Origin of the sequence: Guptibacillus sedimenti, assembly GCF_028610665.1 — a bacterium.
Taxonomy (GTDB): domain Bacteria; phylum Bacillota; class Bacilli; order Bacillales; family Guptibacillaceae; genus Guptibacillus; species Guptibacillus sedimenti.
In genome coordinates this window covers 57,672-112,559 of the sequence record NZ_JAQQWV010000004.1, presented here as the reverse complement: position 1 = coordinate 112,559, position 54,888 = coordinate 57,672, and the positions used below count along the sequence as shown (strand labels likewise).

General features: G+C 38.9%; 66 protein-coding genes and 1 other annotated feature (2 of these 67 running past the window's edge). Of the genes, 42 read left to right on the top strand and 24 right to left on the bottom strand.

What is annotated here, in order from left to right; genetic code table 11:
* The 3 genes in view from PQ578_RS17200 to PQ578_RS17190 are tightly spaced (at most 14 nt apart) and all read left to right on the top strand, a layout consistent with a single transcriptional unit that may run on beyond the window.
* Positions 1-964, top strand: the 3' portion of a protein-coding gene (locus tag PQ578_RS17200) for an alpha-ketoacid dehydrogenase subunit beta (protein WP_273835677.1). Its footprint begins 32 nt before the window's first position; only the last 964 of its 996 coding nucleotides appear in the window; the start codon falls outside the window, past its left edge; it ends in the stop codon at positions 962-964.
* Positions 965-978: 14 nt separating this feature from the next.
* Entirely contained in the window at positions 979-2,124 is a 1,146-nt protein-coding gene (locus PQ578_RS17195) for a dihydrolipoamide acetyltransferase family protein (RefSeq protein WP_337958026.1), read from the top strand.
* A complete protein-coding gene (locus tag PQ578_RS17190) occupies positions 2,124-3,527 on the top strand; it encodes a dihydrolipoyl dehydrogenase family protein (RefSeq protein WP_273835675.1) in 1,404 nt (467 codons plus the stop codon). Before PQ578_RS17195 ends, PQ578_RS17190 begins: the two co-directional genes overlap by 1 nt.
* Positions 3,528-3,575: 48 nt before the next feature.
* Here PQ578_RS17190 and PQ578_RS17185 read toward each other — a convergent pair whose 3' ends face one another.
* Positions 3,576-4,145, bottom strand: a complete 570-nt coding sequence (locus tag PQ578_RS17185) for a helix-turn-helix domain-containing protein (protein WP_273835674.1) — start codon at positions 4,143-4,145, stop codon at positions 3,576-3,578.
* Positions 4,146-4,256: 111 nt separating this feature from the next.
* Between PQ578_RS17185 and PQ578_RS17180 the strand changes: the two genes are divergently transcribed.
* The 8 genes from PQ578_RS17180 (at position 4,257) to PQ578_RS17145 (ending at position 9,436) form a co-directional block, all read left to right on the top strand.
* Entirely contained in the window at positions 4,257-4,958 is a 702-nt protein-coding gene (locus PQ578_RS17180; protein ID WP_420541578.1) for an AzlC family ABC transporter permease, read from the top strand.
* Positions 4,951-5,256, top strand: a complete 306-nt coding sequence (locus PQ578_RS17175; RefSeq protein WP_273835669.1) for an AzlD domain-containing protein — start codon at positions 4,951-4,953, stop codon at positions 5,254-5,256. Before PQ578_RS17180 ends, PQ578_RS17175 begins: the two co-directional genes overlap by 8 nt.
* Before the next feature lie 93 nt (positions 5,257-5,349).
* Positions 5,350-5,472 (top strand): hypothetical protein, encoded by a 123-nt coding sequence (locus PQ578_RS17170; RefSeq protein ID WP_255462048.1) that lies wholly within the window; start codon positions 5,350-5,352, stop codon positions 5,470-5,472.
* A gap of 125 nt (positions 5,473-5,597) precedes the next feature.
* The gene (locus PQ578_RS17165) at positions 5,598-6,470 is read left to right on the top strand and encodes a Cof-type HAD-IIB family hydrolase (RefSeq protein ID WP_273835667.1); all 873 of its coding nucleotides are present in this window, start codon (positions 5,598-5,600) and stop codon (positions 6,468-6,470) included.
* Between the two features lie 139 nt (positions 6,471-6,609).
* Positions 6,610-6,861 (top strand): hypothetical protein, encoded by a 252-nt coding sequence (locus PQ578_RS17160; protein ID WP_273835665.1) that lies wholly within the window; start codon positions 6,610-6,612, stop codon positions 6,859-6,861.
* A gap of 191 nt (positions 6,862-7,052) precedes the next feature.
* On the top strand, positions 7,053-8,321 hold the full coding sequence (locus PQ578_RS17155) for a M48 family metallopeptidase (RefSeq protein ID WP_273835661.1): 1,269 nt from the start codon (positions 7,053-7,055) through the stop codon (positions 8,319-8,321).
* Positions 8,322-8,509: 188 nt separating this feature from the next.
* Entirely contained in the window at positions 8,510-8,896 is a 387-nt protein-coding gene (locus PQ578_RS17150; protein WP_224884604.1) for a YueI family protein, read from the top strand.
* A 3-nt stretch (positions 8,897-8,899) separates the two neighbouring features.
* Positions 8,900-9,436 (top strand): redoxin domain-containing protein, encoded by a 537-nt coding sequence (locus PQ578_RS17145; RefSeq protein WP_273835659.1) that lies wholly within the window; start codon positions 8,900-8,902, stop codon positions 9,434-9,436.
* Between the two features lie 50 nt (positions 9,437-9,486).
* Here the strand turns inward: PQ578_RS17145 and PQ578_RS17140 are convergent, their stop codons facing one another.
* Positions 9,487-10,824, bottom strand: a complete 1,338-nt coding sequence (locus PQ578_RS17140) for a DUF2254 domain-containing protein (protein ID WP_273835658.1) — start codon at positions 10,822-10,824, stop codon at positions 9,487-9,489.
* Between the two features lie 155 nt (positions 10,825-10,979).
* Between PQ578_RS17140 and PQ578_RS17135 the strand changes: the two genes are divergently transcribed.
* Positions 10,980-11,153, top strand: coding sequence for a hypothetical protein (locus tag PQ578_RS17135; RefSeq protein WP_273835657.1), 174 nt, complete (start codon positions 10,980-10,982; stop codon positions 11,151-11,153).
* 286 nt (positions 11,154-11,439) lie between these two features.
* On the opposite strand, the gene PQ578_RS17125 is transcribed toward PQ578_RS17135, so the two are convergent.
* A complete protein-coding gene (locus PQ578_RS17125) occupies positions 11,440-11,997 on the bottom strand; it encodes a histidine phosphatase family protein (RefSeq protein WP_273835652.1) in 558 nt (185 codons plus the stop codon).
* Between the two features lie 250 nt (positions 11,998-12,247).
* Between PQ578_RS17125 and PQ578_RS17120 the strand changes: the two genes are divergently transcribed.
* On the top strand, positions 12,248-12,796 hold the full coding sequence (locus tag PQ578_RS17120) for a GNAT family N-acetyltransferase (RefSeq protein WP_273835651.1): 549 nt from the start codon (positions 12,248-12,250) through the stop codon (positions 12,794-12,796).
* Between the two features lie 42 nt (positions 12,797-12,838).
* On the opposite strand, the gene cls is transcribed toward PQ578_RS17120, so the two are convergent.
* Both cls and PQ578_RS17110 read right to left on the bottom strand, forming a co-directional pair.
* A complete protein-coding gene (cls, locus tag PQ578_RS17115) occupies positions 12,839-14,338 on the bottom strand; it encodes a cardiolipin synthase (protein WP_273835650.1) in 1,500 nt (499 codons plus the stop codon).
* 51 nt (positions 14,339-14,389) lie between these two features.
* Positions 14,390-14,797 carry a DUF948 domain-containing protein gene (locus PQ578_RS17110; RefSeq protein ID WP_273835649.1) on the bottom strand — a complete coding sequence of 136 codons (408 nt, stop codon included), beginning with the start codon at positions 14,795-14,797 and terminating at the stop codon, positions 14,390-14,392.
* Positions 14,798-14,946: 149 nt separating this feature from the next.
* Between PQ578_RS17110 and PQ578_RS17105 the strand changes: the two genes are divergently transcribed.
* From PQ578_RS17105 to PQ578_RS17090, 4 genes are all read left to right on the top strand, one after another.
* The gene (locus PQ578_RS17105; protein ID WP_165999775.1) at positions 14,947-15,645 is read left to right on the top strand and encodes an AIM24 family protein; all 699 of its coding nucleotides are present in this window, start codon (positions 14,947-14,949) and stop codon (positions 15,643-15,645) included.
* A gap of 2 nt (positions 15,646-15,647) precedes the next feature.
* The gene (locus tag PQ578_RS17100) at positions 15,648-16,400 is read left to right on the top strand and encodes a GNAT family N-acetyltransferase (RefSeq protein ID WP_273835645.1); all 753 of its coding nucleotides are present in this window, start codon (positions 15,648-15,650) and stop codon (positions 16,398-16,400) included.
* 108 nt (positions 16,401-16,508) lie between these two features.
* A complete protein-coding gene (locus PQ578_RS17095) occupies positions 16,509-16,949 on the top strand; it encodes a macro domain-containing protein (protein ID WP_160921031.1) in 441 nt (146 codons plus the stop codon).
* Positions 16,950-17,121: 172 nt separating this feature from the next.
* Entirely contained in the window at positions 17,122-17,508 is a 387-nt protein-coding gene (locus PQ578_RS17090) for a KGG domain-containing protein (RefSeq protein WP_224884583.1), read from the top strand.
* Between the two features lie 128 nt (positions 17,509-17,636).
* Here the strand turns inward: PQ578_RS17090 and PQ578_RS17085 are convergent, their stop codons facing one another.
* From PQ578_RS17085 to ymzB, 3 genes are all read right to left on the bottom strand, one after another.
* A complete protein-coding gene (locus PQ578_RS17085) occupies positions 17,637-17,834 on the bottom strand; it encodes a DUF2188 domain-containing protein (RefSeq protein WP_273835642.1) in 198 nt (65 codons plus the stop codon).
* A gap of 382 nt (positions 17,835-18,216) precedes the next feature.
* Complete coding sequence (locus PQ578_RS17080; RefSeq protein ID WP_273835641.1) at positions 18,217-18,576, bottom strand: DUF4870 domain-containing protein; 360 nt, start codon at positions 18,574-18,576, stop codon at positions 18,217-18,219.
* A 105-nt stretch (positions 18,577-18,681) separates the two neighbouring features.
* Positions 18,682-19,026 (bottom strand): protein YmzB, encoded by a 345-nt coding sequence (ymzB, locus tag PQ578_RS17075; RefSeq protein ID WP_273835640.1) that lies wholly within the window; start codon positions 19,024-19,026, stop codon positions 18,682-18,684.
* A 116-nt stretch (positions 19,027-19,142) separates the two neighbouring features.
* Between ymzB and mnmH the strand changes: the two genes are divergently transcribed.
* Positions 19,143-20,204 carry a tRNA 2-selenouridine(34) synthase MnmH gene (gene mnmH, locus PQ578_RS17070; protein WP_273835638.1) on the top strand — a complete coding sequence of 354 codons (1,062 nt, stop codon included), beginning with the start codon at positions 19,143-19,145 and terminating at the stop codon, positions 20,202-20,204.
* Here the strand turns inward: mnmH and PQ578_RS17065 are convergent.
* Positions 20,167-20,631, bottom strand: a complete 465-nt coding sequence (locus tag PQ578_RS17065; RefSeq protein ID WP_098446511.1) for a hypothetical protein — start codon at positions 20,629-20,631, stop codon at positions 20,167-20,169. The two genes, mnmH and PQ578_RS17065, sit on opposite strands and share 38 nt — an antisense overlap.
* Before the next feature lie 386 nt (positions 20,632-21,017).
* Between PQ578_RS17065 and PQ578_RS17060 the strand changes: the two genes are divergently transcribed.
* The 5 genes from PQ578_RS17060 to PQ578_RS17040 all read left to right on the top strand — a co-directional run bounded on the left by PQ578_RS17060 (position 21,018) and on the right by PQ578_RS17040 (position 28,127).
* On the top strand, positions 21,018-23,150 hold the full coding sequence (locus PQ578_RS17060; RefSeq protein WP_273835634.1) for an ATP-dependent Clp protease ATP-binding subunit: 2,133 nt from the start codon (positions 21,018-21,020) through the stop codon (positions 23,148-23,150).
* 263 nt (positions 23,151-23,413) lie between these two features.
* Complete coding sequence (locus PQ578_RS17055) at positions 23,414-24,682, top strand: ATP-grasp domain-containing protein (RefSeq protein ID WP_159781209.1); 1,269 nt, start codon at positions 23,414-23,416, stop codon at positions 24,680-24,682.
* Positions 24,683-24,714: 32 nt separating this feature from the next.
* A complete protein-coding gene (locus tag PQ578_RS17050; protein ID WP_273835632.1) occupies positions 24,715-26,685 on the top strand; it encodes a hypothetical protein in 1,971 nt (656 codons plus the stop codon).
* Positions 26,686-26,806: 121 nt separating this feature from the next.
* Positions 26,807-27,103 carry a Dabb family protein gene (locus PQ578_RS17045; protein ID WP_098446515.1) on the top strand — a complete coding sequence of 99 codons (297 nt, stop codon included), beginning with the start codon at positions 26,807-26,809 and terminating at the stop codon, positions 27,101-27,103.
* A gap of 22 nt (positions 27,104-27,125) precedes the next feature.
* The gene (locus PQ578_RS17040) at positions 27,126-28,127 is read left to right on the top strand and encodes a zinc-binding dehydrogenase (protein WP_273835631.1); all 1,002 of its coding nucleotides are present in this window, start codon (positions 27,126-27,128) and stop codon (positions 28,125-28,127) included.
* A 74-nt stretch (positions 28,128-28,201) separates the two neighbouring features.
* Here the strand turns inward: PQ578_RS17040 and PQ578_RS17035 are convergent, their stop codons facing one another.
* Positions 28,202-28,768 carry a hypothetical protein gene (locus PQ578_RS17035; protein ID WP_273835630.1) on the bottom strand — a complete coding sequence of 189 codons (567 nt, stop codon included), beginning with the start codon at positions 28,766-28,768 and terminating at the stop codon, positions 28,202-28,204.
* A 166-nt stretch (positions 28,769-28,934) separates the two neighbouring features.
* Between PQ578_RS17035 and PQ578_RS17030 the strand changes: the two genes are divergently transcribed.
* Positions 28,935-29,603: a DUF1836 domain-containing protein gene (locus tag PQ578_RS17030; RefSeq protein WP_273835629.1), complete on the top strand. Its 669-nt coding sequence runs from the start codon at positions 28,935-28,937 to the stop codon at positions 29,601-29,603.
* A 62-nt stretch (positions 29,604-29,665) separates the two neighbouring features.
* Here the strand turns inward: PQ578_RS17030 and PQ578_RS17025 are convergent, their stop codons facing one another.
* Positions 29,666-30,136 (bottom strand): BsuPI-related putative proteinase inhibitor, encoded by a 471-nt coding sequence (locus PQ578_RS17025; RefSeq protein WP_273835628.1) that lies wholly within the window; start codon positions 30,134-30,136, stop codon positions 29,666-29,668.
* Between the two features lie 137 nt (positions 30,137-30,273).
* Between PQ578_RS17025 and PQ578_RS17020 the strand changes: the two genes are divergently transcribed.
* The 3 genes from PQ578_RS17020 to PQ578_RS17010 all read left to right on the top strand — a co-directional run bounded on the left by PQ578_RS17020 (position 30,274) and on the right by PQ578_RS17010 (position 31,812).
* Positions 30,274-30,903, top strand: coding sequence for an NUDIX hydrolase (locus PQ578_RS17020; protein ID WP_273835627.1), 630 nt, complete (start codon positions 30,274-30,276; stop codon positions 30,901-30,903).
* Between the two features lie 248 nt (positions 30,904-31,151).
* Complete coding sequence (locus PQ578_RS17015; protein ID WP_273835626.1) at positions 31,152-31,355, top strand: hypothetical protein; 204 nt, start codon at positions 31,152-31,154, stop codon at positions 31,353-31,355.
* The gene (locus PQ578_RS17010; RefSeq protein ID WP_273835625.1) at positions 31,348-31,812 is read left to right on the top strand and encodes an endolytic transglycosylase MltG; all 465 of its coding nucleotides are present in this window, start codon (positions 31,348-31,350) and stop codon (positions 31,810-31,812) included. Before PQ578_RS17015 ends, PQ578_RS17010 begins: the two co-directional genes overlap by 8 nt.
* 71 nt (positions 31,813-31,883) lie before the next feature.
* Here PQ578_RS17010 and PQ578_RS17005 read toward each other — a convergent pair whose 3' ends face one another.
* From PQ578_RS17005 to PQ578_RS16985, 5 genes are all read right to left on the bottom strand, one after another.
* Positions 31,884-33,092 carry a hypothetical protein gene (locus tag PQ578_RS17005; RefSeq protein ID WP_273835624.1) on the bottom strand — a complete coding sequence of 403 codons (1,209 nt, stop codon included), beginning with the start codon at positions 33,090-33,092 and terminating at the stop codon, positions 31,884-31,886.
* Entirely contained in the window at positions 33,092-33,625 is a 534-nt protein-coding gene (locus PQ578_RS17000; RefSeq protein ID WP_273835623.1) for an RNA polymerase sigma factor SigX, read from the bottom strand. The genes PQ578_RS17005 and PQ578_RS17000 overlap by 1 nt, the downstream gene beginning before the upstream one ends.
* Before the next feature lie 244 nt (positions 33,626-33,869).
* Positions 33,870-34,409: a GNAT family N-acetyltransferase gene (locus PQ578_RS16995; protein ID WP_224884551.1), complete on the bottom strand. Its 540-nt coding sequence runs from the start codon at positions 34,407-34,409 to the stop codon at positions 33,870-33,872.
* 84 nt (positions 34,410-34,493) lie between these two features.
* The gene (locus PQ578_RS16990) at positions 34,494-35,375 is read right to left on the bottom strand and encodes a protein-glutamine gamma-glutamyltransferase (RefSeq protein WP_224884549.1); all 882 of its coding nucleotides are present in this window, start codon (positions 35,373-35,375) and stop codon (positions 34,494-34,496) included.
* Positions 35,356-36,303, bottom strand: a complete 948-nt coding sequence (locus PQ578_RS16985) for a hypothetical protein (protein ID WP_273835621.1) — start codon at positions 36,301-36,303, stop codon at positions 35,356-35,358. Before PQ578_RS16985 ends, PQ578_RS16990 begins: the two co-directional genes overlap by 20 nt.
* A 146-nt stretch (positions 36,304-36,449) precedes the next feature.
* Here PQ578_RS16985 and PQ578_RS16980 point away from each other — a divergent pair, with 146 nt between their 5' ends.
* Together PQ578_RS16980 and PQ578_RS16975 are read left to right on the top strand one after the other, a co-directional pair.
* A complete protein-coding gene (locus tag PQ578_RS16980; protein ID WP_273835619.1) occupies positions 36,450-37,304 on the top strand; it encodes an ABC transporter permease subunit in 855 nt (284 codons plus the stop codon).
* Between the two features lie 54 nt (positions 37,305-37,358).
* Positions 37,359-38,372, top strand: a complete 1,014-nt coding sequence (locus PQ578_RS16975) for an ABC transporter permease subunit (protein ID WP_273835618.1) — start codon at positions 37,359-37,361, stop codon at positions 38,370-38,372.
* A gap of 114 nt (positions 38,373-38,486) precedes the next feature.
* Here the strand turns inward: PQ578_RS16975 and PQ578_RS16970 are convergent, their stop codons facing one another.
* Both PQ578_RS16970 and PQ578_RS16965 read right to left on the bottom strand, forming a co-directional pair.
* Entirely contained in the window at positions 38,487-39,116 is a 630-nt protein-coding gene (locus PQ578_RS16970) for a hypothetical protein (RefSeq protein WP_273835617.1), read from the bottom strand.
* An 8-nt stretch (positions 39,117-39,124) separates the two neighbouring features.
* Positions 39,125-39,688 (bottom strand): sigma-70 family RNA polymerase sigma factor, encoded by a 564-nt coding sequence (locus PQ578_RS16965; RefSeq protein ID WP_273835615.1) that lies wholly within the window; start codon positions 39,686-39,688, stop codon positions 39,125-39,127.
* Positions 39,689-39,871: 183 nt separating this feature from the next.
* Between PQ578_RS16965 and PQ578_RS16960 the strand changes: the two genes are divergently transcribed.
* Entirely contained in the window at positions 39,872-40,525 is a 654-nt protein-coding gene (locus tag PQ578_RS16960; protein WP_273835614.1) for an N-acetylmuramoyl-L-alanine amidase, read from the top strand.
* 133 nt (positions 40,526-40,658) lie between these two features.
* Here the strand turns inward: PQ578_RS16960 and PQ578_RS16955 are convergent, their stop codons facing one another.
* The gene (locus tag PQ578_RS16955; RefSeq protein ID WP_098446533.1) at positions 40,659-40,826 is read right to left on the bottom strand and encodes a YfhE family protein; all 168 of its coding nucleotides are present in this window, start codon (positions 40,824-40,826) and stop codon (positions 40,659-40,661) included.
* Positions 40,827-40,962: 136 nt separating this feature from the next.
* Between PQ578_RS16955 and PQ578_RS16950 the strand changes: the two genes are divergently transcribed.
* Positions 40,963-41,277 (top strand): hypothetical protein, encoded by a 315-nt coding sequence (locus PQ578_RS16950; protein WP_273835612.1) that lies wholly within the window; start codon positions 40,963-40,965, stop codon positions 41,275-41,277.
* 21 nt (positions 41,278-41,298) lie between these two features.
* On the opposite strand, the gene PQ578_RS16945 is transcribed toward PQ578_RS16950, so the two are convergent.
* From PQ578_RS16945 to PQ578_RS16935, 3 genes are read right to left on the bottom strand one after another with little or no spacing between them, the layout of a single operon-like run.
* Entirely contained in the window at positions 41,299-42,432 is a 1,134-nt protein-coding gene (locus PQ578_RS16945; protein WP_273835610.1) for a Ger(x)C family spore germination protein, read from the bottom strand.
* The gene (locus tag PQ578_RS16940) at positions 42,429-43,517 is read right to left on the bottom strand and encodes a GerAB/ArcD/ProY family transporter (RefSeq protein WP_273835608.1); all 1,089 of its coding nucleotides are present in this window, start codon (positions 43,515-43,517) and stop codon (positions 42,429-42,431) included. Before PQ578_RS16940 ends, PQ578_RS16945 begins: the two co-directional genes overlap by 4 nt.
* The gene (locus PQ578_RS16935; protein WP_273835606.1) at positions 43,504-45,027 is read right to left on the bottom strand and encodes a spore germination protein; all 1,524 of its coding nucleotides are present in this window, start codon (positions 45,025-45,027) and stop codon (positions 43,504-43,506) included. The genes PQ578_RS16940 and PQ578_RS16935 overlap by 14 nt, the downstream gene beginning before the upstream one ends.
* A 256-nt stretch (positions 45,028-45,283) precedes the next feature.
* Between PQ578_RS16935 and PQ578_RS16930 the strand changes: the two genes are divergently transcribed.
* Positions 45,284-45,484, top strand: a complete 201-nt coding sequence (locus PQ578_RS16930) for a hypothetical protein (protein WP_165999828.1) — start codon at positions 45,284-45,286, stop codon at positions 45,482-45,484.
* Between the two features lie 44 nt (positions 45,485-45,528).
* Positions 45,529-45,744 (top strand) — a binding site (T-box leader).
* 60 nt (positions 45,745-45,804) lie between these two features.
* Positions 45,805-47,490, top strand: a complete 1,686-nt coding sequence (gene argS, locus PQ578_RS16925) for an arginine--tRNA ligase (protein WP_273835603.1) — start codon at positions 45,805-45,807, stop codon at positions 47,488-47,490.
* Positions 47,491-47,521: 31 nt separating this feature from the next.
* On the opposite strand, the gene PQ578_RS16920 is transcribed toward argS, so the two are convergent.
* Positions 47,522-48,256, bottom strand: a complete 735-nt coding sequence (locus PQ578_RS16920; RefSeq protein ID WP_224884522.1) for a TraR/DksA C4-type zinc finger protein — start codon at positions 48,254-48,256, stop codon at positions 47,522-47,524.
* A 145-nt stretch (positions 48,257-48,401) separates the two neighbouring features.
* Between PQ578_RS16920 and PQ578_RS16915 the strand changes: the two genes are divergently transcribed.
* Positions 48,402-48,866 carry a hypothetical protein gene (locus tag PQ578_RS16915; protein ID WP_273835599.1) on the top strand — a complete coding sequence of 155 codons (465 nt, stop codon included), beginning with the start codon at positions 48,402-48,404 and terminating at the stop codon, positions 48,864-48,866.
* A 457-nt stretch (positions 48,867-49,323) separates the two neighbouring features.
* Here the strand turns inward: PQ578_RS16915 and ctaG are convergent, their stop codons facing one another.
* A complete protein-coding gene (gene ctaG / locus PQ578_RS16910; protein WP_273835597.1) occupies positions 49,324-50,229 on the bottom strand; it encodes a cytochrome c oxidase assembly factor CtaG in 906 nt (301 codons plus the stop codon).
* A 317-nt stretch (positions 50,230-50,546) separates the two neighbouring features.
* On the opposite strand from ctaG, the gene PQ578_RS16905 reads away from it, so the two are divergent.
* From PQ578_RS16905 to PQ578_RS16870, 8 genes are all read left to right on the top strand, one after another.
* Complete coding sequence (locus tag PQ578_RS16905) at positions 50,547-50,837, top strand: ArsR/SmtB family transcription factor (RefSeq protein ID WP_160921200.1); 291 nt, start codon at positions 50,547-50,549, stop codon at positions 50,835-50,837.
* 105 nt (positions 50,838-50,942) lie between these two features.
* Positions 50,943-51,065, top strand: a complete 123-nt coding sequence (locus PQ578_RS16900) for a hypothetical protein (RefSeq protein ID WP_255462049.1) — start codon at positions 50,943-50,945, stop codon at positions 51,063-51,065.
* Between the two features lie 23 nt (positions 51,066-51,088).
* Positions 51,089-51,229 (top strand): hypothetical protein, encoded by a 141-nt coding sequence (locus tag PQ578_RS16895; RefSeq protein WP_160921092.1) that lies wholly within the window; start codon positions 51,089-51,091, stop codon positions 51,227-51,229.
* Positions 51,230-51,384: 155 nt separating this feature from the next.
* Entirely contained in the window at positions 51,385-51,831 is a 447-nt protein-coding gene (locus PQ578_RS16890; RefSeq protein ID WP_273835595.1) for an NUDIX hydrolase, read from the top strand.
* Between the two features lie 94 nt (positions 51,832-51,925).
* Positions 51,926-52,243, top strand: a complete 318-nt coding sequence (locus PQ578_RS16885; RefSeq protein ID WP_098446544.1) for an ArsR/SmtB family transcription factor — start codon at positions 51,926-51,928, stop codon at positions 52,241-52,243.
* A 74-nt stretch (positions 52,244-52,317) separates the two neighbouring features.
* Positions 52,318-53,091, top strand: a complete 774-nt coding sequence (locus PQ578_RS16880; protein ID WP_273835594.1) for an SDR family NAD(P)-dependent oxidoreductase — start codon at positions 52,318-52,320, stop codon at positions 53,089-53,091.
* A gap of 160 nt (positions 53,092-53,251) precedes the next feature.
* Positions 53,252-53,827 (top strand): SCO family protein, encoded by a 576-nt coding sequence (locus PQ578_RS16875; protein WP_273835593.1) that lies wholly within the window; start codon positions 53,252-53,254, stop codon positions 53,825-53,827.
* A gap of 260 nt (positions 53,828-54,087) precedes the next feature.
* Positions 54,088-54,888: the 5' portion of an NADP-dependent isocitrate dehydrogenase gene (locus PQ578_RS16870; RefSeq protein WP_273835592.1), read on the top strand. 642 nt of this gene lie beyond the right edge of the window; only the first 801 of its 1,443 coding nucleotides appear in the window; its start codon is at positions 54,088-54,090; the stop codon falls past the right edge of the window.

The following is a 54,888-nucleotide window of genomic DNA, read 5'->3' as shown; positions in this document are numbered from 1 at the left end:
GATGGTGCAGGCGATTACAGAAGCACTAAAGGTGGTTCTTGAAGAAGATGAGTCTGTCCTTGTTCTAGGAGAGGATGTAGGAAGAAACGGCGGAGTTTTTAGAGCAACTGACGGCTTGTTTGAACTGTTTGGTGATCAGCGAGTGATGGATACACCTCTTGCAGAATCAGGTTTAATTGGTACATCAATTGGACTTGCGATGAATGGATATACTCCTGTTGTGGAGATCCAGTTTCTTGGCTTTATTTATCCAGGCTTTAATCAATTAATTACTCATGCAACGCGCATTCGAACCCGAACGCAAAGTCGATATACCGTGCCACTTACGATTCGAGTACCTTATGGAGCAGGTGTACGGGCCCCTGAAATTCATAGTGATAGTACAGAAGCGCTTTTTACTCACATACCTGGGTTGAAGGTAGTTGTTCCTTCAACGCCACATGATGCAAAGGGGTTATTAATTAGTAGTATTAAAGATCCTGATCCGGTGCTGTTTCTTGAGCCGATGAAAATGTACCGGACTGGTAAAGGTGACGTTCCTACAGGAAGTTATACAATTCCACTTGGTAAAGGTTATAGGCGACGTATTGGAGAGGATGTATCCCTTTTTGCATGGGGAGCAATGGTGAAAGTTGCGGAAGAAGCAGCGGAGAAAGCTGCTGCTAAAGGAGTAGGATGTGATGTTATCGATCTTCGTTCTCTCTATCCTTTAGATAAAGAACTGATCGCAGAATCGGTGCAGAAAACAGGTAGAGCGGTTATTATCCATGAAGCCCCTTCCTCTGGCGGCGTCGGTAGTGAAGTGATTTCAATCATTAATGATACATCGTTTCTTTATATGAAGTCTCCTATTAAAAAAGTAACGGGTTATGATGCGCCTGTTCCTTTGTTTACGCTAGAAGATGATTATTTACCGGATGCTAACAAAGTTTTGCGAGCGATTGAAGAGACAGTTCGCTTCTGAAGGGAGGTTGAATGATGGATGTGAAATTGCATGACATTGGAGAAGGAATGTCAGAAGGCGAAATCGTGCAGCTTCTAGTTAAGCCAGGCGATCATGTGCTAGTTGACCAGCCATTAGTCGAAGTACAGACCGATAAAGTGACGGCGGAGCTCCCGTCTCCTTTTGCAGGAAAAGTAGAAACGATTTATGTAGAAGCAGGCGAAGTTATTGAAGTAGGAGGGACGCTGTTAACGATTTCTCCAATTCCACAGCATACCGAGCAAACACGGCTTCCTAACCGAAAGAAAAGAATTTTAGCGGCCCCTTTCACGAGAAAAGTTGCGCGCGAAAATAATATCGATATTGAGGAAGTTAAGGGGACAGGGCCAGCGGGACGAATTACTGATGAAGATGTTTTTAGGCATCTTGCGACAACTCAAAAGCCCGAAGAAAAAGAAACAGAGAGAGCAATAGAGAAAGAAGCAAAGGAACGAACCATTCCCTTTTCAACAAGACGGAAACAAATTTCAGCGAAAATGAAAAAGTCCACTTTAACCATTCCACATGTGACTCATTTTGACGAAGTTGATGTAACGAACATCTTAGAAATGAAAAAGGCAATGAAAGAAGGTAAAGGTCAATCTATTTCAGTTGCTGCTTTTTATATTAAAGCGGTATGCGTGGCGTTAAAAGAGTTCCCTATTTTTAATTCGGAGTTAAGAGAAGAAGAAGGTCTGATTTACTTGAAGCCCGATCTTCATATTGGTTTAGCTACTGATACGGAAGAAGGACTAATCGTTCCGGTTATCCATCATTGTGATAAACTCTCAATCAACGAAATTCATAAAGAAATGAAAAGCCTTCATAAAGCAGCAATGAACAATGAACTCACTAGCAAAGACCTATCATCTGGTACGTTTACTATTAGTAACGCAGGGCCACTTGGCAGTACAGGAGCTACGCCGATTATTAATTATCCAGAAGCAGCCCTTCTCGCTTTCCATAAGACGAAGAAAATGCCGGTTGTAACAGAGAATGATGAAATTATCATCCGCTCGATTATGTCGATTTCTATGACATTTGATCACCGGATTGCAGATGGAGGTACCTCTATGCGTTTTACGAATCGTTTTATTGAATTGATTGAACAACCTTCCCTACTATTAACGGAGCTTGTCTAATGGTGGTAGGTGAAATTATACATGAAAAAGACGTTGTCATAATTGGTGCAGGTCCAGCCGGATATGAAGCGGCATTTCGTGCTGCTAAGAATGGGAGAGACGTTACGCTAATTGATCGATTTCGTCCCGGTGGGGAATGCCTCCATAGCGGATGCATTCCTTCAAAACTGCTTGCAACCGCTGCTAGGAAAATGCATGAAAAGACACCAGGAATTACGGTGACACCCGCATTTTGCATGGACAAATGGCAAAAAGAAAAGAATTCTCTGATTACTACGATGGAAAGAGGACTACAAGCCCGCTTTCATTCAAGCAACATCGAATGTGTAAAAGGACAGGCATCTTTTCTCTCAGAAAACAGGATTGGAGCTGAACAGGGGGAGAAATTTGAGGTATGGTCATTTAACCATGTCATTCTTGCGACGGGTAGCAGACCGATTACGCCTAACTTTCTTTCATCCTCTTCTCACCCTAATATTTTTCCGTTAGAACATCTTTATACTTTATCGTCTCTTCCAAATCAGCTTATCCTGTTTGGGTCTGATTATCTCACAATAGAGGCTGCTAGCACGTTTCGTGCGCTAGGAGTTGAAGTAACGATTGTGACGGATCAAGAGACCATTCTTCCTGAATGGGATGAAAGCATTCAACGAGAATCGATAAGGCAGTTTAAGAAGCAAAAAGTCTCCTTGTACACAGGAGTATCCGGTTGTCTGGTGAAGGAACGTGAAAAGACCTTGGTTTTTTGTAATGCTAAAGGAGAGAACGTAGAAGTAGAAACAGAGATCATCGTCTATTCAATTGGCCGAGTCGGAAATAGCGATTCGTTAAGGATGGACCAAGTAGGAATTGATATAAAGGATGATGGCACCATTCCTACTTCTGAGGAATGTAAAACAGCAAGCGCAAACATATATGCTTGTGGTGATCTAACAGGAGGACCTTTCCTCGCAGTGAAAGGAATCAAGCAGGGAAAGACAGCTGCAGATCATTGTTGTGGGGTAAAGTCTGCCTTCTCGCTTGAATGCCTTCCAAAGGTCATACACACTCAAACTCCGATATCGTCGGTAGGGTTAACCGAAATAGAAGCGAAAGAAGCAGGCTACGAAGTGATGACAGCGAGCTCCTCAATGAAAGCAAACGGTTATGCGATGGTCACTGGAAACACAGAAGGAAAGGTTGTGATCCATCGTGATCGAGAAAATCATGTGTTGTTAGGATTTCATGCCATAGGTGCTGGTGCAGTAGAACTCATTGAAAAAGCAACGCTTGCTATTGAAATGGGTGCGAGGGATGAAGATTTTATCTATCCTTATACACCACATCCAGGTTATGGAGAAGCATGGACGGATGCAATTGAAAGTACAGTGGAGATCAAGGTGGAAACAAAAGTAGGTCAATAAAACGCTCCGATTGGAGCGTTTTTTGATTTGCTTTTAAAAATCTACTGATCAGCGGAAAGGAGAGGGATAATGAATGATCATTGTGGCTTTACATGGTTGATCAGAAGTATTTCGATAATAGTGGGGGTAATTTGCTGTGAATCTTAAACTTTCTCCATGTGAAATTATAAATGTTTGTGTATCAACTTCAAGGCTCATACTCCCTTCTTCAATAAACACATATTCTTCTACGCCCTCAGGGTGAGGGTTTGAAAGATAGTTACAGCCCGGGGCAAGTTCAATATAAAAAGTTTCAAATGATTTTCCAGGTTCCATAGGGAAGAGGGGAACGACTTTCATACTTCCGCCTTCTTCTATTAGAGGCTCTATTTCAAATCTGTTTACTTTTTTGATTACGGGCTGTTCTTCATCAATGAATGCTGTGAAAGATACGCCCAGTCCGTTAGCAATTTTCCATAACGTGTTAACGGTAGGATTCGAAGCTCCTCGCTCAATTTGTGCAAGCATTGGCTTACTAACAGAACATCGCTCTGATAATTGATCGAGACTTAATCTATTTTCAAGACGCAGTTTTTTTAATTTCTGACCGATTTGTTGCGTTAACGATTGGTTTTCCATTACATACTCCTTTTTTAACTGTTTGATGGAGATCATTTATTGAAAATTCGTTTAATATAACATACAATAAGTTTAATATATTAAACAAATTAGAGCAACAGGAGGGATATGATGGAGGCAAGCGTAGCAAACGATTCAGAGTTTGGAGAGGGATTAAAGGCAGGAATAAGCATTGCTGTCGGGTATATGCCAGTTGCCCTGACCTTTGGTTTACTCGCAAGAACGACAGGACTTACACTTTATGAAGCTGTTCTTATGAGCGTCCTCGTCTTTGCTGGGGCTGCTCAGTACATTACGTTAAGCTTAATCGCGATTGGCACAGGTGCATTTGAAATTATTTTTACAATCTTTATCGTTAATATTCGACATCTCCTAATGAGTGCCTCTATTAATGAGAAAGTGGAAGAAGATACACCATGGAAAAAAGCAATCTATGCCTTTGGTATTACAGATGAAACGTTTACGGTTTCAGCAACGAAAGCAGGTAGACTCACGACTGGATATATGTTTGGTTTATGTTTGATCTCTTATTCCAGCTGGGTTCTTTTTACAGGGGGAGGTTACTTAGCTGGTGCTACGCTCCCAAGTGTGATTCAGCAAGGAATGAGCGTTGCGCTTTATGCAATGTTTATTGGGCTGCTTATTCCCTCTGCTAAAAAAAGTCGGAAAGTGCTTTTTCTCGCGGCCCTTGCTGCTTTATTTAATAGTTTCCTTGCGTTCGCTCAGTTTTCAACTGGCTGGGGGATTGTGCTTGCAACTTTGTTGTCTTCCATAATTGTTGAGTGGGTGATGGGGGAGGGGGAAAGTGAGTAACACGATGATCTGGCTAATTATAGGTCTCGCTATTGTGACGTATATTCCAAGAATGATTCCACTCGTTTTTTTTAACTCAGATAAAATACCATCTGTTGTTCAAAACGTACTAAAGAATGTTCCCTTCGCTATTCTAGGGGCGCTCATCTTTCCTGGCATCCTTTCAATCCATGATGATTTTCTATTTGGTGTTATTGGAGCTGTGGCGGCAATCTTTGCTGCATACCTTGGGGCAAACTTAATCGTTGTCGTTATGTTTGCAGTAGCGGTTTTAAGTACGTATGCCTATTTTATTTAATATAATCAAAAATTTAATGATTTATATTTTCTGATTTTTGTGATATAACCAAAGTAAAACTAAATATTGTCTTCTAAAGAGGAGGAATGAAACATGCATTTGTTTCGTATTTTGATGGTTGGTTTTTTCTCAATGACCGCTGTGTCACTCGTTTGGTTCCAATCTGTCGAAGTAATCTCCTCATTTATTGACTTATTCTTTCACAATAAAAGATAACGTGTTGAAAAAGAGCTTTCGAAAGCTCTTTTTTTCTTTGCTTTTTAATGTGCATTAAAATTTTGCTATACTATTCAAGAACTTTGCAACAAAGATAGGACCAAATAGAAAAGGATGTTGCCCTTATGAGATGTATTTCAATTGATATGGATGGGACGCTGTTAACGAACGAACAAACTGTTAGTTTTGAGAATGTAAATGCTATTCGAGAAGCACAGAGTCAAGGTATTACAGTAGTTCTTAATACTGGGAGAGCTTATGATGGTGCCAAAAAGCCACTTGAAGGCACTGGTCTAGAGCTCCCGATCATTTGCTATAACGGTGCTGAGATTCGTTCAATTGAAGGAGACATTTTACACGCCATTTACCTTGATGATGAGCAAGTTCAGTCGATAAAAGGAATTCTTGATGCTGAAGGTATTTATTATCAGCTATTTACCAACAAGGGTGTATTCACTCATGACTATGAGGGCACGATTGACTTAATCATCGATATGATGAAAAGTTCAAATCCTAATTTAACTGAAGAAGAATTGCTTGTTGGCGCTAAGCGTCAGTTTGAGAGTTTGTCACTCAAGGCCGTTGATAACTTTGATGAATTGTTGTCAGATAAAAGCCTCCATGTCTATAAATTCCTTAGTTTCTCTTTTGATGAAGAACGATTGGAACGAGCGGCTTCTTCAGCGGAAAGTGTACAGAAGACAGTTGTGACCTCATCAGGTAAAGAAAACCTCGAAATTAATCACGAGAATGCACAAAAGGGACTAGCTCTTGAGACGTTTGTTGCCCAAACTGGACTAGATATGAAGCAAACGGCTGCAATTGGAGATAATTATAATGACATTTCCATGTTTAAAAAAGCATCCTATTCCATCGCGATGGGAAATGCCGATGAGAAAATAAAACAACAAGTTTCGTTTGTCACGAAAAGCAACGAACATGACGGCGTTGCGCATGCTATTTATAAATTAATGGACGAAGATCTTCTTTCTAGTTAAGAGAAGTCCAGAAGATGTTTAACTTTTTTGACAACGGGAACTGCTTTTATAGGAAGGGATTCCCAGTTTGAAGGAGGTTTTCCGGACCCTTGTTCGCGCAGTCTTTGAAATACTCTGCTAAAGGAGCTGGAAAAAAACAATGATGAAACCAACAGAAATTGAAGAAAAAGCAACGTGTCGGATGTGTGAAACAGAGTATACGTGGTTTATACCGATTGCTAAGGAAAACGTTCATGCAAATGATCGTGTTGAAGCAACGGGAATTACGACAAAAAGCAGTCAGGCACCAATTGTTGAACTTCATGTCCTTGCCGAATGCCCGGTATGTGGTATCCTCAATCGGTTTGATCACAGTTACGATCGTACAAATGTCTATGTGGAAAGTTCATAAATGCGTTAGGAAGCCGGCAGATTATCTGTCGGCTTTTTTTGAGGGGCATTGATTAGATTACCCTTTTAAATTCTATTGAAAGGTTTATAGTGATTTTGTAGAACATATAGGAGAGACCGTGATTGGCCTGTTCTAAAAAAATGTTTTGCTCGTACTATTTATATAGAGGTCGTATCGGGAGGAGAATGAAGATGAAGAAACGTATAACATGGATCATTCTAGGATTCTCTATGTATGCCCTGATTCTGGGGCTCTATTTATTTAATTGGGCGGATTTTGGAGTACCTGAGGCGTATCGGGGGACAGCGGCAGATCCAGCAACTTTCATGACAGACAGGCAGTTAGAACTATCAGAGGAGTATTCACGTTACAGAAGTTTTTTATCTTTTATCGCAATCCCCTATGAATGGTTAATTTATTTAGCCGTTCTTGGATTTGGCTTATCAAAGCTGTTTAAGCAATTTAGTGAAGGGGTTTCTAGAAAAAGTGCCGTTGTGGTTCCTCTTTATTTGCTTCTACTTACAACGTTTACATGGTTGCTCACATTTCCTCTGCATTATTGGGCGAGATCACTTTCAGTTAAGTACGGCATTAACACTCAATCGTTCTCTGGGTGGATGAAAGATGAAATGATATCCTTTTGGATTGACATTCTATTGACATCCCTTATTATCGGTGTCCTTTATGCGTTAATGAAACGTTATAAGAAAAAGTGGTGGCTGATGGCGTGGGGGCTAATGGTTCCGTATCTTGCCTTTATGATGTACATTCAACCAGTTGTCATAGATCCTTTATATAATGATTTTACTTCCCTAACAGATAAAGCACTAGAAGAAGAAATTCTTACAATGGCGGATAGTGCTGACATTCCAGCTGATCGAGTATTTGAAGTAAACATGTCAGAGAAAACAAACGCAATGAATGCCTATGTATCTGGTATTGGTTCAAATTTAAGAATTGTTCTTTGGGATACCACTCTGAATAAGCTAGATGATGATGAAGTGCTGTTTATTATGGCTCATGAAATGGGTCATTATGTGATGAATCATTTATATGGAAATTTAGTTGGTGCACTCGTTACGAGCTTTATGGGATTGTATCTCGCATACAGGCTTCTAGGAGCGATGATTCGAAAATGGGGTGATGCATGGGGAGTTACCTCAGCATCAGATCTTGCATCCTTACCAGCATTATTCCTGCTTTTTTCACTTATGTCTTTCGTTGCTAGTCCTGTTGAACTAGCAATTTCTCGTAACGCTGAAATGAAAGCAGATGCGTATGCTATCGAAATGACTCATGATGTTGATGCCGCAATTGGGTCTTTTCAAACGTTGACTGTAAACAGCTTAAATGAAGTGAATCCGCCATTTATCGTAAAATACTTTAAATATGGGCATCCTACGATGATGGAACGACTAATTATGTTAAATGAATACGAAAAGGACGCTCCCAATGACTAAGGGGCGTCTTTTTTTGTATGAATAACTAACAACTTGTAGGGTATCCTGTTTTGAAGTGCTCTTACCGTAACAGAACCTTCACTTTAAGAAAAAGGAAAGATAGTATAGGATGAATAGTGAGTAGTAAAGTAGAGTATGAGATCGTGCTTTATGCATATTGTTAGATTAATGATGATGAGGTGACAAACGTGAACGAAGAAATTAAAAGAGTACTTGATGCCGGCATATATGGAACACCGGAATTAAAGCCAGCCGAAAAAGCCTTGTTCTTATCAACATTTAGAGAGCGAGTTTATATTGCCCTTACGAAAAGACAAGTTGCGCAAAATAATGTTTATAAAGAAGTGAAAGAAGAAATGAGAAGAGTTCGTAATGGGATTCTTTATTTGAACGGGGACTTATCCTATTCGATGCTTTCAAAATATATTAAGGAAGCAAGCAAGCTTTCTATATCATTTACAATTGTGAATGACAAAGAAACAGACACACCGCTTGGTCTAGTTCTAGCCTCAAAACAGGAAGCGGTTGAGCGAGAAGAGGTTTTTATTCGTGATGATCGCTTTTCATTGGAGTAACGGATGAATAAAAAAGCCAGAATAAAAATGATTAAGAAGTTTGTGTTGATTGTTCTTGCGGTTGCACTTGGATGGGGTATCTATAAGACTGTGATTGCTGATCGAAGTGTTGGTACTGAGGTTGGTGATCAGGCGGCAGATTTTACCCTTGAAACGATGGAAGGCAAAGAAGTCAGCCTTTCAGATTATGAAGGACAACCTGTTTTCTTGAACTTCTGGGCAACCTGGTGTCCACCATGTGAAGAAGAAATGCCTGATATTCAACAATTTTCAGATGAATATGGGGAAGAAGTAGCGGTATTATCCGTGAATTTCACTAAGTTTGAACCCAATAAGGAAGCCATTCCTAAATTTGTGGAATCACATAACCTAACATTCCCGATTCTTATGGATCGAGAAGGCAAAGTTGGGGAGAATCTTTATCAAGTTATTTCAATGCCAACGTCATTCATGATTGATCGTGAAGGAGTTATTCGGCAGAAACGAGTAGGTCCGTTGACGTTAAAAGACATGGAAGGATGGCTTGATCAAGTAAAATGAAAAAACGGTCTCGGAAACTGAGACCGTTTTTCTTATTGCGAAAATGGAAGCTATTTGTGTGATATCGGCTGATAAGCATCTTGAAAACCTGTCGCTTTCGCTAGTCTTTCAAGTTTTTCATTAATGTAGCGATGATCAAACTTATCGAGAACTTTAGGATCAAACCCTCTAATAACGAATTGCCCAAACTCCCAGATGGTTTCGTGCGTATCGTGTTTGTTTCCATCAGCAGCTAACACTAACGAGTGTAGAATCGATCCTAGAACGGATACATCTTCCTTCGCATAATGCCTGATCTGATAGAAGCTTTTATAAAGGTACGTATCATATGTGATTGGCCTTGTAATTACCCTTAAGTTCTTTTTGGCATCATGGTAGAGAGGATGAGGGATGTGTTTTTGCCCAAGGCGTGATAATACTCTTCCTAATCGGTTAATGCAGTTAATGGCTGTGTTTGGATCATTAATTCCAGGTGAAATCGCTCTTAAGGCTATTTCAACAAGCTTTTGAATGCCATACTCAATATCTTGATCGGTCGTTCGTTCTGTTCCAAGTGAGAGTGTGTTAAGTAGAACCTGTTGATTGGGATTCTGATCTGAAGAAGACCAGTAGGAAAAAATGACTGTTCCTTCATCAACATACTCTCCAATATCACGTTCAAGTCGAATGATAAAATCAAGTTTTGTAGCGGTTGAAATTAAATCAGGTAAATCGATATTTTGTAAATACCCTGATTTTGTTGATCGTATCGAAATCGGTTTTTTCATCTTAATCTCATCTAATTCCCAGGAGTCCCACGAAGCAAGGTTACCTTGATTAGCTTCTTCAAAGTCTAGGAAAGTACGATCAATTGTGGTCAATGTGTTCATTGTAATGTGGTGAATTAAATTGCCGACAAGTATCCAATTTGAAACGTGATGGATAAAGAATACAAAATAGGCTACACAGACGATGGCATAAATAACGGCGAAAACGGGTGAAAGATAGACGACATCATCTTGACTGCTTTGTTCAATTAAAAGAAGAAGTATAATAAAATAAATAATGCCTCCAACGAAAATACCAAGTACTCTTTTTGTAATGCGATCTGTGATGAAGTTTTGTAGGGTTCTTGGTGAGAAGTTAGATAGGTACGTTGTAAGAACAACCATTATTGTTGAGAACGTAATTGTGGTCATTGTTAACATGGAGGAAACAAGCGTGCTTAAGATCGTAACACTTGTGTCATAGGTGGCAAAGAAAAAATAGGGAAGAACGACAGGTTGCCCTTGAATAACTGTACGATCAATTACCAGAGTTAAAATGGCAGCAAGAAATGCCCCTACCCCATAGAATGTTGGGATAAACCAGAAGCTTGATTGGATTCGTTTAAACTTATTATGCTCCATATCCCCTTTGCCTCCAAATAAAAAGATTAGGGTTAGTATGTGAAGATAAGGGGATGTTTCATACATATATTGAAAGTGGAGAAGAGCAAAAGAGAATTAAGTACACTGTTTTTAGGGTATAAAGGAAGTAAAGTCAACTAAAGGAGGATCAATAGATGAAGGTAGACCGGACGGGCATCATTGAGAATTTCTCCGAGAAAAGATATGAATATTGGATTGTCGAGAATCAAGATGTGAAAATTATGGTTTCGTGGATTAGTTGGGATGTACCACAAGAGCTAATCGATAAATGGAAGGAAGAGATGGCTATGTCAGGTACCTCTTCTTGAATGTCTTCTAGCTAGAAGACATTCAAGAAGAGAAAGATTCAAGGCATATGCAGAACGATATGAAGTGTTCTATTACAGCTTATTTATAGGTTATTATCAGCCCTCGAAATGTTTTCTTTTTCCATTCTCTTTTTGACAATCTCTTTTGGTTCCCAGCAATTAAACTGATAAGCAGGCTTCGTTTCAAACCCCAGTCTTACACAGCGATAAGTTGTTCTTGCCCTTTTTATAACTTCGAAATGAATACATGTAGCACAGCAATGAAAACGAGAATAGCGTTCAGCCATTAAGGTGTATCCTCTATTAATGCTACATTTTCAATAGAGTCTATTTCACCATTTTGAAAATGTAGACAGTAAATCTCAGGATTTCTAAGAGCTTTCCAAGTCTTGAAATCGTATGTTGGATCGAAGTGATGTAGCATTAAGGTTAATAGGTTTCCGTGAGTCATCAGGACGGCATATTCTTTTGTGTGATGAATAGCTTCACTAACCGCAGCAAAGCCTCTTGACATAGCCTTCTGACTTGATTCGCCACCTGGAACGGTATAAGAAAGGTCTCTGAAAGTTTTCTCTAATTCTTCTAACCAATTGTCAATTGGGTTTCCAGATAACGTTCTTTCCTCTAGTCGATCATCCAACGTAATCGCTTTATCTAATTGAAGTGCAAGTGGCTCTATCGACTGGACGGCACGTCTAAAAGGAGAACTATACAATTTATCAAACGGGATAGATCCAAGAGTTTGAGCTAGCTTTGTAGCCTGGTTACGTCCTTCTTTTGTTAATGAAGCACTTGGTTCTTGGCCAGTCGCCTGGCAGTGTCTGACGAGATATATTTTTTTCATTATTGTCGCCGCTCCTCGTAATTTGAGTAAGGAATACTATGATCGATTTTAACATTCATAAGGTTTGTTGGAAATCATTTGTAGAATATTGAAACTTTTATGGCGGCATAGTCGTTATAAGAGAGACCCCTTTTTAACAAGATGTTTTACCCCCTGTTTGCTTAAAGTATGGTTATCCATTCTTTAAGCATTTTTTTCATAAGGAAGTGTTTGAAAAGTATGAAAATTAGATTCAATAGGAGTGAGCGAAGTGGAAAAATTCCCAGAGTTATCAACAAAGCGATTACGATTAAGAGAATTAAGAGAATCAGATGCTCCTGTTCTCCTATCTATATTTTCAAATCCGCACACAATGAGGTACTATGGTAGCGAAAAAATGACAGGGATTGAAGAAATAGAAGGAATGTTAATGAGTTTCAAACAAGGATTTGAAAAAAAACAGGCTATCCGTTTTGGAATTGAGTTAAAAGAGACTGGAGAATTGATTGGGACCTGTGGCTTACATAACTGGGCAAAACGGGTGAATCGCATAGAAATGGGATATGAATTAAATCAAGAAAAAGAAGGCAAAGGATACATGTCTGAAGCACTTTCAACCATGATTCCGTTCGCCTTTCAACAAATGAATATTCACCGAATTGGAGCATTAATTCACCCAAATAACAATTCTTCGAGAAAGCTTGTGCAAAATCTAGGATTTCGTGAAGAAGGTGTTTTGAGGGATTATGTGTATGCAGGAGGAGTGTATATGGATTTGATTATGTACTCAATCTTAACAAAAGAATGGTACAAAGCTTAGATAAACTTAAGGATGAGAGAATGTCTCATCCTTAAATTTAAATTACAAAACTGGAGAGAACAGTCTTGCGAAAGATTCTTTTGTGCGGTGTTTAAGTCCGCGTTTACTGTATGAATCTTTTGTTACGCTTACCGAATCGGTTAGGTCATTTTGATAGGCTTCAATTAAGTCATGAATTGTACTTGATTGAAATAAGAACATGTTTACTTCAAAATTTAAATTTAGAGAGCGCATATCCATATTAGCCGTACCGATTGTAGCAAGATCATCATCGACAATCATAATTTTTTGATGCAAAAATCCTTTTTGATACATATAAATTTCGACCCCATAATCAAGAAGCTCTGAAAAGTAAGACCGTGTTCCATATTGAGTGAGAAAACCGTCACTGATTTCAGGAACAATGAGTCTGACTTCGATGCCTCTCATAGAAGCCATAGCTAGTGCAGTTCGAATGGCTTTATTCGGAACAAAGTAGGGAGTTGCAATCCAGACTCGCTTTCTAGCTGAAGTGATTAAGCTGAAATACAAATCAGACATAGCGCCTCTTTTCGTGTCAGGTCCACTTGCAACCAGCTGTGCTCCTCCATCTCCTTCAACATCATAAGTATCAAGGTATTTTCTTGATAGCAATTCTTCTCCAGACATATACGACCAGTCCATTAGGAAAACGCCATGAAGAGCAGAAAGGACCTCTCCCTTAACAAGGAGGTGACTGTCACGCCAGAATGGCAATGAATTCATATCTCCAGCATACTCATCACCGATATTTAGTCCACCTACAAACCCGGCTTTCCCATCAATGACAATGATTTTACGATGGTTTCGGAAATTAACGGTTTGATTCACGAACCCGTATTTAATTGGTAGAAATTGTTGAACACTTGCACCAGCGTCCCTTAGTGCTGCTTTCGAAGCTCGGGAAAGGTTGTGACTCCCAATTGAATCATATAGGACACGAACTTCAACACCTTGCTTCGCTTTTTTGATAAGTAAATCAATGATTGAAAGTCCTAGCTCATCTGATCGGAACGTGTAATATTCCATGTGTATATACGTTTCGGCCTTTTCAATTTCGTCTTTAATGGTGGTAAACGTTTCTTTCCCATTTAATAAAAGTTTTGTGGAAGATCGCAAACTAATGGGACTTGAGACCATTGTAGCAATGAGATTCGAAAAGTTTTGATTTCGCTCACTTAGTTCGTGCCACTTTTCAGAAGCAGGAAAATTAATGTACTTCTGAAAAAACTCCAGTCCATTGGTTCGCTTTTCTTTAAATAAATGCCCTTTTACTTCGAGTTGACCAGAAAATAAAAAGAAAACATACCCGACGATAGGAAAGAAGATCAATACGTAGATCCATAATAATGATTTGTAGGGAGATCTTCCCTCAAGTAATAGAACGTATAAAATAGATAGTAAAATAGCGGTATAAAGAAAGCCTGCTCCCCATTTCCAGATAGGCTCTAAAGAAGTGAACAGAATAATTGAAAGGGATGTTGTCATAAGAAGAAAGAATAGTATTTGTCTTGCTTGTTTCATAATGTAGCCCACCTCATTTGAATTTGAACAAAAAAAGTAAGGGCATAGCCCTTACTCAGCGTGTTTGGATTTACGCTTCACGCGGTATCTACCCCATAAATCAATAAGCTGATCACCTATTTCAACTAATTGTGAATCTCTTGTTTCACGCTGCGGGTTGGGCGTATTCTTAATGGATGATACAAGCTTTTTAAAGGGTTCTGGTGAGGATTTAGCTGTCTGAATAACGCCTTGAACTGTCTCTTTCTTAGTTTGAATACCTTCAGAAATTGATGCTGTCGTTAAAGTTAGCTTAGTTGTTTCATCATTAATTTGATCAACTTTTTCTTGAAACCGTGCTGCTGTTTCCGATAAGTTCGTTAATGATTTTTTTGTTTCTTTTAAGTTCTTAACTGCTATGTATCCTAAATAAATAAGAGAAAGAACAACAATACCGATGCTAATGTAGACAATAACCATTTCATAACCTCCCATTTAAGACCATTAGTTAATATTCTCTTACCCTTAACATGCTATACGCAAACAAATTGTTGTGAAAACATTTTGCAGAAAATTGAAACGTTTGTATACTTTAAAACGTAATCAATAACTGGAAGGAGAGATGAATAATGAATCGTTATTCGATTGAGGAATTTGTAAAGTCTACAGAACAAAAAGATAAGGGAGAAGGCTTTTTTGAACTAGAAACACAACGTATGCTAGAAGTGAACTTATCAGGAAGAGTTTGGGCAAAAGCGGGCGCAATGATTACTTACAATGGTCAAATAAAGTTCGAAAGAGAAGGAATTCTTGAACACGGTCTAGGGAAAATGTTCAAAAAAGCACTCACAGGTGAAGGCGCTTCTTTGATGAAAGCAGAAGGAAATGGGAAGCTCTATCTTGCGGATGCAGGGAAGAAGATATCCATTCTTCATTTGCAAAATGGAGAATCAATCAGTGTAAATGGGAATGATCTTCTTGCATTTGAAGATGGAATCCAGTGGGATATCAAAATGATGAAACGGATAACAGGAATGATGGCGGGAGGATTATTTAATGTTACCTGTCAAGGCCCCGGAATGGTTGCGATTACAAGCCATTATGAACCTCTTACAATTCGAGTTTCACCAGGGAAACCAGTTATTACCGATCCAAATGCAACTGTAGCCTGGTCTGGCCAATTGCAGCCGGATTTTCAAACAGATATTTCTTTAAAGTCTTTCTTTGGTAGAGGGAGCGGTGAGTCTGTTCAAATGAGATTCGAAGGAGACGGTTTTGTGGTCGTCCAGCCTTATGAAGAAGTATATATGCAAAACAATCAGGGGTGAAAATGCCATTTTCATTGAAAGAGAGTGAACTCAAAGCAGGTGTGAAATTACTTGATGGCCGACCTTTCTATCTTTCGTTAGAGGGAATTGAAAAATTGAAAGAAGAAGAGGTCATTGAATCATTGTTGGATCGATTGGATATTGCTTTAAAATTTAATGAAGTAAACCAAGTTTCAATTACACTGGATCGTTTTTTTACAAAAGGAAGTCAGCTGTTAGAAAAAAAATATTATTTTTTACAGTCTACAACGATCGAATACTATAAAAGATTTCAATTGGAAAAAATGGTTGCAAATTATAATCGTAGTATTACGTATGAACAGGTCGAAGAGTCGAGAATTGATGCTTTTCTTTCGATGTGGGAGTTATGTTCGAAGGACTCGCTCAATTCACCTTCTAAGCATTCTATTCGCGCTCAATATGAGGCGATGAAGCAGGAGATTGGAAAGCAGTACAAAACAAGCTGTTTTCGTATCTATTGGGATGACAAGCCATTAGGCATGATGATTCCTATTATTGAACCTGGTACAAATGAAGAGGGAAGGCTGTTTTATATGGGCATTTTACCAGAATGGCGTGGTAAAGGACTTGGAACGCCTTTCCATCATCTTGGATTAGCATTATTGCAAGAAAAAGGGGCTACTTATTATATAGGCAGTACAGGCACTGAGAATAAACCAATGCAGCAAATATTTCGCAATAATAATTGTAAACCAATTTTCCAGGCAGTTACCTATGTGAAAGAGAGACCGTAACGCGAAACTTATCATAATATGCTGAAGGAAGTAAAATATTCCTATTGAAATTAATAGAATTTTCATTATAATCATACAAAAGGGTTCTCAAAAAAGGAGAGTGCATGTATGATTCGTTTAGAAAAAGGCAACCTTCTTAAAAGTGACTGTACTGTGATTGCGCATCAATGTGACTGTTTTAATGCTATGGACGTTGGAATTGCAAAATCAGTAAAAGAAACTTATCCTGAAGCAGCGAAAGCAGATGAGGACTTTCCATTTTCACCAAAGAAGAAGTTAGGGAAATGTTCTTTTGCTTTAAGTCGAGATAATAAACGGATCATTGCAAATCTCTATGGTCAGTATAAACCTGCTGGTCTGCAAACCAATTACCCTGCGTGGTTAAAATCGTTTGAACATATGATTAAAGAATTAAAGCCATTTGAAGAAAAGGGATTCAAAATAAAAATTGGTTGTGGAATAGATAAAGATGATTTGATTAACGTAAAAAAATCTCTTGAAAAGATTTCTAAGAAATATGAAAAACCAATACATGTTTACTATTCTTAAAGACAAACGTCCCTAGTAAGGGGGCGTTTTTTTATGTGAAGCAACTTTCCTATTTTTAGTAAGAAGGAATCAAAAATGTAAAAAGAATCCATTTTGTCGTTTATCAATTGGATAGCGTGGAATACAACTAGTGTAGCAAAGGTTATCAAAATTACTAGAGGAGGTTTCTAGAATGGCTAACAATAGTAATAACAGTAATGACAAAATGAGTAGAGAAGAAGCAGGGCGTAAAGGCGGAAACAAAACATCTAGAGAACATAACAAAGATTTTTATCAAGATATTGGACAAAAAGGTGGAGAAAAGACAGCCAAGGAACATGATCAAGAGTTCTATCAAGAAATAGGCGAAAAAGGTGGCAAAAAAACCGCTCGTGAACATGACAAAGAGTTCTTTGAAGAAATAGGTGAAAAAGGCGGTAAGAAAACAGCTAGAGAGCACGATAAAGAGTTTTATCAGGAAATAGGCCAAAAAGGCGGAGAACAAACGTCCAAAAATCAAGATAAGGAATTTTACGAAGAAATAGGCAAAAAGGGCGGTAAGAAGAGCGGTAACAATTGAGAAATCGGTAAGAAAAAGAACGGAGGGATTTCCCTCCGTTCTTTTATTTTTTACTAAGCAATGACTAAAGAAGGTTTAAAGCTATACATAAAAGATCCCTTCGCTCCTGCGAAGGGATCTTTTATGTATTAAAATTTGCGTTCTTCTTCAACTTCATGCTGATCATTAAGGATTAATAGGCGACTTGGGGAATCACCTTTCGCTAGTTCTTCTGCCTTTTCAATAGCAGTTGAACGCATATCGTAAAGATCCGTTGGAGCAACGTCCTCAATTTTAACGTACCAACCTGTAACATCTTTGTTTGGTGCTACTGTATATTCCTTCATAGTTATATCCTCCTTTAAGCTGTGTATAATTAACACTTCCCACGATAAAGGAGAATAAAACCTGCTTTCTAGGAGAATTAAAAAAATCAGCGCATTTACGCTGATTTTCCTCAACCTACCTAGAGATGAGGTTAGTCGAGTTGAGAAATTGTTGTTCATTAAGGATCGTTCAATTCACCTTATTGGGGTTGAGAGATTATGTAGAAACCGATTACAAATGCGATAGGCACTATCCAAACCATAAAGGCTAGTGCCCATACAGTAAAACGGTTCCATTCTTTTTCCTTAGTAGCCAAGAGCAGACCCTCCACATCATAAGTTTAGTTTCATTATAACATGGACATAGCTAAATTATGTGTGAACGATTGAAATTGTTAGAAATTCAAGATACGAACCGAATAGTAATGGGATATCGATAAAACTCACCTTGATTCGCCTTCACAGAGGCGATGACGATGAAAGTAAGGTGAACGATAAAAAGCAATGGAAGAAGAAATAATCCAATGATCACAATGGTGAGAATAGCAAGGATGACGGCATATAGCGTCATGCTAATTTGGAAGTTTAGAGACTCTTTACCCTGGGCATCGATGAACGAATTCCCTTCCTTCTTTATTGACCAAATCATGATGGGAGCGATGATATGTCCGAGGGGAACTAAATAACCAGACAATGCAGAAAGATGAACGTACATAGCCCACTGACGTGTGATTTGATCAGGTGTAATGTCTTTCTTTTCCATCACAATCCCTCCTGTAGCCTCTACCTATGTTCAGCATATTAGAAAATGGTTTGGGATATGCCGTTAAGAAATTCTTCAATAAAAAAAGGAACCAATTCTGGTCCCTTAATTTGCGTTATAGCTGATGTGATAGGAGGCACGGTTGGTGAGAAAGATTAATTCAGCCGACTGCTTTTTTACATTGTTTAGTTCTTCAAGTGGTATTTCGAAAATAGAGTGAGGAAGTGGTACGGCAGCTTCATCCGAAATCACCTTTCCTTCACCTTTAAGCTGAAGGAGAGTTGAAGCGGTGTAGTCATCAACGGTTTCACCGCGATGTTGAAAGGAAAAGTCTTCAAGTTTCATAATTGTCTTATCAAGATCTTCCTGTTCTTTTTTTTCGATGATGATATGACCACCAACCCAATCAGCTAGCGTATTGCGAACTTCTGATAACGTTGTAGTATCCATTTTATTCACCTCGTTCCTAATTTTCCCCATCTGAAGGTAACATAAACCGTCTAACTAAATTTACATCAGGGATGATGATATACTTGTACTATGAAATGAGATGAAGGATGATTGTTATGAAAAAAATATCGATAGATGAAGCTCTAAATAAAAAGATACCTTTATTAGATGTTAGAACCCCGGCTGAATTTGAGAAGTTCCATATTCCTGGAGCGGTTAACTTGCCGATTTTCTCGAATGAGGAACGGGAAGTGGTAGGGACTACTTATAAGCAAAAAGGGACAGAGGCAGCGAAAGATTTGGGGATTTCGATTGTCTCGCCATTACTCCCTGAGTTTTATAAACGTGCAAAAGAATTAACAAATCATCAAGAGTTTGCTGTTTACTGCTGGAGAGGCGGAATGCGAAGTAAAAGTCTTGCTACCATTTTTGAGATGATGGGATTACCGAGTCTTCAGGTTGAAGGTGGCATTCGAGCATACCGACAGAAAGTAACAACTGGCTTAGAGGATTTTTCGACTCAATCAACTCCATATCTTGTTCTAGAAGGATTAACTGGAACTTCGAAGACCGAAATTCTAACTGCTTTAGAAAAGAAGGGATATCCAGTGATTGATCTCGAAGGTCTAGCTGCTCACAGAGGCTCCGTGTTTGGTAGAGTAGATTTACCTGAGAGAAGTCAGAAGGAATTTGAAGCGAAGCTTTACCACCGATTGAAGAAGATTGGAGAAACACCTTATTACATTATAGAATCTGAAAGTAAGCGCCTCGGAAATATCATTATTCCTGACTTTATTCTAGAGGGCAAACAAAAAGGGACGCGTATACAAGTCCACGCCCCGCTTTCTTATCGAATTCGTACGATCTTAAATACGTATCATCCTGAACAACATCACGAAGAAATCACTGACGCCATTACAAAAATTGAAAAACGATTCTCTGGTGAAGATAAAGAAGTGATTGATCAGGCCCTTGAAGCAAAAAACTATGCTGTAATTATTGAACGATTGTTGCTTTATTATTATGATCCAAGATACGAATACAAAGCATATGAAAATGAAGGCAACATCATCAATCTTTCATACGAGTCGCTCGAAGAAGGGACTCAACTTGTCCAGAATGAAATCGATCGTTTAGATATTAAGCTTCGATCAGAAGGCGAGAAAGTTTCGCTTTAATGGATCTTTTTTCTTCAGGTAACTGTTCCTTGTTGTATCGTTCAATCAGATCATCAATGCGCTTAAAGTACAAATGACTTATCCACGCTACGTAGCTTCGGTAAATTGGCGATTTTAGAAAGTGTATAAGCATATTATCATCAGGTCCAAAGTAGTATGTCTTATCGTCAAAAAAAGTAGAAAACCGTCTAAAAGATAGTTTGGTAAATGAGTTGTCCAATTCAAATCGAAATTTATTAAGGGCATCTGGAATCAAGCGGATAGTGAAAACATCGTCATTATCAAACATTTCCTTCGGCGTGGGTAAGATTAAATAAGGATATTCCTGATCATCAAGGGCAATAAAGAAGTCTGCTGGGGACTCGTGACAGCTAGGCACTCGTTTGACGGTGGTTTCAACAATCAACTGATAGACAGAATCATTCATATCGTTCGTATCCTCCCTTTGTAATCTATCATCAGTGTTACCGTACTAGTAAACTTGTATACCCCTTTGTCGAAAAGTAGTTATTACAATCTATTATCCAACCTTCGAAAAAATTCCTTCATTTCAAATATTACAAATATTTTCTTCGAACTGCTTTATCCACCAAGCTGAAGCCAAATTAATTTGAATCCAACTTCACCTTCCTACGAATAAGTTTTTTAAACCGTTAATCTTAAAAATGTTTGAGCAAAAGACTTGAAAGTCAGAGATAGTCAAATTATAATATGGTTACAAGGTCAAAGATAGTCAAAGTCAAAGGAAACATCTTTCACCTTTTAACTAGTTTAATTAATGACGAGATAGATAAATAATAAGGAGGCCATCATATGCTTTGTGATCAATGCCAACAAAACCAGGCTTCGGTTCAACTGAATGTCCAAATGAATCAACATAAGAAAAGAGTTAACCTTTGTAGCACGTGTTACGCAAATGTGATGAATGGTCAAACAGCTTCATCGCCAAAAGGTCAAATGGATGATTTCTTTCAATCCTTTATGGCTTCAGCAGAACAGAATGGTTTTACAAGTCAAGAAAATGGACCACAAACAGAATCTGGAAAAGGTAAAGGCGGTTTACTCGACAACCTTGGTCGGAATTTATCTGACGCAGCAAAAGCTGGTTTGATTGACCCAGTTATTGGGCGCGAAAATGAGGTAGCGAGAGTGATTGAAACATTAAACCGTCGTAACAAAAATAATCCAGTTTTAATCGGTGAAGCAGGAGTCGGTAAAACGGCGATTGCAGAAGGTCTTGCTCTAAGGATTTCGGAAGGTCAAGTTCCTTCTAAACTAAAGAATAAAGAAATTTATTTATTGGACGTCGCGTCACTTGTTTCAAATACGGGTGTAAGAGGACAGTTTGAAGAAAGAATGAAACAACTGATTTCTGAACTTCAAAGTCGGAAAAATGTAATCTTATTTATAGATGAACTGCATCAAATCGTAGGAGCTGGATCTGCAGAAGGATCAATGGATGCAGGAAATATTTTAAAGCCAGCTCTTGCAAGAGGCGAGCTTCAATTAATTGGTGCTACGACGCTTAAAGAGTACCGTCAAATCGAAAAAGATGCAGCATTAGAACGACGTTTTCAACCAGTAATGGTGAATGAGCCTACTGTAGAAGAAGCCATTCAGATTCTAAAAGGTTTGCAACCTAAGTATGAAGAGTACCATGAAGTGAACTATACGGAAGAAGCGATTCGGGCGTGTGTATCATTATCGAACCGATTCATTCAAGATCGTTTCTTACCAGATAAAGCAATCGACTTAATGGATGAAGCAGGCGCCAAAATGAACTTAACATTTGCTGTATCGAACCACGATGAAATTCAAGAGCGTCTTCAACAAATCGCTACTGAAAAAAACAAGGCAGCAGAGGCGGAAGATTATGAGCTTGCTGCAAAATTAAGAACAGAAGAATTACAGCTTGAAAAACAGCTTGAAGAAACATTGAAAAGTAATTCAAATATGAACTATTCGGTCGATCTTGAAGAGATTCAGCAGATTGTCGAAGGAAAAACAGGAATTCCAGTTCGTAAGCTTAGGGAAGATGAGCAGACGAAAATGAAAAACCTTGCAGAGCGACTGAATGCTAAAGTAATTGGTCAGGAAGATGCGGTTAACAAAGTAGCAAAAGCCATCCGCAGAAGTCGAGCAGGATTGAAGCGGCAAAATCGACCGATTGGTTCTTTCCTATTCGTCGGTCCAACTGGTGTCGGAAAAACGGAACTTTCCCGTTCTCTTGCAGAAGAAATGTTCGGTGATCGAGAAGCAATGATTCGACTTGATATGAGTGAATATATGGAAAAGCACTCTGTCTCTAAACTGATCGGTTCCCCTCCAGGCTATGTTGGTCATGAGGAAGCAGGACAATTAACAGAAAGAGTACGCCGTAAACCATATAGCATCATCTTAATTGATGAAGTGGAGAAAGCTCATCCGGATGTTCAAAATATGTTCCTTCAAATCCTTGATGATGGTCGTCTTACAGATAGTCAAGGTAGGACGGTAAGCTTTAAAGATACGGTTATTATCATGACAAGTAACGCCGGAACTTCTGAGCGAAGAATTACTGTTGGTTTTGAATCAGCAGAAAGCTATACAGGGGTGATGGAGAGCCTTGGTGGTTACTTTAGACCTGAATTCTTAAATCGGTTTGATGGAATTATTCCATTTAAGTCACTTGAACAATCAAGTCTCGTTACCATCGTAGATCTTATGATTAATGATTTAGATGAAAGTCTTGAAGAACAGAATATTACACTTACAATTAGTGAAGCAGCAAAAGAGAAGTTGGCTGTACTTGGATATAATCCACAGTTTGGTGCACGTCCTCTTCGCAGAGTAATTGAAGAACATGTTGAAGATGGTATTGCTGATTTGCTTGTTGATGAAGGCAGTATCAAATCAGTGGCGGTTGAAATTGTAGAAGATAAGATTGTTGTTTCACAAAAGAAATAATTTTTTTAGTAAGGAAGTCGCTCTATAAAGATGGAGCGGCTTTTTTTTGATGTTAGTTTTTACAATAATAGGGAAGTTATTAATATACAATCCTGATTTCTTACCTTTAATAATGTTGTCGAATCTTATACGATTTTGACTTCTTTTGCGGTTATAAGTCGAAAAGTCAGAATATTAGTTAAAATAAGTTGTAAGATCTGCTACGTTAGATAAGGAAGGTCAGGAAAGACTTCTCTACTATTTTTATAAAGGAGCGAGAACAAATGGAACTGGATCAGTTAGAGTTGAACCAGACGTTACAAGAAAGTCAGCCAGAAGGAAAGACAATTCCTTATTTAACAGCATTAATTGGATGGAGTCTTCCCGCAATTGAGGCCTGTGACAAGTTGAATCGGCCTTTTGTAGTGGTAGGTCCTCCTGATTTTAAGGATTACGCCGAAAAGCACGATATTACTTTCGTAGGGTGGGAGTTTGATAGGTTGAATGAGGGATCAGACAAGCTCTATAAGCAGCTTAAAGCCCTCGGAGCTGAGGTGGCGGTACCTCTCTATGAAGAGTGTGTAGAATGGGCAGGTGCTCTCAATTCACGCTTTAGAGAAGAACCAAGACTATTTAACCGATCTCTTCTTTTAAGAGATAAAGGGATGATGAAACGAAAAGCACAGATGGCCGGTATTAAAGTAGGCGTCTTTGAAGAAGCAAGAGATAAAGAGGATGTAAAGCGTTTTCTTAAAAGAGTAAATGATGCTCTCTTGAAAGTTGATGGGGATAAATATGAGCCGATTCACTGTAAGCCCTTAGATAAGGCTGGATCAGTAGGTCACCGCGCAATTGATGATCCTGCAGATATTGAAGCGTTGACAGATAATGACTTTCCGCTACTGATGGAAAGTCACCTTGATGGGCAAGAATTTTCGTGCGAAGTGTTTGTTAACAATGGAAAGATTCAATTTTTAAATATAACGGAATACGTAAAGTTAGGTTATTCGAATTTTGTCCCACCTTCTCCTTCTCTTGAAGAGAAACGTCCTGTTATCAGAAAAGCGATTGAACAGCTTATTGAAGCGTTTGAGATCGAAAATGGTGTTATTCATCCGGAGTACTTTATTATGCCTGATGGAACGTTACACTTTGGAGAAGTAGCAGCTCGCGTTCCAGGTGGACACATTTTTGATCTTATAGAGCGAGCTTACGGATTTAGCGCTTATGAAGCACAGATTCTATGTAGTGACCCTAATACAACGGAAGAAGAGTTAAGAAAGTTCTTCCCCGCAGAAGATGAGGCGTTAGGTTATGCTGGGTGTTTAATGGTGCACCCTCATGTGAATTACATTGAGAAGTTAACCATTCCTGAAGAGCTTGAAGAACATTCCTTCTTTGAGAAGCATGATATGTTTACGCCTCCGCAGGGAAAAGTGGCTGAGCGCGTAGGATTTGGAAATCACTATGGCACCATTTTCTTTTTCGGAGATGACAGTGCAGAGATGACTCGTTTACTTGTAGACTATGAAAAGTATGATTTCTATTTGTAGCATAATATTTTTACAATAAAGGAGAATTAAGCATGCCATCTGAAGTAACAGAAGGAAAGATTGCAAGGTTTTCCAGGTCATTAACGCGCTTAGAGGAAGCGCCTTCTTATGCGAAATCACGCTATCAGACAGATGTTTTTCAAGAGGCAAATCGCCTATTGGAAACGGAAGAAGGTCTTGAGTTTCTTTACCAATACGCGCACCGGTTTGACAATGCAGGTGTTTTTCAAGATGGTCCCTGGGAAGACCCATCAAAACTTCAGCCACCGCTTGTCGCTGGATCCCTTCAAGCGAAGGGACTCCCGTATGTCATTGAAATGTTGAGCGATCTTCGGATGCTTGCATTAGCGGAAGGAAAGGGCGAGCATCCCAAGGTTTCTAAAGAAATGGCAATGGATTTCTTAAATGAAGTCATGGCCTTAAACCTTGACTTGCTTTTTCCAAACACATCAGAAGCTTCACGAATTGAAGAAAAAGAAAATACGGTCGAAACACAGCGATTATTCCAGTTTATCTCGCAATACCTTTCTTCGAGTGCTTTATCAGAAACACTTATTTATGAGATTGAACGCTTAACCGCACAACGACCAATCACGGTGAAAAGAACAGTGTCGATGATAAAAATGGCGAAAGAAATGCTTCGCTCTGAAACAAGTGACGATCAGCGCGTTATGCTAGAATCGTACGTATCTTCCATTGAAGGACCTTCAGAGTTAAGTCGTTCCTATCAGCAGCCAAATGAATATCGAAAACAACTATTGGCGCTCTCCACAGAAGAGCTGCGAAAAGAGAGTGAGCAGCTTGGGCTCTCCATGAGAAAAACAGGGCTTTGTTCCCCGCATCACAGTGTACTTGCCCGTTTCTTAAGTAGAAAATCGCCGCACTTACTTCCAGTACTGTTGCAATTAACTGGTAAAGGAAAGGCTAATCTTGAAGAACACGCTGAGCTCGTTCACCAGCTTATAAAAGTTTCGCTATTTCCATCGACTTGTCAATCGGTCTATGGATTAGCTCTTTTATTAGAAAGAGGCGTGCTTTCTGCTTCGCCAGTGATTCCAGGTTTAAGGCGAATGATTGAGCTTGATATTCGACCAGAAGTGCGAAGTGCCTTATTTAACACGGTTGGTGAAGGAGAGGGTCTAACGGCTAACAGCATTTTGTTAGCAGGTGTAATTAGCGTTCTTGGTCAGCCGCTTGGTGTTGGACAAGGTTTAAACCCAACTTGTCAGGCAGCAAGAGGAATTAGTCTCTGGGCTCAACATGCGCCTGGATATTTACTGGAGATCATCCCAAGAGCTGCAAGAGATGGAGATATCGATATGGTGTTTGAAGGGGTTCAAATTCATTCGAAAGACCTTCAAGGTGGACTCGCACCCGACCTCCATCCAGAACTTGATCCCGTATCGCTTGTCCTCGTTCCTCATCTTGATCGCATTTATAGTGAGATGATGAGCAGAGTGGCATTAAGAGGAGAAGATGGTCATCGCTGGGTAAACCCAGCCTTTTATGGGAATTGGGTTCAAAAAGGATTTAGCACGGTCATTGAGCCGATTACCGGTAGCGTAACGGACTATCCAGGTTTCGTCAGATTGTTTTATGCCACACACCATCCGGAGTACAATGATGATTATGAATTGATCTATCCGAATCCGGTAGGGATTTTTATCACAAACGTTCATGGAAAAATGCTTGGCTTTCATGCGGTGTCCATTCAAAGAATTGCTAAAAGTCCAGATGGAGAATACCGAGTCTACTTTTACAATCCGAATAATGATGGTTCTCAAAATTGGGGGCAAGGAATTGAATGTACGGTTATGGGGAAAGGAGAGCTCTCAGGTGAAAGCTCGCTACCATTCGAGGAGTTTACTTCACGTTTATATGCTTTTCACTATAACCCATATGAACAAGGAGATGCTTATGCAGTTGAAGCTGAGAACATCTCCATTGTAAAATCCCTTGCCAAGGAAAGCTGGGGACAAGAGTACACGTGGATCAGTAAGTAGGTATCTATTTTAAATAGTTGCGTATCCTATCTAATCTTATAGCGAAGCGTCAGGTAAATGATTTGTTTCCTGGCGCTTTTTTTGATTAACTTAACTTATATAAAAAGGAGGCTATCTTTAAATGATCGAGCATGTAGTTTTATTTAAATTCAGTGAAGAAACAACGGTAGAACAGAAAGAAGAAGGTATGAGAAGGTTAATTAAAGTAAAAGACAAAATCCCAGGTATTGTTGATATTCAAGCTGGAAATAACTTTTCTGATCGAAGCCAGGGATTTGAAAGTGGGTTAACGGTGCGCTTTGAATCGAAAGAAGCACTAGAGTCATATGGACCACATCCGGCCCATCAAGAAGTAGTGGCCTACCTTAAAGAAATAGGAATGAGTGATGTACTTGCACTCGATTTTGAGTGCCTGTAAGAACAGAAAGGAGGATCTACATATGAAAGGATTTGTTCACGGAGGACAGGCTGGTCTACAGGGGTTATCACTGAAAGAGCAGCTTGCTGAACAAGAACCTCAGCATGGGGAAGTGAAAATCAAACTGAAAGCAGCTGGTTTGAATCATCGCGATTTGTTTATCCCTGATCGCCATGATCCAGAGGAGGCAGATGTTATCCTTGGATCAGACGGAGCCGGAGTCGTCATCGCAGTTGGCGAAGGTGTGAAAGAGATTCAGGAAGGTGATGAGGTGATCATTAACCCTGGCCTTGGTTGGGAAAAAAATGCCCCCATCCCGCCAGTAGGATTTCAAATTGTAGGTTTTCCAGGGCATGGTACTTTTGCAGAAACAATCGTTGTTCCAGAGGTTAATGCAGTGAAAAAGCCAGAAAGCCTTACGTTTGAAGAAGCGTCTGTCATTGGTTTAGCAGGATTAACAGCTTATCGCTCGTTGTTTACGAGAGGGCAGCTTCGAAGTGGACAAACCGTCTTTATTCCTGGAATTGGAGGAGGCGTTGCAACATTCTTGCTGAAATTTGCCAAGGCAGCAGGAGCAAGAGTGATTGTAAGTTCAAGAAGTGAGGAGAAGCGCCAATTAGCCCTAACGCTTGGGGCGGATCGTGCACTTGCTGATGATGCAGACTGGATAGAAGAAACCACTAATGAAAAAGTGGATTTAGTGATTGAAAGTGTCGGAGCAGCAACATTTAACCGATCTCTTGAAGTATTAGGGAAAGGAGGTACGCTCGTTATCTTTGGTTCTTCAACAGGAGATAAAATTGAATTTGATTTGCGTACATTCTTTTACGGTCAGTATAACTTGCTTGGCTCGACGATGGGAAGTTCTGAAGAATTTCATGATATGGTTGCTTTTATAAATGAACATTCAATTAAGCCCGTCATGGACAAGATATATGATTTTCAAGAGATTAAAGAAGCTTTTACTCATTTAAACAGTAGTCATCAATTCGGAAAACTAGCGGTTCGACTAGCTGAAAAATAACGACAGATCGCTTCTAGAGAAAATGTTCATCTATGCGTATAAAAAAAGGAAGCCAATCGGCTTCCTTTTCTATGTTAATAGTAATAAGGCGGGTACCCATAATAAGGATAGTATGGATATGGTCGATAAAAAGGAATCAGACTAAGTGCAGCGATGCCAGCTAATGGAAAGAAAAAACGTCCAAATCTGCGGTAGCGACCGTATTGTCTTTCCATTTCCTGTCCTTCGCTTTCTTCCACTTCTTGTGGAATCATCAAGCACATATGCTCGTCATCTGAGTCCATAATGATTCCTTCATATTCTACTCCATCCTGCATTCTTACTTTAGCGTGGTAGCTATGATAGCGTTGACAAAGCTGTTTCATATCCCCTTGAAGCTGTTTTTCTTTACCAGGCATCATCGCGCCTTGAACGGCCTGATTAGGCATATTGCCTTGCATTGCACCTTGAACAGCCTGATTAGGCATATTGCCTTGCATTGCACCTTGAACAGCCTGATTAGGCATATTGCCTTGCATTGCCCCTTGAACGGCCTGGTTAGGCATATTGCCTTGCATTGCGCCTTGAACGGCCTGGTTAGGCATATTGCCTTGCATTGCACCCTGAACTCCTTGATTCATATGATTACCGTACATGTTCATAAGCAGTTCCTCCTTTACACAACACAGGATATTCACCCAGATCGAAAACAGTTACTAACCTAATGAAAAATTGGGCGTAACTATAGTAAAGATGCGTTCTATTCTTGAAATTTCCATAAAGAAACTATACGATAAGTTCAAATGACCTTAAATACAGAGGTGTCAGATGAGAGGATTTTATTTAACTAGAACAGAAATGGGAACAATTCTCGAAACCATTCGTAAACAAGAAATACCTGATAAAATTTTAATGAAGGCAATGAAAAGGTCCGGTAGTGAAAAAGAAGACTTACCAACGATTTTTTCTAAATTATCAAAAGCAACGGAAGGAAGTTTTGGATTCTCAATAAATGAAATTGCGACCCTTGGCAATCAGCTTGAGTATGCTAGCTTTCGTTCTACAGCGGTACAAAATTGGGTTAAAAGAGACATTAAAGAGTGGATTGGCGCGCCGCAATTAGGTAAAAAATATGCTATCGAACAAGCGGCGATTTTATTTATTGTAGAGGATTTAAAGAATACACATGACTTCGAAAGCATTCGTCTTCTTTTAAAGTTTGCCTTTAACAATCCGGCTGATCGAAATGATGATCTCATTGATCCGCTTGCTTTTTATACGGCTTATTCACAACTTTTTGAAGCGATCCATACGAAAGTAAAACCTACTAAAGAGGGTATTAGAAAGAAAGCAATGGAATTATCATCTATTTTTTCGGATTTAACTGAAAAACAAAAAGAAGATATTGAAAAGTTGCTTATTTCTGCAGCACTTTCCGTTCAAGCTTCTTTTTACCAATCGTTATCAAAACAATATCTAGAAGATGTATGGAGATGAAGAAAAACTCCTAGATGTAAAAAAACGAGCTGTTACCTGTTTTAGGCCACAGCTCATTTCATTTACTCAATTGAAAAGTTAACGGTTTGCTTAAATTGCTCTTCAGTAGCTAACCACATGTCTACCGTATAGGACCCTGGTTTAAGATCTTCTATCGTAATCGTATATTCAAGAACTTCAGCTTGTTTTAATTCAACGGTTTCTTCCTCTTTTACAAAACTTTTATTAGCTGAATATGTTTTAAGGGCTTCACCTTCGTCATTATAAAGGGTATAGTCGTAGGTTTGACTACTTGGAAAGTGGATCGTTTGAACTTGTTCCGTTTGATTTTGAATGCGATACAAGAATGTGGCTGTTTCATTTTCGGTCGCTGTGAGGGTAAGCGTAGGTTCAAGTGAGCCTGCGACAATACCAGAAGAGCCTGATACTTGTTCGCTACTTTCGTTCTTCGTATTCATCATCAATGAGTTCTCCTCTCCACATCCAGATAAAGTTAGGAGGACCATCGTTCCAATCATTGCATATTTAACCATCTCATCACTCCTTTTTTAAATAGACGAGATGAGGCTCCAGAAAGTTACAATTCTTTATAGCAGGCTGTAGAAACAGGATATATGGTCACATAAGCCATATAATAGATAGACAAGTTTAATTAAAGGAGTTCGATAGAATGAAGCCATCATTAGTTGACATTCATGCTAGGGTAAATGGCAGAAATGCAGGTGTACTTGGAAATGAACGTTTTTATAAATTTGCGGTCTTCCTGCCTCTCATCGAACGTCAGGGTGAACTTCATGTTTTATTTGAGGTAAGAGCACATACGCTCAGAAGACAACCGGGAGAAGTTTGCTTTCCAGGTGGAAAAGTAGACCGACATGATCAAAGTCCAAAAAATGCAGCAATTAGAGAAACATGCGAAGAACTTGGGATTCTAGAAAGAGAAGTATCTGTCATCGGAGAATTAGATTTCCTTGTGACATCTTTTCAATCCATTGTTTATCCTTTTGCAGGTGTGATTAACGTCGCATCAGAATTATCGCCTAACCCAGATGAGGTAGAGGAGGTATTTACAGTACCTCTTTCCCATTTTATCGCGAATCCACCAGAGCGCCACGATATTCGTGTTCATGTTCAGCCTGATGATAGTTTTCCTTTTCACCTTATTCCAAATGGTGAAGAATACAACTGGTCTTCCTCGAACATGCCTGAGTTTTTTTATTATTATCGTGATTATGTCATTTGGGGCATGACGGCAAGAATTTTGTATCATTTTATTCAATTATTAGATGAAAATAAATGATTGAGCTCATTTTCTGAAAACAATCTATTGTGAATTGAATCAAATATAGGTAAACTAGAAAAGGTCGATTTATGTCGGTTTTTTCTAGTTTTTTTGTTTAAAATATCAATAACTTAGCCCTTTTTATTGCAAATAGTGCTCTAAATTAATAGAATATACGACAAAAATCATCAGAAAGATACGAAACAATTAATTGTATAAAAGCGCAGTATATAGAGAGAATGCCAAACAATTTTTAGGGGGAAACAATGTTAACCATTATTTTTGTTTTACTTGCCGCGTCAGTTGGGTTCTTTATTTATTCATATTTCGTGAAAGACTATGCGAAAGAAGTGAAAGGACAGGTTGATGATGTTTATATCAACTTAATGAAAGAACTGAAAACGGTTAAGAAGCGTACTGAAATATTAGAAAGCAAAACAAAGTCAGTGAGCGGTGGTCAACATGAGTAAACAAGAAGCAAAGGGAATTGCAGCTGGTCTCCTTTTTGCCGCGATTCTTTTAACTGCTTACTATTTTATGTTTTCACAAGCTAAAGCAGAAGAAAACAATGAAGTAACAGATGCGATGGTAAAACAGCATTTAGAGGAAAAAGGGATGGTTATGGTTGCGAAGGAAGAATATGATTCTCTAAAAGAAGCAAAACAACCTGACAACGAAAATAGCGCAACAGAGAATAAGAAAGAGGAAGCAGTCAATAAACCTCAAGAGATCAAATTTACCATTAAAGAGGGTATGACTAGTCAGGAAGTGGCTCAAAGTCTTCAGGATCAAATGTTAGTAAAGAAATCGGATGATTTTATTAAAGCTCTCCGTGACATGGACAAGGAAATGGCTGTGCAACCGGGGGATTATACCCTTAAAACAGATATGTCTTCTGCTGAGATTGTAGAGGAAATTACCCGATAGAGAAACACCCGGCGAATACTAATGCCGGGTGTTTTTTACTTTCTTTATTTTGTTAGTTTATAACGAAACCATTAATTTAGTTCGACAGCGTTTGGAGACGATGGAATGGTTAATGGTTTGTCTAGTGAATATCTCCCAATCTTGTCGAATCCCGTATTTTCAAAGCGAATTGTTTGATAGTCGTATTGTGAAGCAACAAGCATTAAAGCTTCTATTGTTTGCATCGCTTCTTCTTCAGACTGAAATTTGCTTTCTTCCGTAAAGGCAATGGATGCTTCTGATCCGTTTCCATCGAAAGAGTAGATTGCTACTGTAGCTGGTATAGATGGCAGGTAATAAGGAGTACTTTGATCGCCATCTTTCATTAGAGAGAGAGCAACATCCATCTCAGCTCCTTCTTCACCTTGAAGGGCAGGTCCGTTTACGAGAAAATGTGATTCTGTCCTCGATTTATAAAGAAAATAGGGCGAAGGTTTTTTGTTTACTGAAGGATCAGCATTCCCGAAATTCCCCAACGTGTAGCCGTCTTCTCCATTGGTTTGCCAATTGATTTGGTCTGCACCAAGGCTTTTGGCTAGCTGTTGAACACTATCGTTTATCATAATGGATTCTGTAGATGAGAGACCATCACCAGGTTCAGGAAAGCTAACTATAAGCGTTTCCTTTCCAGTTATATTAGTCAATTCGAAGGTAGCATCGGTTAACGGTGAGCGTTCAAGTCCATAATCGGAAGCGCGAAAGTTCGTTAAAATGAACTCGATATTTTCTTGTGTGCTCTTACTTTCATCTAGCGGAAAGGATAGCGGTACGAGTAGCGTGCTTTCTGGGTCAGGATAAGAAATGATGACGCTTTTTCCATCAGATTGTTGAAATGCTGGAATGTAACTATCAAACACAGTCGGTTCTTCCGCAAACGTTGGCACCTCTTCTACTTTGGTATCGCTTGTCTTTTCTTCGGCAGGAGCTAATGTTGTGGTTTCCGCTTTCGAATCACTTGCTGAGTTTGAAGAATTGTCGCTTGTTTCGTTTGAGTCGGATTGTGTAATTGCTATATTAGAATCACTATTATTTTGATTGAAGAGTCCTGGAGTGATTAGAACAGCTAACAATAAAACAACAACAGCAGCTATTCCAGGGATAATCCATGGCGTTTTCTTTTTTGTTGATCGGGACATCTGCTCATTCCTTTTTTTCTCGATATTTTCATAAATGCTTGCTTTACTTCTTTCATCTTTTACAACAGGTAGCTGAGAAAGAAGGGATTTTGTTCGATCGTTCATCATAAGACCCCCTTTAGTTGATGATTAGCTGGATCATCAACAAGTTCCCTTAGCGCTTTAATTGCTCTGTGCTGTGTTGTTTTTACTTTGCTAACACTCCAATTTAGAATTTCAGCCGTTTCGTTAATGGAGAGCTCTTGGATGTAGCGAAGAATAAGAACTTGTTGTTGATCAAGTGTACATTCTCTTAAACACTTATAAATAGCTTGAACTTCTTCTTTTTGAAGCAGAATTTCTTCAGGTAGAGGAGCCTCGTCTTTGGGATGTTGTTTGTTAAAGTCAAACTTACTAAGCCACCTTGAAGTTCTTCGATTGTGTGTACGTAAATAATCAATCGCTATATTTCTCGCAATGGCAAAGAGCCACGTCTTTTCATTGCTTCGTTCCTCGTAATTGTGATAAGAACGAAGCACGTTAATATAGACTTCTTGAACGAGTTCTTCTGCAATCGCTCTATTTTTTACCATATAAAATAAAAATTGAAATAAGTTCGTGTGGTAGCGATCGTACAAACGCTCAAATGTCTTATCCATTCTTCAGCCCTCCTTCTTCTATAAAACAAAACGAGTTATCTAGTTAAAAGGTTACAGGAAGATTACAAAAAGAGATAGGTTTTGATGAAGAGGTATAGAATAAACGAAGGGATATACTGTGTTGGTGTAGGGGGATTAAACGGAGTGATTGTTGAAGTCGCGCATGATCGAATGATTTGAGGTTGATGGGGGTCCACGAAAACAAGCATAGCAAAGCGCTTCTTCTCGCACGCGGAAGGAGCGCTTACTTGTGTATGAGAGAATAAACAACCACGTCATAATAACGGTTTCGCAAATAGATATGATCTTTAAAATGGCCTTCTTTTTCAAAATCTAGTTGTTCGAGCCGCTTAACTGCTGAATGGTTGTCTTCGATTGTTTGAGCATAAATTTTATGAAGCTTTATGTGATGAAACCCATAATGAATAATCGCTTTGGCTGCTTCAAGTCCGTATCCACCACTCCAATAATTTCTGGATAATATAGCACCCATTTCTGCTTTTGATGAGGCGCGGTCCCAATTTTGAAAACCAGCTGTTCCGATTAATTCTCCAGAACCTTTTAAGCGGATTCCAAAACGGATTGCATGGGTGGATAAGATAGAAGAGGGATCTTTATACGCCCGAATGTAATGAAGAGCCTGAGTTTGTGTTTTCATGACGTTACCACCATCATAATACGTAACTTGTGGATCTGAAAAAATGGAAAAAAGAGATGTCTGATCTTCTTCTTTTAGTGCGGTAAGGTTAAGGCGCTTTGTTTCTATTTCAGGAAAAACTCTCAATCACTTCACCATCCTTTACCCTTAACATATGTTCTTAAAAGAAAGGGTAGAGGGCGGATAACACGATGAAAAGCCCGAATTCGTTTAATACGTGTTTCCAAATCGAACCGTAATAAAATTCTTAAGAAGTTCACTACGGTTCTCTTCATATTCTTCAGGTGATAGTGATGAACGCTCGAGCCCATTATCGAAAAGTAAAATCGAGTTGTCTGACATTGTGCGATTGAACGAGTACTGATACAAATAAGAAAAACCTGGCCTGGTGGCCGGAAGCATTAAGTACGGCATTCGTGTTGCTCCTGGTCTTCTTCGCATCGCCAGTGCCTCAATCATTCCTCCTACGGTTCGAAAGCCCAATCCATGACCAAAAAAAGTACCATCACCTAAATCGACTATGTTTTCTCCCTGCCATTCCGGTGTAAGAGGGTTCACGTCAGGGTTCTTTACATAACGAATATCCCCGGGAAGATAATCAGGTGGTATATTGTGCACTATTTGCAAATCCTGGTCGTATTTCCATCCCCACAGCCGCATGTTGGCGAATAGTTGATTAAACTTGTTAACTGGTAACATTTTTACAGCCGCATGATAGAGAATAATGATCATCGCCGTGGCGCATTCAAATGCATACATTGGTCCATTCCGATAAATATCTAAAATCGCTTCTGAAGCCGGCACCCCCGCCTTAAGTTGAAACGCGCCGTCCGGTAAGAGGTGCCAAAACATAGGATTACAACGTGAACGATAAAAGTCAGCAAATTGGACCCCGCTATAATACAGGTCACGTGAACTACTCGTAATAGAAACTCGAAACCTAATTTCAAACATCAAAGCATCGAGCGACCTGTACGCATAAGTATGTGGACTCATCAACATGACGTCGACAATGGTTAGTTCAAGAGGGGTCTGTATTCCTGCATTTACTATAACTTCTTTATTTGCACTGCTACCTGCTATCGTGATCATGCTGAACCTCCTCCATGAACATCAACTGGGCACTCAGGGGACGATTCATCCACTCTATCCATTCACTACGTGACCTCATTCGGATTCTGTAAGAAAGATTTGCTAACTGTTCTTTTTCTTGTTCAGAAAGAGAATGAAATCCATCTTCTCTTAAGTCGGAAGATGCTTTATGAGAGAAGCATTCCCGATATTTAGTGTCGTGATCGACAACATATGGTGCGAGCTCAGCAGTTAATTCATAGCTATTTTCGTTATGCAAAAGATATGGCAGGTTTTCTTCATACCAGCTTCTAAAGTAAGCGTAAGGGTCATCACTTTCATCTAAACCAGTAATAAAGTGAAGAAGCTCTCTTGCAAATGCAACTTCTTCTTCGTCGGCTGATAGTAATTTTTCACCGATTGGAAGTAAACTTGCAATATTGTATGAAGAAAAATAGGCCCAAGTCACATAGTGAGTAGAAAGGCCTGCGCGTTTCCTGTTGAATAGTAACTTTGAAACAAGTAATAAATCGTCAGGATGTTGATAGATCGTTGTCAATAATCCAGCTGCTCGATCAATTACAAGACGATAGCGGGTGTTTAATTTCTCTTCAGAACCCGTTTCAACCATCCATCTTAGTACAGAGTGGATATATTGTGGGAGGTCGCAGATCGAGTAGGGAAATGGAGCAGCAGGTGCACGCTCCTTTGCGAGAATATCTTTTTGAATCGATAAAGCGATTCTGTTTCGATCTGACAAGTGTTTCGATAGATTGTGCTCTCTTATAGTGGAAGATAGGACATAGATAGTGGGGTAAGATAGAGTATCTTCATTTAAAAGAGAAATCACTGCTCTTTTATCGTGATCAATCAGATTCTTTACATAGTGCTCCAGTCGTTTAATCCCTTCTGCTTTTCGGATTATTTCAAGTGAGACAGAGTGTTTCAACGTGTTGCCTCCTTTCAAAAATGCACTATTACCAGCTTATTCGAGAGAGCGCTATTTCATCACAGCTAATCAAATTGGTCATTTTATTGAAACCTTCGAGGGTTAGATCCGTCTTAAATGTATATCACAAAGAAAGGAGTAAACACATGGGGAATATGGTACGCATTGGCTCTCAGTTTATCGCTGCTTTTCTAGGCGTGTTGTTACTTGGCGCCATACCAGGAATGTTTAATGGAATGAAATTAGATCCTGGAGGTTATATGAAAAGGCTTCAACGCACGATAGAGGAATTGATTCATTTTCAACAATTAACGTTTCGGTCAGGGGATGAGAGTTATCAACTATTTCCTCTCATTTATGAATACCTCTTTTATTCAATCATCATCTTATTTAGTGCTTTGATTCTTGCTTTTATTGTTGCATTTCTATTTACCTATGTAACTTACATCTCTCCTTCGTTTATTCAAAAATTGTTTAAAAGAGTAGCGTTTTTGACAGAATCCTTTCCAGACGTTTTTATACTCGCGATTGTTCAAATTGGGGTGATTTGGGTTTATAAAAAAACAGAGGTTCTGTTGATGGACGTTGCCGCATATGAACGCATTTACACTATGCCAATTCTCATCCTTGCTATATTGCCTACCTTTTTATTGTATCGAATTATGATACACGTGCTAGATGAGGAAGTTGAGAAACCGTATGTTGAACTTGCGAGGACAAAAGGGTTAGAACCCACCAAAATATTTCTTTTCCATATTGTTCGAAATACACTATTATCAACTTATTTTCACTCGAGATCGATTGTTTGGTTTACTTTGTCTAATCTTTTTATTATGGAGTATGTGTTTAACCTTAATGGGTTAATTCGCTTTATGTATGAGCACCCTACACCAGAAATATTCACTGTTAGTGCACTATTGCTTTTTATACCTATTTTCTTGTTTCTAACCATATATCAGCTTGTGGCGGAGCGAACTGCTCAGGAAGAAGCTTTGATGTAGCAGAAAAAGGAGGGAATACAAATTTATAAACATGCTTTAAAAAATCCAATGTTCATGACAGGATTGTTCATCATTGTTCTTCTGCTCGGTAGCAGTATATACTATTCCATTGCTCATGATGATGCTGTGCCGCAAACCTCCATGCTCTATGATCAAGACGGAAATTTAATCGACCGTTCACCTTTTACACCGTTACAGGTTGCTCCATTTGGAACTGATAAGTATGGGTATCATCTATTTGATCAAATCATAATTGGGGCAAAGTATACAATTGGTATTGCATTTCTCGTTGCCTCGATGAGATTAGCCCTCTCTTTTGTTGCTGGTGTAGTCGGAGGGACTTATTTTCGCCGCACGTTGCGAAGTACATCTGGATTCGTTGATGCTATGCAATATATACCGATTTCATTGCTTTGTTATTTTATTCTTAGCGGTGTTTTAATGGAAAATGGGATGGAAGGGACATTTCAGTTTTCATTTTTTGAGCGGATGGTATTTGAAATTGTTGTTTTAACAGCAGTTGCGATTCCAACTACCACAACATTAATATCCAATGAAACGCATGCCATTTGGGGGAAAGGGTTTATTGAAGGAGCTAAAACGCTAGGCGGCTCTAAAGTTCATATCTTAACAAAACATATTCTTCCTCACCTAGGACCGCGCATGGTTATTATATTTCTCCAACAAATGATTAACGTGCTGATTCTCTTACTTCATCTTGGGTTATTGAAGTTGTTTTTTGGAGGTACATTTTTTAATCCAGATCCAATATTAGGAGATGAATATCGGTCTGTGTCATCTGAATGGTCAGGTTTAATCGGCTCTACATTTCGATTTCTCCCATATGATACGTGGATTCCACTTGTTCCGATTTTGTTTTTTGTGCTCGTTATTTTCAGTGTAAATCTATTGTTAGAAGGTTTTAAGCAATTAGCAGAAAAACAAATTATGCCACGTTCACGTCAGGTTATTCAGAGTGACAGTTATAAGAAGAGCTTCGATTCGAGCGCATTCTATTTCTTGGAAAGAACTGATAGGGGAGAAGAACGAAAAACAGCCAGCAGGTAGTTTTGGTGGCTGTTTTTTCGTTACTTACCCATCTTTGCTAAAAGGTAATTGATATGAAAAAAAGGAACAGCACAATTAACGGTTGTGCTGTTCCTTTATTATTCATTTGGTTATTTATTGGGAAGTAGAGTACCACTGAATCGTCGTTTCCTTTTTTCTCTTTGAGCCTTTTAAATAATAGGACTCGTCTGCTTCGTCAAAATAAGCGGTTGAAGGATACTCTCTATCACCTTTAATAGTCACTTCCACATGATAATGGTTCCAAATATCGTTGATGCCTTCGTTTTCCGTTTGATACAAATGAGACAGCACGCCTAAATACTCTGTTGCGAGTTCCTTCATCTTCTGTTCGGAAAGCTTGTCAGATACCATGAGATCAAGATAAACGGTGGAATCAATTGAAAAATAAATAGCGTGGCTAATATCTAAATCACGATGAGCAATTTCGGAAGCCCTTTTCAGATAGGCAGCACTTATATATGGAGCCTCATTCTGGTCGAGTGAACCTTCATGTATTTCAGGTGAGTCCAAAGAAATACCAGTAACAGAGAGAGTGGCGATAACGAGTAATGAAATGCAGGCTAAGATGCCCATCCACTCTAGCATAAGATTTCGTTTTTTCTTATTGTTACCGTAATGGGCAAGAAGGATATTTTCGAGCATCCGTTCTTTTTTTCTGTTTGTAAAGTGTTGTTTTTGAAATAAGGATTCTTTTACTTTTTCTCTTAACTGTTTTTCCTCCACCTTGTTATTCACTCCCTTTCTTCGTTTAGTCTTAATTCGAGGAGGCGACGAGCACGATACAACCTTGATTTAATCGTTGCTTCTTTTGTGTCAAGGAGTGAACTAATTTCTCGAATGGATAAATCTTCATGGTAATAGAGAATGAATGTTTCACGATATTTTAATGAAAGTTGAAAAATGGAGGTTCGTAATTTATGTGATTCTTCATTTTTCACTGCAATAAGTTCGGGTGAGGTGGTATGATTTTTGATGAACTTCATCATCACGTTTGTCGGTATAATATTTCGAAAAGACCAGCTTCGCACATGGTCATGACAACGATTAATCGCAATGCGATAGAGCCAGTTTTTTAACGATGCCTCTCCTCGAAACGTGTGAAGCTTTAAAAAGCATGCAAGAAATACTTCCTGTACAATATCTTCTGCTTTTCCCCAGTCCTTTGTATATGTATAAGCGAGTCTTACTAACGCTTCACCATACGTTTCCATTAAATGCTCAATTAATTCTGTTTTTTGAACAGTAGTATAGCTAGTGAAATCTAATTTGAAATCACCTTGTGAGTTTTCGTTCATACGACCATCCTTTAAATGACATTTACTATAAAGACGAGTCCGTAGCTGAAAAGTTGCGTTAACTGATAAATAATTTGATTACCTTGCCCCTTTTTCCTTTTTTCTTTCGATATATAGGATAAGAAGGATTTGAAGTAAGTTAAGAAGTAATCAAAAATTTATTTCGAATAAGGGAGGAAAAAGATGATTATCATTGATGCGGGTCATGGTGGGAAAGATCCAGGGGCTATTGCGGATGGAGTAAAAGAAAAGGATTGGAATTTAGAGGTATCCTTACATCAATATGAATTTTTGAAAAAGCTCGGTATTCCTTGTAAACTGACTCGAAAAACGGATATTGATTTGTCTCCTGATAAGCGTTCTGAGCTCGTACGATCTTCTGATGCAACGGTTTGTTTAAGCAATCATTTTAATGCAGGTGGTGGGAGTGGAGCAGAAGTGATTCATTCAAAATATGCTACCCCCGCTTTTGCTAAAAGCACTGCTGATGCATTGAAGAAGGTAATGCCAGTGCGGAGGGTATTTTCAAGAGAAGGGTCAAATGGGAAAGATTATTATTATATGCATCGATTAACTGGTCAGGTTGAAACACTTATTATTGAATATGGTTTTCTAGACTCTGCTGTCGATCGAAGGAAATTAAATGTTCGTTCCTTTCGTTTTCAGTTAGCTGAAGCAGCAGCGCTTGCTGCTGTGCGTTACACAAAAGGGAATCTTAACAGTAGCCCGCTCTATTTCGTCCAATCAGGTGCTTATAAGGAAAAGAGCAGGGCAGATCATTTATGTGAAGAATTGAAGAAAAAAGGTTACAATGCATTTGTGAAACAAGAAGGTTAAATTTTCTACGTAAACAAATAAAAAGAGAGGGAGCCCAGTGGCCTCCCTCTCTTTATTTACGCTAAGCTTACTATTTCGTTCATGTAAGCTTTATATTGATTGTTTCTTAGTTACTGTCGATAGATGATTCAGTTTATTTCAGTAAATCAGGATTTTCATTCTTAGCTCGCTTAACTTTTGGCTTACGAATGCCTCCTGCGATATCTGCTTTCTTAAAATCTTTTGCGTATTTTACCTCTTGAGCGTCACTTAGAGAAAATCCGCTCTCATGAATCGGTTGATATTGTGAATTCTTAGCCATTAGTAATTCCTCCTTGTAATGTCTCTTAGTACAGGGTTACCCGCATCAATTTTTCATTAAACATACATGCCTAACTTTGTTAAATAAATCATGTTTGTGGTACTTTATTAGTAAACCATTACTTGACGGAGGCATTATGAAGAAAAAGAGAGCATTAAACATTACCATTGCCAGCATCGTTGTACTAGTTAGTATTTTTTTAATCGGAAGATACACCTATGTGCATGAGGAACATCTTGAAAGAGGAGAAGTGATTAAGAAAGAAAGTACGGATCATCATCATTACGTGTTTGTTCAGCCAGAAGGAGAAGGAGAGGCAATTGAACTCCTAATGGAAAACGAACTGTCATGGAATCTCGTGCAAGAAGGCGAGATTTATGAGGTGGCTTATTCCTGGTATGGCTCAAAAGAACCGACAATCGAAGAGATGAAACAAATAGAAAGAGAATGAGCAAAAAAGCTCATTCTCTTTCTATTTAATAATCCCTGTTTCTGAAATTTTCACCTTCACTTTGGTTTCGATATTTAATTTAGTGAATTCTTTGTCCCACTGTTTAGGATGCCATGATTCATGATGATAAGCATTTAGGTCACGTCCAATTCCTAGAAAATCACAGTTCGCTTCCTGGAGTTTTGCTAGTAAATTATTCCCTCTTTCCGTTAATTTCTTCGATAACTCATTTGCAATGTCTTCTACTTGACTTTCTTTTAAGAGATGATCTTGGGGGTATTCCTCTATGTTCCCTTTTACTTCTAGATTAACAACAGCTTTACTAACATTCCCATTTTGAAACGAGTACTTAATATCTGATTTCGTGTTTTGAATGTTAACAGTAACCGTCTGGGTCAAGAATCCTTGGTCATGCTGTTTACCTATATTTTCAACAATACTGGCTTTTTTACTCTTTGCATCAGCCATAAGAAGTAGAAGTGTAGCGTCAAAAGGAGGGAGCACGACCCCGGTAAAGTTTGATTTGTGAAATAGAGCAATTCCGTTTATCTCAGGTGCATCAACCTCTTCATTATAACTAATGTATGGAAAGGCATAGTCCTGTCCAATATCATGAGAATACCGAAACGCTTTTTCTACTGTCATACGCGGTGCTTCAGTTTTGTTCTCAGCGCCTTTAATAAGGTTCGTTGAAAATTCGGTAATGAGGGTATCACCTATGTGATCTAAATTAAAGACATCCTCTGCCCGCCCTTCAACAACCGCTACGCGAGCATCGAGTGGACTCTTCGGATCTCGATACAGAATATCGAACATGTGATCAATGTCTTGTTTAGCAACCTCATCACCTAAGAGAATAAGTTGATTTTTAGATGCTGTTACCTGTTTCGAAATGATACGGTCCATTTTTATCCGTGTATCTCTAGGTGAAGTACCAGAAAGAGAGATAACGCGATTGGAATATACGCCACCTTGACTAACAGGCACACCAAGATTACGAACAACAAACGTCGTACGAATCTCATTCTCATTTTCGTAATCGAATCCAGCACCATAAATAAGCTTGGATTCTTTTAACAGTTCTTGATCCCAGCAAGAAGTTAAAAACAATAGTATGGTTGAAAAGATAATGGAAAGGTGCCATATTTTCTTCATTGCGATTCCTCTTTCTTCTTAAATAAAAGACTAATGAGCAAGAGCATGAGAGGAAAACCAAGTGCAAAAAAATAGCTTGCTTTTGCATGATAGCCTGAAAGCATTTCAACTGTATATCGATCATGTGAAAACATGGAGAAAAACAGTGCAATAAAGGACGCAATCAGAATAGAACCTGTTGTTTTTTTTCTTTTTGTTAAGCGCTGTATTCCTCTTCCTGCGATGTATAAGTAAGACACATAAGATGTCATTACTGAAATAATCCAGATGGACAAGAAGATCAAATCAACCCTGTCAACGATAACAAAGGAGACACCTTTTAACATATAAACAAGAGGCTCTGGAATCACTTCAAGTTGGTTAGGGCTAAAAAAAACAAAGGTTGTGAAGGTCAAAAAAGTATATAAAGTTGTGACAGCAATATTAGCAAGAGTTAGGCTTTTAAGTGCTGCCTTACCCTTGTTTTGAACATAAGGATAGATAAATAGAACGATTTCAAATCCAAGCATGGAGACAATCCCATTTTGAGTCGCTTTGAGAATTGAACCAAAGCCATTTTGACCAACTGGTAGGATATACCTGATATCTGCATCTTTCAACGTATAAGCGGACATTACGATTAGCGGGAGGATGAGGATGGATACAAATTGATAAAACCTTCCCATCACCTTGATCTTCCCAACTGCAAGGTAAGTCCCGCTTACGGTTAGCAATAATAAAATAACCAACATCGGAGTACGAAACAAAATCCAAGTTTTGATAGTTGTTTCAAATAGCTCTAATACAATGACGGAAGTTGCTATCGCAAAAGCAACATAAAGAACTGAAATGATCCCTGCTGCATACTTGCCAATAATTTTAGGAGCAAACTCGTATAACGTTAAGGTTGGAAAACGGGCACATAAAAAATATAGAATAAAAATAATGAGTTGAATGGCTCCACCGGTGATCAACAGCGTGATCCATCCGTCAGTACCTGTCTCTGCATATAAGGATGAAGGAAGTGAAAGGACTCCAACGCCAACCTGTGTTTGGAAAATAATAAAAAACAGTTGTGCATTATTAATCGTGCTAGTCGTTTTCATTCTTTTTCCACCTTCTAGAACGCCACTCTTGCTTATTAAACTGCGGATGTACATCCGTTGGTCGATCCCCGAGTAGCCATCTAGGAAGTCGAACAATGGAATCTTTTAGTTCATTCAAGCGCAAAGGTGCAAGTGGCGAAAAGTAAGGAGTACCGAATGTTTCTAAACTACATAAATGAATAAGGATGATCGATAGTCCAAAAACAAGCCCTATAAAACCAAAAGACGCAGAGAGTAGCATGAGTGGAAAACCTAGAAGCCTTATGGACATACTCATTTCATAAGATGGAACAGCAAAGGAGGAAATGGCTGTTAAAGCAACTACAATAATCATCATATTAGAGACAAGATTTGCTTCGACGATAGCAGTCCCGATAACCAAACCTCCAACGATACCAATTGTTTGGGCAATAGGACCCGGCAGGCGAATAGCAGCTTCTCTTAATAATTCAAGAATAATTTGCATGATGAGTGCTTCAAGTAATGGTGGGAACGGAACATTTTCAAGCGAACTTTTAATGTTTAAAATTAATTCAGCAGGTAGCACCTCAGAGTGAAAAGAAACAGTGGCAATATAAAGAGACGGCAAACCGAGTGCGAAAATAAAGCTTGCTACTCTGATGAGTCTCAGGATTGAACCAATATACCACCGGCTATTGTAATCTTCCGGAGATTGATAAAATGCAAAGAAAGTAACAGGCATGACTAGGGTGGAAGGACTTCCTTCCATTAACAACCCGATTCTGCCTTCAATGATATGAGCGGTTAATCGATCTGGTCGTTCTGTACTTAGCATTTGTGGAAATGGAGAAAGTGGAGAATCTTCAATAAATTCCTCTACATATCCTGGTGTTTGAATAGAGTCGGTTTTGATAGCAGTAATTCTTTTTTCAACCTCTTGAATCAAGTCTGGGTTGACGAGGTGTTGCAAATATATGATTGCTAATTTTGTATCGGTTGTTTTCCCAACTTTAAAAAACCTTATCACAAGATTTGGGTTCTCAATTCTTCTGCGAAGCATTTGTAAGTTTTGCATAATGTTTTCGACAAATCCCTCGTGTGAACCACGAACAACTTGTTCATTGATTGGTTCTGATACTGCTCTAGAATTTGCAGAAAATGCTTCCAGTAAATAAAAATGTTGATGACCCTCTATAAAGAGAACGACAAAGCCTTTTGTTAAACCAGTTACAGCTTCAAGTAAATCCATTGATCTTCGGTATTCTTTAGATGTCACTGTATCTTCAATGTTTAACGTATTCTTCTCCATTAATGGTTTCATTATTGTTTTTTGTAGCTTATCTTCATCAACAAGAGGATCTAAATAGGCTAGCTTGCAAGTAATGTTTTCTATGGTCAATTTTCTGAATTTAATATCTTCTGTATTGTGGAATTGTGAAAGAATATATTCTTTGTTCTTCTCAAGTGAAAAAAATGCCTCATATGATTCAGTAGCAGTTGGGATTTGATAAGGTTCATTTCGGATCGGTTTTCGTTTACCACGTCTCACGCTGCAACCTCCTCTTAGTGATGATAGATAAGTATAGCTTGTGATGAAATGGTAAAGTTATGTATCAAGATTGGAAAGGATTCGTAGAATGAGGTTCTGTTTGCAAAATAAGTCATTTTCGTAATAGAAAACTGTCTTTCTGTATTAATATAGAGCACTTCTTATAACATAAAACCGATATTTGTCGAAAGAATGTACACCACTTGTCTAATTAATGTATAATAAAGTGAACTTAGATGGAAAGGTGGTTCTTACGTTGACGAGTAAAAATATCCAAAAGGAAAAATTAGCGGTTGATCGGTGTATGAAACATTTAGAGGTCGTTAACGTAGAGCCGAAAGTAAGACAGCTGATTTCAATGTATTTAACTTCTATTTATCGAGAAGCCTATCAGGAAGGTTATCAGGATGGAGAGAACAACGTACAATTAGAGTTAGAACCAGGTATAAACAGATAACGAGTTGAATTTATAATAAAATAGGCTATAATGAAAATAATATTTGATCGTCAGAGCGAAAGAGAGTAGTGTCTAATGACGGATAAAGCGATTCGGGGATGGTGAAAGCCTGGAGCCTAATCAGACATGAACCGGACTTTCAAGACACTGTTTTGAACTTCAGTAGAAACAGTCGGCCTCGCCGTTATCCGAGTGAAGTTGGCTCAAGTATCTTTGTTGAGCAATCAGAGTGGTACCGCGGAAAAATCTCCGTCTCTATAGTAGAGACGGAGATTTTTTTGTTTAAGTAAAAAGCGTTTAATGACATGAGGAGGAAGATGATGATGTATAAAAAGATCTTTGCAGACAAACTCTTTCAAGCATTTGATGGGAAAGTTGAGCGTAGTGACATGATACAACGAATTGAAATTCCGAAACATGAGTCACATGGTGATTACGCTTTTCCATGTTTTCAACTTGCTAAGTTGGAAAAAATGTCCCCTAATCAAATTGCGACAAATCTTGCTAGTAAATTGAACGATCCTCTATTCGAGAAAATAGACGCAGTTGGCCCTTATGTCAATGTGTTTCTTAATAAGAAAATAGTTACGAGTGATGTTATTCATCTGGTCCTTAGTCAAGAAGAAGAGTATGGGAGCTCCAATGTAGGTAAAGATGGTGCGGTAACGATCGATTTGTCATCACCTAATATTGCGAAACCTTTTTCAATGGGACACTTACGCTCAACGGTGATTGGGAATGCTCTAGCGTTAATTGTTGAAAAAGTTGGCTATCGTCCTATTCGAATTAATCATCTTGGGGATTGGGGTACGCAGTTTGGAAAATTAATAACGGCGTATCGTAAGTGGGGTAATGAGCAAAAAGTCCGTGAACAAACAATAAAAGAGCTACTTAAATTATATATTTTGTTTCATGAAGAAGCAGCCGTTGATCCTTTACTAGAAGATGAAGGGAGAAAGGCATTTAAAGAGTTAGAACAAGGAGATTTGGAAGCTGTGACGCTCTGGAAGTGGTTCCGTGATGAATCTCTTAAAGAATTTAATCGTATTTATGACCTCATGGGCATCACATTTGATTCGACAAATGGAGAAGCTTTTTATAACGATAAAATGCAGCGAGTGATTAAGATGTTAGAAGAAAAGGACCTGTTAGTGGAATCCAATGGTGCCATGGTTGTTGAGCTTGGAGAAGATCTCCCTCCATGCTTAATTAAAAAGAAGGACGGGGCCTCTCTTTATGCCACTCGCGATTTAGCAGCAGCGATTTATCGTTATGAAACATATGGCTTTAGTGAATCCCTTTACGTAGTGGGGAATGAACAAAGCCTTCATTTCAAACAATTAATTGAAGTTCTAAAAAAGTTAGGGTTCGAATGGGCAGAGCAAATGCACCATATCAACTTTGGGATGATGCTTAAAGATGGAAAGAAAATGTCAACGAGAAAAGGGAAAGTCGTTTTGCTTGAAGAGGTGCTAAGTGAGGCGATTGAACTTGCAAAAGAAAATATTGAAGCTAAAAATCCCGATTTAGCAAACAAAAGTGCTATTGCAGAACAAATTGGGGTTGGGGCCGTCTTGTTTCATGATTTAAAGAATGATCGTCGAAATGACATCGACTTTTCCCTTGAAGATATGTTACGAGTTGAAGGAGAAACTGGTCCATATGTACAGTACACACACGCTCGTGCTTGTTCCATTCTACGTAAAGGGAATTATCAAAAAGTAGAAAATGTCGAAATGCTAGAAGGTGAAGAAGCCTGGTCAGTGGTCACAAAACTTCGTCAGTTCCCAAATGCGATTGAACGAGCAGCTACTGAATATGATCCTTCTCAAATCGCAAAATTTGTTTTAGAACTTTCACGTGCTTTCAACAAATACTATGGGCAAGTCCGTATTTTAGAAGAGAACTCATCCAAACAAGCTAGATTACAGCTAGTTATGGCTGTATCAATTGTTTTGAAAGAGGGATTGCGATTACTTGGTCTTCATGCACCTGAAGAAATGTAAAGAAGCAGCCCAAATTAATGGGCTGCTTCTTTCACTTGTTCAAATCAGTATCTTCAATCATTCCTTCTGAAGCCTGTTCTTCATAGTCATCCAATTGATCCTCATATCGTTCGTGCCGTTCATTAGGAACGACACCAGTGGGTTTACCGTCAATATCAGCCGATAAGAAAGTTTCGATTTCTTCAACATACCCATTTAGTTCATTCGAATCGATATACATGCGATCATAGCTCATTTGCTGATCATTAAAATCAGAAGGGGTTTCAGATGTTCCGTATCTTGCGGTTCGTTGCCAGGAGTCTTCAGCGTCAAAAAAATTCGATTCTTCATCATCATTTATATGCTCACTGAATGATTGACCAAGTACATCTTCTTCTGCAGGTCTTTGGTTTGACGTTTTTTGTGACGGGCTATGTTCGACGCAGGTTTTGGCAGTGGGGAGAATGGAAAGCCTTTCGATGGAGATCTCATTTCCGCATATCTCACATCTACCATATTTGCCGTTACTTATACGTTCAAGTGCATTGTTAAGTTCAGCTAATTCTTGTTTCGCATGTTCATTCAATGAAAGATCCTTTTCTCGCTCATAAAGTTCTGTAGCTGTATCGCCAGGGTGATTATCATAATTTGAAAGTTCCCCCGTAGAATGTTGGACAAATGATTGAGAAATTCCAAACTCATCATTATCAACCAATTCTTCATTGAGTGCTCGAATACGTTTTTGAATCGTATTTTTAAATGAGCGGAGTTGACCTGTCGTTAGCATTGAAAAATCTCCTTTCGTTTGTTTATGTACGTAGTATGAACTAAAAGACCTTGAGTTACTTCTGAAAATAATTCCATGAGGGATGGATGGAATACCATTAAATTGGAAAAAGTAACGAGGTAGTTGATGAGAAGCTGGTGATGAGATGAAGAGAAACGTGTACCCACTTGAAGTCCTTCTTTGGAGTATTGCCTTTCCCGGATTTGGACAAATCTTAAATAAAATGTATTTAAAAGGTGCTTTTTTTATTGTTTTAGAGTTTGTCATCAATGTAAATGCAAATTTAAACATGAATATTCTTTATAGTTTTCAAGGGAAATCCACTCAAGCGATTGAAGTGACTAATTATGAGTGGGCGATGTTTTATCCATGTGTTTACCTATTTGCCATTTATGAAAGCTATTTATGTGCTTTAGAAAAGTCCGGTCAAGAAGTAAGGAAATACCTGTCACTCCCCTTTGTTTCCAGTGCTTATTTTTCTACTGTGGGAGTCATATTTTCTAATATAGGGGGTATTCCTTTTCCGCCAACATTTGTGGCTATTTTCGGTATTGTTTTGGGAGTGGGGGTAGGAAGTTTAGTACGCACTTTATTAATTCGCTATGTGTAAAGGGACAAAAAAAGCCATGAAGCAAACTTGCTTCATGGCTTTTGAGTGATGGGTTATAGTGTAATTTCTAACCGCTCGTCTCCGCTTTTCATAGATCCAGCTGCAGCCTCCAGACCCTCGGTCACTTCACCCTCCAACTCGAACACAAAGACCGTGTTCAATTTGGAGGGCTCCAGTGCATGCCGGGTCTTAACGGAGGCTTCCGCTTTTCATGAGATCCAGCTGCAGTGGGCAGACACTCGGTCACTTCACCTTTTCATCCGAACACAAAGACCGTGTTCAAATGAAAAGGCTCCAGTGCCTGCCGTGTCTAACCGCCCACTTTCGCTTTTCATGAGATCCAGCTGCAGTGGGCAGGGTCTCGATCGCTTCACCCAATCAAATGAACACAAAGACCGTGTTCAAATGAAAAGGCTCCAGTGCCTGCCGTGTCTAACCGCCCACTTTCGCTTTTCTATTAAATCTCGCTCATTCTGAATTCGGGTGATTGTAGTTCTTCGGCGTCTTTTTCGCGTTCTTTTCTTGCCCATTGGAAGAAGATGTAGCCGAGGGCGCTGCCGTATGATAATTCTTGGATGATTTTCATGATGATTCCGCCTAGCTGTTGGTCTTCCATAATTCCTAGCGGCTTGAATTGGTCAAATAGTTCAGGTGATACGGTTGTGCCACTAGGGACACAGTATCCCATTGCATTGGCCCATACGGTCGGGTCTGTATAGGTTGCGTAAAGTGGAGTAGTTGCGAAAATGATTAGTGCACATGCTGGTGTTAGTAGAACGCCATCTGCGAAAATATAGCCGAGCTTCTTTACACCTGATAACGTGTCATATTCAGGTACTGGACAAACGAGTGGCCACCACATCGCGAAAGCTGTCACAATCAGAGCTGCTTTATAGAAATTTTGAGCTGTGTAATGGACCATTAAGTAGTCGAATATTTCTGGTATGTGATAAAAAGAAAACAATCCATTAAACAAAAGCAGTGAAATAATTGGGACAGTAAAAAATTGAACGATTTTGCGAATAACTTTGACATTTAGTAATGGTCGAAGCAACCATGCGGGTGTCCCAACGAGAATAAGAGGTGGCGCCACTAAATAGACAAGAGCCATTTCAGTCATGTGAATACTGAGTAATAAATGTCCCATTAGTGATAAAGGTCCACCGAGTCCAATGTAAAATAAGGCAACCCCAATTAAGAAGAAGATCTTTTTATAAAGGGGGAAGGGTGTTGCGTCTTTAAAGCTATCTTTCCAGGGTCCTGTAAGAAGTAAATAGAAGCCAGCGATAACAATCGCAGCTACGAGAATTCCAGGGCTCCAGAGAGCACTAAACGAAAACGTGCTCGTTAATTGTTCCCACATAAGGAACACCTCCATCTATGATCATAATACTGTTCCGTAAATGTTGACCGTTTTCATCATACCACATCATGAACAGGCATCCTATCGTATGATAGGAAAGCCTTTACTTTTTCTTCTCTTTCTATTGTAAAAAGGATTGAAGGTGAACTCAAGGGAGGTTCAAGAGTTTCTGTGAAGGAATCGTGACAGCCTGATGTTGACAATTGACTGATGACTTTCATACAATGACAACAGAATGATATATGAATAATTGTTCATATAATGAAACGGGGGAGATTCGCTTGGATAATCAAGATAAGGATCTTACAAATGAAGAAATGGATTTAGATGAAGAAACGCTTTTTATTGTTTCACAAACCTTCAAAGCTCTTGGTGATCCCACAAGGATACGGATCTTGAACTTACTAGCTGATCGAGAATGTGCTGTTAGTGAAATAGCAGATGTCCTTCATCTTTCACAGTCGACTGTGTCGCATCAGCTTCGCTTTCTGAAGAACTTACGATTAGTTAAGTTCAGAAGAGCAGGAACAAGTATCTTTTATTCTCCTGATGACCAACATGTGATGGCATTGCTTCATCAAGCGATTCATCATGCATGTCATGATTGAACTTATGTTAGAATAGTACGGAAACGTTCAAGAAAACAGCGAAAAGGTAAGCGAATATCCGATATACTATTGATGTGAATGATAAAGTGAAAGGAGAATGGCTTCGTGTTATCCAAAATAAAACAGCACAAAACGGAATCTGCTGTTATTTTCCTAGCCTTTGTTCTACCTTTTATAACGATGATTGTCATTGGGGTATTGTCTATTTACTTATCATACAGCGGATAGTACCTGAGAAAGGTGGAGCTAATATGGATATAGGGTCAATTTTAGTTTATATGTCAACGGGACTTTTCTTTGTTGTGTTTGGTATGTTTGGATTTTTCTTATACATGTTAAAGCGGAAAGAAAAATCCGTTGAGCAAGAGGAGATTGAGAATAATGAGAACTAAAAATATTCGTCTCCTGATTATTTTATTGGCGTTAAGCGCAGTCTGGGGAGTAGTCTACTGGGTCTGGGCGTTTAGTAATGGGTAGCAAGCCTTTTCGATAGATCGAGAGGCTTTTTTTCATAAACCGGAACACTATTTATTCTCTAGGAGGAGCTATGGATTACATTCAGGAACTTAGAGCGCTTGTCGGGAGTCGACCACTTATATTACCAGGTGTAGCAATTCTGCTATTTGATCAATCAAAATCAAATCTTCTTATGCAAAAAAGGACCGATAATAAAAGATGGGGATTAACAGGCGGATTTATGGAGCCAGGAGAGTCATTCGAAGAAACGGTAGCTCGTGAAACGTATGAAGAATTGGGAATAACCATTCAAAACTTAACTTTTGAATCGGTTTTTTCTGGAGAGAATCTTTATTACCAATACCCAAATGGGGATGAAGTTTTTAGTGTGATTGCTGTCTATTCTGGGCAGTGTGCAAGTAATGATTTTAGATTAGACGAGAAGGAAGTATCTGAAGTGAGGTATTTTCAAATCAATGATTTGCCAGACAACATAAATCCAAATCATCAAATTGTGCTGAAACAGTTAGGCTATTAGCTTAGCGTAAAGTCCATTGACAGGTTTATGACAATCGGATATGCTTAAATCAGGTTAAATGTTTAAACTTTTAAACAGATAGGGGCTTACTGTGATGAATAAAGAAAATGACCATCATGAAGCGCGTCAGCTTTTTCGTAAAAGTACGCCGATCTTTCAGGCGCTTGGCGATCCCTACAGGCAAGATATTATCCTGTTACTTAGTGAACACGATTGTCTAAGCGTGAATGAGATTACCGAGCAATCAACCCTGTCTCGTCCAGCGATTTCACATCATCTTAAAATTCTGCGTGAAGTTGGCCTTGTTTCAGTCGAACAGAAAGGAACAACACGTTTCTATTCTCTTCAACTTGAAGATGGTGTAGCTATATTGAAAATGCTACTAGATAAAGTAGAAGAGACTTGCTTTTAAGTCTTCTACTTTCTTTATTATATAATATGTTTAAATGTTTAAACTTTAAGAAATAAATGAGGGGTGGATTTGATATGTCCGAAACAGCATTAATTACAGGGGCATCTGGAGGTCTAGGGGCAGATATTGCCACGTTATTCGCAAAAGATGGCATACACTTAATTTTAGTTGCGAGAAGTAAAGAGAAGCTAGAGTTACGAGCACGAGAATTATCAAAATATGGTGTACAAGTTGATCTAATCGTTAGTGATTTGGCAAAGCCTGGAGCTGCTGGTCAATTATTTGAACAAGTAAAAGGACTTGGAAAGAAAGTAGATTACTTAGTGAACAACGCAGGTGTTGGTCTATTCGGTAAGTTCGTAGAAACCGATTTGCAGAAGGAATTGGACATGCTGTATTTAAATATTAACTCTCTAACTCATTTGACGAAGTTAGTTTTGGAAGAGATGACAGAACGCGGTAAAGGTAGCATCCTAAATGTAGCTTCTACAGCTGCATTTCAACCTGGTCCTTTAATGGCAGTCTATTATGCATCGAAAGCCTATGTACTTTCTTTTTCAGAAGCGATCGAGAATGAGTTGAAGGGGACAGGGGTCACCGTATCAATTTTGTGCCCTGGGCCGACAAGAACCGATTTTAGTAACCGTGCTAACCTTGGGAAGTCAAAACTTTTTGATGGAGGTACAATGGATTCCATGTCTGTCGCAAAAGCAGGATATGAAGGAGTAAGAACCGGAAAGAGTATCATTATTCCTGGTACACAGAATAAAATTCTAGCTAAATCAATCCGCTTCATTCCTAGAAAAGTTGTAACAGGAATCGTGAGGCGTATGCAACAAGAAAAATAGATGATATTTGCTTAATCTAATGATAAGCATGAATCGTTATAGATTCATGCTTATGTTCATGAAATGATCGCATCTATCTTAATCATCATATGGCAACTTTCCTTATTTTGAGATAAGGTAGAGAGAGTATATTATTCCAATTTTTATGGAGGTTAATCTAATGAAGAAACGCTTCTTATTCGTTACGGGATTAATGACACTACTGGTCATACTTGCTGCTTGTGGGAAGGATGTTCCCGACGACCTTGATTGGGAAGTGCAGGACTTTACATATACGGATCAGACGAATAGCGAGTTTGGATTAAGTGATTTGGATGGAAAAGTGTGGATTGCTGATTTGATTTTCACAAATTGTGAGACAGTTTGTCCGCCTATGACAGCAAATATGTCCCAACTCCAGGATAAGCTTGCAGGAGCGGATGTGGATGTAGAGCTTGTATCTTTTTCTGTTGATCCAAAACGAGATACACCTGAAGAATTAATTAAGTTCTCGAAGAAATTTGATGCCGATTTATCAAACTGGCACTTTTTAACTGGTTACGATAATGAGGAGATTAAACGTTTCGCAGAGAGTAGTTTTAAAACGGCTGTAGATGCAGATCCAAATTCAGATCAATTTATTCATGGCACTGCTTTTTATCTTGTGAATAAAGATGGCGTGGTCGTGAAAAAGTATTCTGGCGTTTCGAATGTTCCTTATGAAGAAATTGTCGATGACGTTAAAGCTTTGCAATAAGTTAAAGCCAGTCCTTCAAGAAAAAGGACTGGTTTTTTTATGGGGAAGTCAAAAACTCTGTAAAATTGACAAAAAAGAACATGATTTCTATAATAACCTTGGAAAGCGATAACAAAATGTTGGTTAATTCCATGAATTAGGCAAAGGTTTGAAGAAGCTTGAAGAATGGAAAGTTCACTATATTAGGAAGATTCGGTATTGTTTCTACTAGAGCTTGCCGGTTTTTTCAGTGCTGACAGACCAGAGAAGGAGAGAAGATCATGGCAGAAAAGCGTCCAATTACAGTAGCAACCGGAGACGGAATCGGTCCGGAAATCATGGAAGCAACACTAACTATCTTAGAACAAGCTGGGGCTGAGATTGAGCCTGAATTTATTGATGTTGGAGAAAAAGTTTACCTTACCGGTAATTCAACAGGTATTCCTCAAGAAGCATGGGACTCATTGCGTCGAACAAAAGTACTTTTAAAAGCACCCATTACAACACCACAGGGCGGTGGTTATAAGAGCCTAAACGTAACGATACGTACAGCGATGGGATTATATGCAAACGTTCGCCCTTGCGTATCTTATCATCCTGTCGTTGAAAACAAGCATCCAGATATGGATCTTGTTATTGTTCGCGAAAATGAAGAGGACCTCTACTCAGGCATTGAGCATCAGCAAACGCCAGACGTTGTGCAAAGCTTGAAGCTCATTTCACGCCCAGGTTCTGAGCGAATTGTTCGTCATGCTTTTGAATATGCTCGCAAAAATAATCGTAAGAAAGTAACTTGTCTTGTAAAAGATAATATCATGAAATTGAGTGATGGTCTTTTTCATCAGGTATTTAAAGAAATTGCAGCAGAATATCCTGATATTGAAGCAAATAGTTACATTGTCGATATTGGAATGGCTCGCCTTGCTGATTCACCAGAAGAATTTGATGTGATCGTAACGTTGAATTTATATGGTGATATTGCGTCTGATATTGCAGCTCAGATTGCAGGAAGCGTTGGTTTAGCAGGTTCTGCAAACATCGGAGATCAAATTGCGATGTTTGAAGCGATTCACGGAAGCGCT

Excerpts from the sequence above, each read along its gene's own strand:
- PQ578_RS17195 (WP_337958026.1), top strand. The coding sequence starts at position 979 with ATGGATGTGAAATTGCATGACATTGGAGAAGGAATGTCAGAAGGCGAA.
- PQ578_RS17190 (WP_273835675.1), top strand. The coding sequence starts at position 2,124 with ATGGTGGTAGGTGAAATTATACATGAAAAAGACGTTGTCATAATTGGT.
- PQ578_RS17185 (WP_273835674.1), bottom strand. The coding sequence starts at position 4,145 with ATGGAAAACCAATCGTTAACGCAACAAATCGGTCAGAAATTAAAAAAA.
- PQ578_RS17180 (WP_420541578.1), top strand. The coding sequence starts at position 4,257 with ATGGAGGCAAGCGTAGCAAACGATTCAGAGTTTGGAGAGGGATTAAAG.
- PQ578_RS17170 (WP_255462048.1), top strand. The coding sequence starts at position 5,350 with ATGCATTTGTTTCGTATTTTGATGGTTGGTTTTTTCTCAATGACCGCT.
- PQ578_RS17165 (WP_273835667.1), top strand. The coding sequence starts at position 5,598 with ATGAGATGTATTTCAATTGATATGGATGGGACGCTGTTAACGAACGAA.
- PQ578_RS17160 (WP_273835665.1), top strand. The coding sequence starts at position 6,610 with ATGATGAAACCAACAGAAATTGAAGAAAAAGCAACGTGTCGGATGTGT.
- PQ578_RS17155 (WP_273835661.1), top strand. The coding sequence starts at position 7,053 with ATGAAGAAACGTATAACATGGATCATTCTAGGATTCTCTATGTATGCC.
- PQ578_RS17145 (WP_273835659.1), top strand. The coding sequence starts at position 8,900 with ATGAATAAAAAAGCCAGAATAAAAATGATTAAGAAGTTTGTGTTGATT.
- PQ578_RS17140 (WP_273835658.1), bottom strand. The coding sequence starts at position 10,824 with ATGGAGCATAATAAGTTTAAACGAATCCAATCAAGCTTCTGGTTTATC.
- PQ578_RS17135 (WP_273835657.1), top strand. The coding sequence starts at position 10,980 with ATGAAGGTAGACCGGACGGGCATCATTGAGAATTTCTCCGAGAAAAGA.
- PQ578_RS17125 (WP_273835652.1), bottom strand. The coding sequence starts at position 11,997 with ATGAAAAAAATATATCTCGTCAGACACTGCCAGGCGACTGGCCAAGAA.
- cls (WP_273835650.1), bottom strand. The coding sequence starts at position 14,338 with ATGAAACAAGCAAGACAAATACTATTCTTTCTTCTTATGACAACATCC.
- PQ578_RS17110 (WP_273835649.1), bottom strand. The coding sequence starts at position 14,797 with ATGGTTATTGTCTACATTAGCATCGGTATTGTTGTTCTTTCTCTTATT.
- PQ578_RS17105 (WP_165999775.1), top strand. The coding sequence starts at position 14,947 with ATGAATCGTTATTCGATTGAGGAATTTGTAAAGTCTACAGAACAAAAA.
- PQ578_RS17100 (WP_273835645.1), top strand. The coding sequence starts at position 15,648 with ATGCCATTTTCATTGAAAGAGAGTGAACTCAAAGCAGGTGTGAAATTA.
- PQ578_RS17095 (WP_160921031.1), top strand. The coding sequence starts at position 16,509 with ATGATTCGTTTAGAAAAAGGCAACCTTCTTAAAAGTGACTGTACTGTG.
- PQ578_RS17090 (WP_224884583.1), top strand. The coding sequence starts at position 17,122 with ATGGCTAACAATAGTAATAACAGTAATGACAAAATGAGTAGAGAAGAA.
- PQ578_RS17085 (WP_273835642.1), bottom strand. The coding sequence starts at position 17,834 with ATGAAGGAATATACAGTAGCACCAAACAAAGATGTTACAGGTTGGTAC.
- PQ578_RS17080 (WP_273835641.1), bottom strand. The coding sequence starts at position 18,576 with ATGGAAAAGAAAGACATTACACCTGATCAAATCACACGTCAGTGGGCT.
- ymzB (WP_273835640.1), bottom strand. The coding sequence starts at position 19,026 with ATGGATACTACAACGTTATCAGAAGTTCGCAATACGCTAGCTGATTGG.
- mnmH (WP_273835638.1), top strand. The coding sequence starts at position 19,143 with ATGAAAAAAATATCGATAGATGAAGCTCTAAATAAAAAGATACCTTTA.
- PQ578_RS17065 (WP_098446511.1), bottom strand. The coding sequence starts at position 20,631 with ATGAATGATTCTGTCTATCAGTTGATTGTTGAAACCACCGTCAAACGA.
- PQ578_RS17060 (WP_273835634.1), top strand. The coding sequence starts at position 21,018 with ATGCTTTGTGATCAATGCCAACAAAACCAGGCTTCGGTTCAACTGAAT.
- PQ578_RS17055 (WP_159781209.1), top strand. The coding sequence starts at position 23,414 with ATGGAACTGGATCAGTTAGAGTTGAACCAGACGTTACAAGAAAGTCAG.
- PQ578_RS17050 (WP_273835632.1), top strand. The coding sequence starts at position 24,715 with ATGCCATCTGAAGTAACAGAAGGAAAGATTGCAAGGTTTTCCAGGTCA.
- PQ578_RS17045 (WP_098446515.1), top strand. The coding sequence starts at position 26,807 with ATGATCGAGCATGTAGTTTTATTTAAATTCAGTGAAGAAACAACGGTA.
- PQ578_RS17040 (WP_273835631.1), top strand. The coding sequence starts at position 27,126 with ATGAAAGGATTTGTTCACGGAGGACAGGCTGGTCTACAGGGGTTATCA.
- PQ578_RS17035 (WP_273835630.1), bottom strand. The coding sequence starts at position 28,768 with ATGAACATGTACGGTAATCATATGAATCAAGGAGTTCAGGGTGCAATG.
- PQ578_RS17030 (WP_273835629.1), top strand. The coding sequence starts at position 28,935 with ATGAGAGGATTTTATTTAACTAGAACAGAAATGGGAACAATTCTCGAA.
- PQ578_RS17025 (WP_273835628.1), bottom strand. The coding sequence starts at position 30,136 with ATGGTTAAATATGCAATGATTGGAACGATGGTCCTCCTAACTTTATCT.
- PQ578_RS17020 (WP_273835627.1), top strand. The coding sequence starts at position 30,274 with ATGAAGCCATCATTAGTTGACATTCATGCTAGGGTAAATGGCAGAAAT.
- PQ578_RS17015 (WP_273835626.1), top strand. The coding sequence starts at position 31,152 with ATGTTAACCATTATTTTTGTTTTACTTGCCGCGTCAGTTGGGTTCTTT.
- PQ578_RS17010 (WP_273835625.1), top strand. The coding sequence starts at position 31,348 with ATGAGTAAACAAGAAGCAAAGGGAATTGCAGCTGGTCTCCTTTTTGCC.
- PQ578_RS17005 (WP_273835624.1), bottom strand. The coding sequence starts at position 33,092 with ATGAACGATCGAACAAAATCCCTTCTTTCTCAGCTACCTGTTGTAAAA.
- PQ578_RS17000 (WP_273835623.1), bottom strand. The coding sequence starts at position 33,625 with ATGGATAAGACATTTGAGCGTTTGTACGATCGCTACCACACGAACTTA.
- PQ578_RS16990 (WP_224884549.1), bottom strand. The coding sequence starts at position 35,375 with ATGATCACGATAGCAGGTAGCAGTGCAAATAAAGAAGTTATAGTAAAT.
- PQ578_RS16980 (WP_273835619.1), top strand. The coding sequence starts at position 36,450 with ATGGGGAATATGGTACGCATTGGCTCTCAGTTTATCGCTGCTTTTCTA.
- PQ578_RS16975 (WP_273835618.1), top strand. The coding sequence starts at position 37,359 with ATGACAGGATTGTTCATCATTGTTCTTCTGCTCGGTAGCAGTATATAC.
- PQ578_RS16965 (WP_273835615.1), bottom strand. The coding sequence starts at position 39,688 with ATGAACGAAAACTCACAAGGTGATTTCAAATTAGATTTCACTAGCTAT.
- PQ578_RS16960 (WP_273835614.1), top strand. The coding sequence starts at position 39,872 with ATGATTATCATTGATGCGGGTCATGGTGGGAAAGATCCAGGGGCTATT.
- PQ578_RS16955 (WP_098446533.1), bottom strand. The coding sequence starts at position 40,826 with ATGGCTAAGAATTCACAATATCAACCGATTCATGAGAGCGGATTTTCT.
- PQ578_RS16950 (WP_273835612.1), top strand. The coding sequence starts at position 40,963 with ATGAAGAAAAAGAGAGCATTAAACATTACCATTGCCAGCATCGTTGTA.
- PQ578_RS16945 (WP_273835610.1), bottom strand. The coding sequence starts at position 42,432 with ATGAAGAAAATATGGCACCTTTCCATTATCTTTTCAACCATACTATTG.
- PQ578_RS16940 (WP_273835608.1), bottom strand. The coding sequence starts at position 43,517 with ATGAAAACGACTAGCACGATTAATAATGCACAACTGTTTTTTATTATT.
- argS (WP_273835603.1), top strand. The coding sequence starts at position 45,805 with ATGATGTATAAAAAGATCTTTGCAGACAAACTCTTTCAAGCATTTGAT.
- PQ578_RS16920 (WP_224884522.1), bottom strand. The coding sequence starts at position 48,256 with ATGCTAACGACAGGTCAACTCCGCTCATTTAAAAATACGATTCAAAAA.
- PQ578_RS16915 (WP_273835599.1), top strand. The coding sequence starts at position 48,402 with ATGAAGAGAAACGTGTACCCACTTGAAGTCCTTCTTTGGAGTATTGCC.
- ctaG (WP_273835597.1), bottom strand. The coding sequence starts at position 50,229 with ATGTGGGAACAATTAACGAGCACGTTTTCGTTTAGTGCTCTCTGGAGC.
- PQ578_RS16905 (WP_160921200.1), top strand. The coding sequence starts at position 50,547 with ATGGATTTAGATGAAGAAACGCTTTTTATTGTTTCACAAACCTTCAAA.
- PQ578_RS16895 (WP_160921092.1), top strand. The coding sequence starts at position 51,089 with ATGGATATAGGGTCAATTTTAGTTTATATGTCAACGGGACTTTTCTTT.
- PQ578_RS16890 (WP_273835595.1), top strand. The coding sequence starts at position 51,385 with ATGGATTACATTCAGGAACTTAGAGCGCTTGTCGGGAGTCGACCACTT.
- PQ578_RS16885 (WP_098446544.1), top strand. The coding sequence starts at position 51,926 with ATGAATAAAGAAAATGACCATCATGAAGCGCGTCAGCTTTTTCGTAAA.
- PQ578_RS16880 (WP_273835594.1), top strand. The coding sequence starts at position 52,318 with ATGTCCGAAACAGCATTAATTACAGGGGCATCTGGAGGTCTAGGGGCA.
- PQ578_RS16875 (WP_273835593.1), top strand. The coding sequence starts at position 53,252 with ATGAAGAAACGCTTCTTATTCGTTACGGGATTAATGACACTACTGGTC.